The sequence below is a fragment of the Mesorhizobium sp. B1-1-7 genome (assembly GCF_006442705.1).
GTDB classification, from domain to species: domain Bacteria; phylum Pseudomonadota; class Alphaproteobacteria; order Rhizobiales; family Rhizobiaceae; genus Mesorhizobium; species Mesorhizobium opportunistum.
Genome location: NZ_VFWQ01000027.1, coordinates 1 through 57,671, shown reverse-complemented (window position 1 = coordinate 57,671; position 57,671 = coordinate 1). Strand labels below are relative to the sequence as shown.

Below are 57,671 nucleotides of genomic sequence, written 5' to 3'. Positions count from 1 at the left end.
CGCCAGGAAGCGCGGCAGGCCGGCGGTGATGACTATGGGATCGCGCACGATCACATCCGACTGGGCATGACCGACAGCATCCTTGGTCCAGGCGACGGCCATGACGCGCACGGTGCCGTTGAACTGCGGGATGTCGAAGTCGATCCGTGCCTTGCTGTCGGCGTCGAGCTCGACCGGGCCGGAGAAGAAGGCAACCAGCTTTTCGGTTGGCGGACTGCCTTGCGCCTGCATGTTGGCGCCGTCACCGCCGGTCCTGAGCTTGCCGGTGGTGCCCAGCGAGCCGTCGATCAGGCGGCCGTAGATGTCACGGATTTCCATGCCCAGCATGCGCTGGCCGAAGAACCAGTTCTCCGGGTCCGGCGCCTTGTAGTTGGTCAGGTTGAGGATGCCGACATCGACGGCGGCAACCATGACATAGGCATTGCTGCCCGGCTGCACGCCGGCCACGGAAACCGGGATCGACAGTTGCTGGCGCGGCATGGTCTTGTCCGGCGGCGTCAAGGTGATGGCGAGCTTCTTCGAGCCCGGATCGACCTTCAGCCATTTCACGCCGATGGCGCGGGCCGGCATGCGCGTTTCCTGCGCATCGCCCGGCCGGAACAGGGTTGCCGTGACATAGGCGCCGGCACCCCAGTCGTCACCGACCGGGATGTCGACGGTGCTGCCGCCGGCCGGCACGGTGGCCGTGATGGTCTTCAAGAGCTTGTCGGAACCGATGTTGATCAGGAGTTCGCCGGCAAAATGTGGCGAGATTTTCAGCTTGGCCACTTCGCCCGCGGCATAATTGTCCTTGTCGAGGGCAATCTCCAGGCCGTCGGGGGTCTCGGTGGTGGTCGAGGCGACATACCAGCCGGCGTCGAACTCGTAGCTGGTTGCCGGTCCCTCGGGGTCCGAGGTCTCGACTTCGAGCCTGTACTGGCCCCAATCGACGGGCACGGAGACCGTGGCGTCGCCATCAGCGTCGAGGTCGACCTGGCCGTTGGCGATCGACTTGGTGAAGGTGACCGGCTCGTAGTTCCATGAATTGTTGGAGCGGTACCACTGGTAATTGCGTTCGACCTTGACCAGCGTCCACTGCGCGCCCTTCAGCGCCTCGCGCTTGCCGTCCGGATCGACGGCAATCAGGCTGAACTTGGCCGTGCCGCCCTGCGGCACTTCACCATCGGCGAAGTCCGGCCGGATGCCGATCATATGGCCTTGCGGGCGGATGCCGATGTTGAGCGAGCGCTCGATGGCGCGGCCGCCGGTTTCGCGCATGCGCACCGTCACCTTGCCGTCGACCAGCTTGGTGGTCGAGGGCAATTGGTCGACGGAGACCGGGAAGGTCGCCTTGCCGTCATCGCCAACCACCGGCAGACCGGTCAGCGGCGTGACCGTGGGCTCGGCCGACTGCTCGTCGGCGAGGCCGAAGGCAAAATTGGGGAAGCGGTCCCAGTCGCGCGACGTCGACAGCGTCAGTTCGCCTTCCAGCGCCAGGCCCGCCGCCGGCGCGCCATAGAGGAAGCGACCGTCAATGTCGAAGTTGGCGGTTTCGCCCTGTGCGATCTCCTGCTTGTCGGCCTTCATGTCGAATTCGATGCGATCCGGCACGAAATCCTCGACCAGGAACATCTGGCTGGCAACCGCCGGCTGCTTCGGATCGGTGTAGATCGACACCGACCAGGTACCGCGCATGGCGTTGGGCTCGAGCGGCAGGTCGACGGCATGGCCGCCGGCCGACGCGCCGTCGCTGACGATGCGGCGGTCCTCGACCCCGTCGGGTCGTGAGAAGATGAAGGTCAGCGGCAGGTTTTCGACCGCCTTGGCAGCGCCGTCGCGGGCAAGCGCGGCGACATGGACATCCTCGCCGGCGCGGTAGATGCCGCGTTCGGTCCAGGCATAGACGTCGAGCGCGCCGGGCGCGGCGCGCCCGGTGACGCCGCGATCCGACAGGTCGAAACCGGCCTTGGACATGTCGAGGAAGACGAAGTCATTGTCGCCCTGCTTGGCCATCAGCACCGCCGGCACCATGCCGCCGTCGCCGCGGGTCAGGCCGGGGTTGAAGACGGCATGGCCGTCGGCATCCGATGTCGCGGTGCCGAGAACCTCGTTGTTGCGGGCAACCAGCGTCAGTTCGGCGCCTGCTATCGGCTTGGCGCTGCCCAGCGAGCGGGTAAAGACATTGAGACCGTCCTGGCCGGTATAGGTCGACAGGCCGATGTCGGAGACGACGAACCACTGCGTGGCCATCGAACCATAGTCGTCGCTCTTGTCGTTGACGGCCTGGGCGGTCAGCACATAGACGCCGGGCTTGCGCTGCGGCAGCGCCTCGTCGACCGGGAAGGAAGTGGTGACCTCCTTGTTGAGGTCGTTGGCGATGTCGAGCTGGCCCTGCCAGACCGGCGCGCCCATCTGCTCGAAAATATTGGAGATGTCGTAGCCGTCGAGCTGGTGCAGGAACTGGTAGCCCGACAGAAGCTGCGCCAGCGACCGGTCGCCGATGCGATAGAGCTTCATCTCGGCGGCGTTCATGTTGACGGTGACCACCGGGATGCCGCGGCGCGCGCCGGCCGGCAGCACGAAGCTATCGCCGGTGAAGCGGGCGGACGGAGCGCGGTCCTGCACATAGATCGACAGCACCACGGGGGCGGCGGTTACTTCGCCTATCGCCGCCGGCAGGCCGGCGCGGAAGGTGACATCGTAGTGCTGGCCGTGTTCGAGGCCTTCGACGCAGATCTGCTTGTCCTTGGCCTCGACGCCCTTTGGCGGGGCGTTGTCGACGGTGACGAACTGCGCGTAGTCGACGCCGGTCTTGACCAGATCCTCGGAAAACTGCGCGCAGATGCGCGGCGCGCTGGTGTCGGCATCGACACTGTGGTCGACGACGCGGAAACCCTTGCGGGCCTTGAGGTCGGCATACTCCGCCTGGACCGCCGGCGAGGTGACCAGCGCAAGACTGGCTTCATAGGCCTGCAGGGCGGGGCGATAGAGATCGCGCTTGTCGAGGCCGTTGCCGAGCAGCGCCAGCACGTCGGCGCGCGTCTTGGTGGTGCGCAAGAGCTTATAGGCGTTGAAGGCAGCCGAAGTGCCGTTCATGGGCAAGGTGGAGATTTCCGCGGTGCTGGCCGTGGGCTGCACGGCCAGGGTTTCGCGCGCCAGGTTGAGCCAGAGCTGGCCATCGTCGGGCATCACAGAGACGGCGGCCTCATATTTCTGCATGGCCGAGCGATGGTCGCCGGTCTGCACGGCCTGTTCGGCGGCCTTAGTCAGTGCCGCCATACCCTCGGTCGGCTTGTCATAGGCCGGGCCGAGCAGCCTGTTGCGGTATTGCTGGGCCTGGTCGGCCATCCAGTTGGGGAAGAAGGCGAGTTCCGGCGGCGCGCCGATATCGGGGTCGCCATCGATGTTGACGACCTTGCCAGCGATCGCGCCGCTGAACGGCTTCATCTGGTTGTAGTCGGATTTGAGAAAGCACCATTTGGCCTTGGTGTTGTAGGTGAAGGCGCGGCAGGCCGGATCGCCAAGGCATGTCGTCTTGCATTGGTCGAGGGTGACATTCTGGTCGGACCTGAGGTCGAAACCGAAATAATCGGAATTGTCGGTCGTTGCGATTCTTCGCGCTTCGGCCGCTTGCGCAACGGTGCCCCAGGCAAAGAAGAGAAGGAGAAGAATAGACAGACCACGAGCCGCGCGCATTGCCATAACACCCTCCAGACAATTGCAGACGTCCGGGCATGTTCAAGCTCCAGTCAGGCTTGTCAACGCGCGGACGCGGCAGGTTCCGCCTGCCAACGGTTTATTTTCCGGCCAAGGACCGGTATGCGGACAGTAACCTCCATAGGACAGGGGATCACGCATTCTTGCGGAAACGCAGAAGGTGTGAATTCCAAGCCCGTCCTATTTCAGACAATTGGATTGTGGCCCCTTTACGAGCGCTTCAGAACTTCATTCCAATTTTAGTTTTGTGAACTAGGGTGTTTTAATGCCGGCGCATGAAAGGCAGATGTCAGGAAGGATCGCGCCAGGGCGCGTGCTTCCGCGCGTCCTGCTTTTTGCCATGGTGTGCTCGGCCGCGCTGGTCGCCGAATCAAGATCCGCGGCTGCGTTCGAGCTTTTCGGCATCAAACTGTGGGGTTCCTCCAATGACGAGGACGCCGATATCGTCGATCCGCTGCGCTACGCCGTGACCATCTCCGCCCCCGATGCCGACAAGGATCTCGTCAAGAAGCTCGAAAACGCCTCGGCACTGAAAAGCGACGAGGATCGGCCGGTCTCGGGCTCGCTCGGGCTGATGGCCAAGGCGCGCAGCGACCGCGAACAGCTTGTCGCCGCGCTTTATGCCGATGCCCGCTACGAAGGCGTGGTCACCATCACCATGGACGGCAAGCCGCTCGACGATTTGCCGCCGGACGCCGAATTCAAGGGCCCGCAGCCCATTCCGGTGGTCGTCAACATCGCCGCCGGCCCCAAATTCACCCTCGGCACGATCAGGCTGGAAGGCGACGCGGCGGGGCTGATGAGCGCCGACTACGGCCTGATCGCGGGCGGCGACGCAGGGTCCGGTGCGGTGCTGAAGGCCGAGGCGCTGATCGTGCGGACGCTGAAAGAACAAGGCAGGCCGCTGGCCAAGGTGACAGACCGGCAGATCGTCGCCGACCATGCCACCTCGACGCTCGACGTGACGCTGACGGTCGCCGCAGGACCGGTCGCCGGCTATGGCGCCACCACGGTTGAAGGCACCGAGAAGGTCGACCGCGACTTCACCGAATACATGACCGGGCTGAAGCGCGGCAAGCAGTACTCGCCGCAGGAGATCAGCGACGCGCGCGACAGGCTGCTTGCGCTCGAGGTTTTCAACAGCGTGACGTTCAAGGAAGCCGACAAACTCGACGCCGACGGCAACATTCCGATCGGCGTCCAGGTCAGCGAGCGCAAACCGCGTTATTTCGGTCTCGGCGGCACCTTTTCCAACACCGAGGGGCTGGGCCTGGAAGGTTATTGGGGGCATCGCAACCTGTTTGGTCACGCCGAGAAGCTGCGCATCGACGGTGCCATCAGCGGCATCGGCAGCAACGATCTGTCCGAGTTGAACTACAATGCAGGCATCATGTTCGAGAAACCCGGCGTAATCGGCCCGGCGTCGAAATTCTTCGCCGGCATCAAGACGGTGCTCGAACATCCCGACGCCTACGACCATTTCTCGATCAAGGGCAGCACCGGCCTGTCCTACGAACTGACCAAGCAGCAGACGGTGTCGGCCGAGTTCGCGCTCGACTACTCACGCATCCACGATGCCTTCGGCAAACACAAATACCTGATCGCCAGCATCCCGCTGCAATATGTCTATGACAACAGGGACAATCGGCTGAACCCGACCAAGGGCTTCCGGGTGCTGGCCTATGCCGAGCCGAGCTACGATATTCTGAGCGGTGCCGCCTTCCTCAAGCTCAAGGGCGAGGGGTCGGCCTATCAGTCGCTGGATACGGCTTCGAAATTCGTTTTGGCCGAACGCGTCGCGATCGGCTCGATCGTCGGCACCAGCCTGCAGAACGTCCCGGCCGACCGGCGCTTCTATTCCGGCGGTGGCGGCTCGGTGCGCGGTTATGCCTATCAGGGCATCGGCCCCAAGGACTTCACCGGCCAGCCGATCGGCGGCCTGTCCTTCTTCGAGACCTCGGTGGAGATGCGCATCGCCATTACCGACACGATCGGCATCGTGCCGTTCGTCGATGCCGGCACCGTGTCGGAGAAGTCGGTTCCCGACTTTTCCAACGTCAAGGTCGGCGCCGGCGTCGGCCTGCGCTATGTGACACCGTTCGGACCGCTGCGCATCGACGCGGCCGTGCCGCTCAACCGTGACCCCGGCGATCCGCGTTTCGGCATCTATGCCGGCATTGGCCAGGCGTTCTAGACATGAAGACGGTCTGGCGCATCCTTCGCATAGTCCTCTACACGCTGCTGATCGTGGTCGCGGGCGCAATCGGTGCGCTCGTCGTGCTGACCAAGACCGAGCGCGGCCGCGACAATCTCGCCGGCATCATCTCGCGGCTCGCCTCGAGCGACGAGCGCAAGGTCACCGTCAGCGGCATCGACGGCATCTGGTCGGGCAATTTCAGCGTCGACCATGTCGTGCTGGAGGACCGCGAAGGCGCCTGGCTGGTGGCGCGCAAGGTGGCCGTCGACTGGTCGCCGACGGCACTTTTGTCGAAAAGCTTCAGCGCCGAGCGCATCGCGGCCGAGCGCATCGAACTGGCGCGTCTGCCGGTGGCCGGCACGCAACAACAGCCGGCGCCGAGCGGCACGACGACGCTGCCGGTGTCCATCGACATCAAGCAGATCGACCTGCCGGAAATCGCGCTCGGCGAACAACTGGCCGGCAGCGGCATCGCTGAGCTTGCGGCCAAGGGATCGGTCAAGGCCGATGACGCGCCGCTGGCGGTCGAGACGGTGCTCAACGTCACTCGCCATGACGGCAAGCAAGGCAATGTCGATGCCAAAGTCCATTTCGCTCCGGCCGACAACAAGCTCGACCTCGACCTCAAGGCATCGGAGCCGGCGGGCGGCATCATCGCCAACCTGCTCAACCTGCCGGACGCGCCGCCGGTCGATATCGTCGTTTCGGGCACGGGACCGCTGGCCAACTGGAGCGGTGTCGGCACCTTCCTCGTCGATCATCGGATCGTCACCCAACTCACCGGCCGCCATCAGCTGACCGACAAGGGCCACCACCTCGAAGCCAAGGGTGACGGCGACTTCGCTTCCTTCCTGCCGGAAAACCTGAAGCCGCTGTTTGCCGGCAAGACCAGCTTCGACGTGGCGGGCACCGCCACTTCGGCCGGCGGTCTCAGTGTCGACCGGGCCAATATCGAGAGCGACGCCGTGCACGGCACCGCGACCGGCATCGTCGATCCCGCCGGGGCCAGCGATCTCGCGGTCGAACTCGCCGCCAAGGGGCCGCCCGTGGTGGTCAGCGTCGGCAGCAAGGCGCAACCGATTACACTGGCGATCAAGAATGCCACCGCCAGGGCGTTTGGCGACGGCAAGGCGCCGATCGTCGACATCGGCGCCTCCTTCGTTTCGATCGTCGTCGGCGGCACGCGGCTGGACGATCTGGCGGCGCAGCTACATTCCGACGGCTTCGACATCCAGAACCGCGCCGGGCCGGTCACCGTCAAGCTGGAGGCGGGCGGCTTGAAAACCGACGTCGCGACCTTGGCGCCGTTGATCACCGGCAAGGTCAATGTCGACCTGGCCGGGTCGGTCAGCAAGGACGCCATTGCCATCGATCAAGGCACATTGCGCTCCGATGCTGTCAACGCGTCGCTGACGGCCACGGTAACGCTCGCCGATCTGTCGATGCAGCTCAAGATGAATGCCGATGCGGTGGCGACAGCCTTCCCGCCCCAGATCGCCTCGGTGCTCGGTGGACGCGTGAAGTTCTCGGCCGCCGCGACGCGCGATCCGCAAGGGGCGTTCGCCGCCAATTCGATCTCGCTCACGTCCGGCTCGCTCAGCGCCAGCGGCACCGCCAGCATGCAAGGCACCGACATCCAGGCCGATATCAAAGGCAAACTGGGCGACGTTTCGGTGCTGTCGCCGACGGTCGGCATCCCGGTCGCTGGCGGCGTTGGTTTCGCGCTGTCGGCAAGCGGCGCCCTGACCGCGCCCGATTTCACCGTCTCCGCCGACAGCGACAGCCTGACGGCCTCGGGCCGCACTGTGAAGACGATCAAGCTGACGGCGAGCGGCAAGGCCGACATCGCAAACCCCTCCGCCGATATCTCGCTGACCGGTGCCGTCAACGATCAGCCGCTCGACGTCAAGGCGTCGCTGGTAACGAGCGAGGGCAAGCGTTCGATCAACGGCTTCCTGGTTTCGCTAGGCGACAACAAGGTCTCGGGCGACCTGGCGCTCGATGACAAGTTCATGCCCCTGGGCACGCTGACGCTCGCCGCGCCGGCAATCGACCAACTGGCGGCACTCGCCGGGCAAGCGGTGACCGGCGACATCAACGGCACCATCGACTTCGCCAAGGCGGGCGACGTGCCGTCCGTCGCGATCGACGCGAAGAGCACGTCGATCGCGCGAGGCGAGGTGACGGCCAAGGCGATCACCGTCAACGCGCTGGTCGCCAACTATCTCAAGGCGCCGGCGATCTCGGGTACGATCAAGGCCGACGCGGTGACTTCGGGCACCACCGAAATCAGTGGCATCGGCGTCGACCTGAAGCGCGACGGCGACTGGACCAATTTCACTGGCGGCGCGACGATAGCAGGCATCCCGGCGACCGCGGCAGGACGGGTCAAGATCGCCGAGGGTACCACGACCGTCGAGGTCGCCTCGGGCGAGGCCACGGTGCGTGGCATCAAGGCGGCGATCGCCCAGGCCTCTGCGCTGACCATCGCCAATGGCACGGCCAGCATCGACAGGCTGGCGCTCGATATCGGTGGCGGCTCGGTGACGCTGTCGGGCAGCGCCGGCCAGACGCTCGATCTCGCAGCAAAAGTCTCCGCGCTGCCTGCCGCCCTTGCCAATGATTTTGCGTCCGGGCTCGATGCCGTGGGTACGCTCGGCGGTACAGCGCAGGTGACCGGAACGCCGGCTGCTCCGGAGGTCCACTTCGACGCGCAGCTTACCGGCGTCGAGACCAGCCAGACCCGCCAGGCCGGGCTCGGGCCGCTCGCTGTCGATGCCGCGGGCGCCTACACCATGGCCGGCGGCGTCGCCCTCGATCATGCCATGCTTTCCGGCGACAAGATTTCCGGCACGGCTTCCGGCACCATCAATCCGAACGGCGCCAGCGATTTTGCGCTTGATCTCACTTCATCCGGCCCCAGCCTGCCGCTGACGGTCGGCAGCACCGAAAGCCCGGTCAGGGTCGAGGTCCGGTCCTTGTCGGCGAAAGTGGCGGGGGAAAGCACGAAAGCCCGCCTCGACCTGTCCGCGATCGTTCCTTCGATCGCCACCAGCCCGGCGAAGGTGGACGGTCTTGTGCTGGCGCTGCACTCGGACGCTTTCGATCTCAAGAACCGCGCCGGGCCGGTTTCCGGCACGGTGTCGGTGGACAAGGTCGGGCTCGACAATCCCATGATCGCACCGCTGATCGCCGGCAAGATCACGGCCGCCCTCAGTGCCCGGCTGACATCAGATGCCGTCGCTATCGACAGCGGTTCGCTCAAGAGCGATGCACTCAACAGCCAGGTCGCCGGCCAGGTATCGCTGCGTGACGGCGCCATCGACCTCAAGCTGAATGCGGATGCCCCGTCATCGGCCTTGCCCGCTGCGGCGCGCGGCATGCTTGGCGAACGTGCGCAAATCAGCGCCACGCTGAAACGCGACCCCAACGGCAGCATAAACATCGATGCCTTGAAGCTGACCTCTGGCGCGCTCACCGCCGGCGGGCAGGCGAGCCTTGCCGACAACAAAGTGGCGGCCGACATCAAGGGCGCGCTGAGCGACATCTCGCTGCTGTCGAAGGATGCCAGGGGCGCCATCGCTTTCGGGCTGAGCGCCCAGGGGCCGGCCACCGCACCCGACCTGTCGCTGACCGTCGATAGCGACAGGCTGTCGGTGGCTGCGCGCGAGATCACCGGGCTGAGGCTCACGGCCACCGGCAAGGCGGATGCCGCCAATCCGGCGGCGAACGTGCAGTTGACCGGCAATGTCGCGGGTCAGGCCCTGCAAGGCAGTGCGGTGCTGGCGACGGCGGACGGCAAGAGCGCCATCAACGGCCTGCTCCTGTCGCTGGGCAAGAACAGGATTTCAGGCGATCTGGCGCTGGACGACAAGTTCGTGCCTGAAGGCACCATCTCGCTCGACCTGCCCGATATCGGACCGCTCGCCGCGCTCGCGCTGGAGAAGGCCGAAGGCGACGTGCGCGGCACCATCGCCTTCTCGAAGAACGGCGCAGCGCCCCAGGTCGCCGTCAAGGCGACGACCGCCTCGATCACGCGCGGCGATCTCCAGGCGAAAGCCGTTTCCATCGATGCGCTGATCGCCAACTATCTCGCCGCTCCGGTGATCTCGGGCAAGATCCGCGCCGACACCGTCACCTCGGGCGGCACCGTGATCAGCGGCATCGATGTCGACCTGAAGCGTGACGGCGACTGGACCGGCTTTTCCGGCGGCGCCACGGTCAAGGGCATTCCGGCCAAGGCCGCCGGCCGGGTGAAAGTGGCGAATGGCACGACGACCATCGAGCTCGCTTCCGGCCAGGCGACCGTCCAAGGCATCAAGGCGGCCATCGCCCAGGCCTCGACGGTCAGCATCGCCAATGGCACGACGACGCTGGACCGGCTGGTGCTCAATCTCGGCGGTGGCACGGCGACGGTGACCGGCAAGGTTGGGCAGGCGCTCGACATCAACGCGACGCTGGCCCGGGTGCCGATGTCGCTCGCCAACAGTTTCTCGCCCGGGCTCGATGCCGCCGGGTCGATTTCGGGCACGGTCAAGGTGACTGGTGCCCCAGCCAGCCCGGCTGTCGCCTTCAACATCGACGCAGCCGGCGTGCAGACATCGCAGACCCGCGGCGCGGGTGTTGGTGCGGTCAGTGTTTCTTCGTCAGGCACCTTTGCCGGCAACAAACTGACCTTCAACGCCAATGTCAGCGATGGAGCCGGCCTTGGCCTCAAGGGCGGCGGCACGGTGACGACGGCGGGCACGCCGGCGCTGGCGCTCGACTTCAATGGCGGCGTGCCGTTCGGCATCCTCAGCCAGAAGCTTGCCGCGCAAGGCCTGTCGCTGACGGGAGCGGCCAATGTCAAAGTCCAGGTGCGCGGCCCGGCGACGTCGCCTGTGATCGGCGGCAGCGTCAGCACCTCCGGCGCGCGGCTGGTCGATGCGCGCTCGGGCCTTGCCGTCAACGATATCGCCGCCGACGTCTCGATCGGCGGCGGCGTCGCCAGGATCAACCGGCTGACCGGAACGCTGTCGACGCGTGGCAGCCTTTCGGCCAGCGGCACGGTCGGCATCAACCCGGCGCAAGGCTTCCCGGCCGACCTGTCGATCAAACTCACCGACGGCCGCTATACGGACGGGCGCGTGGTGACCGCCAATCTGGGCGGCGACCTGACGATCAAGGGGCCGCTCGTTTCCGCTCCGGCGATTGCCGGCACCGTCAACCTCGCCAAGACCGTTATCACCGTTCCCGACAAATTGCCGGGCTCGCTCGCCGCGCTCGACGTCAAGCACAAGAACGCGCCCGGCGCGGTGCGGGCGCAGGACAAGGCGCTGCGCCCGGCGACGGCCAGCGGAAAGAGCGGCGGCGGCGGTCTCGCGCTGAACGTCACCGTCAACGCACCGAACCAGATCTTCATCCAGGGCAGGGGCGTCGACGCTGAATTCGGCGGCTCCCTCAAGCTCACCGGCCCGGCCTCGTCGCCGCAAGCGATCGGCACCTTCACCTTGCAGCGTGGGCGGCTTTCGATCCTCGGCAAACGGCTGACCTTCACCGAAGGCACGGTCGGCTTTTCCGGCTCGCTGGTGCCCTATCTCAACCTGACCGCGACCACGACCACGACCAGTGCGACCGTCACCATCGTGGTATCGGGCGAGGCGACCAATCCGAAATTCACCTTCTCCTCGGTGCCGGCGCTGCCCGAGGACGAGGTGCTGGCGCAACTGATCTTCGGTCGCTCGATGTCGAACCTGTCGCCGCTGCAGATCGCGCAACTGGCTGAAGCGGCGGGGCAACTGGCCGGCGTCGGCGGCTCGACGTCGCTGCTTGAAAACCTGCGCAGCGCCATCGGCGTCGATGATCTCGACGTCACCACCGACGACAAGGGCGGCACCGCTGTCTCCGCCGGCAAGTACCTGAACGACCGCACCTATGTGACGATCCAGAAGGGCGACAAGCCGGGTTCGGGCAAGGCGACCATCGACCTCAATGTCGGGCGCGGCATCAAATTGCGCGGCGAGGCGACGGACGCCGGCGAAGCCAAGGGCGGCATCTTCTACGAGAAGGAATATTGAGGGTCTGGCCCTTCACCGTGGCCAGGACTGGCGCTGTCGTAACCAGTGCAAATGTCTCAGTCTAATCGCCCGAAGAGATTTTGGCGGAATCTGGGCGCACTAGCAATTTTGCGTCAAGACTGTCGCTATCGCGCGTACCGCTCTCTTTTCAAAGTTGCACATTCGCTAACATGTTCCCAATCCAAGCCGTCTTTGACATCATGGCCTGGATGCGGAATGTTAATCGGCGGAAAGCCAACAATGGGAGTTAGTCATGACAATCTATAAGAGTAATGGCGACAGCGTTCCGGATCACATCCTGGCCATGGCCAAGGAAGCCAAGGCAGGAACGGTGGATCGCCGCGAATTCCTGGCGCTTGCCAGCGTCTTCGGCGCGTCGACGGCCATGGCTTACGGCCTGCTCGGCCTTGCCGCTCCGACCCCGGCCAAGGCCGAGGACGTGCAGGGCAAGAAGGGCGGCGTGCTGAAAGTCGCCATGTCGGTCAAGGATCCCAAGGATCCGCGCACGGCCGACTGGTCGGAAATTTCCAACGCAGAACGCCAGGCGCTCGAGCCGCTGGTGAAATACACGAAGGAATACACCTTCGCGCCGTATCTGCTGGCGAGCTGGGACATCAATGACGACGCCACCGAATACACGCTGCATGTGCGGCCTGGTGTCGAATGGAACAACGGCGACAAGTTCACCGCCGACGACGTGATCTACAATTTCACCCGCTGGGCCGACAAGTCGGCGGAAGGCAACTCGATGCCGGGACGCCTTGGCAGCCTCGTCGATGACACAACCAAGAAGCTGCGCGAAGGTTCGGTCGTCAAGGTCGATGACATGACGGTCAAGCTCAAGCTGAACAAGCCCGATATCGCCATCATCCCGAACCTGTGCGATTATCCCGGCCTCGTCGTGCACAAGAGCTTCGACGAGAAGGGCGCGAACTTCAAGAACTGCCCGATCGGCACCGGCCCGTTCGAACTCGTTTCCTACGATGTCGGCCAGAAGGTCGTCTACAAGCGCCGCACGACCGGCAAGTGGTGGCAGGGCGAGGCCTTCCTCGACGGCGTCGAGTTCATCGACTACGGCACGGATCCGGCTGCTACGGTTTCGGCGTTCGAGTCGGGCGAAGTGCAGACCAACCATGAGACGACCGCCGACTACGTCAAGATTATCTCGGACGTCGGCGCGCCGGCTTCGGAAGTGGTGACCGCAGCGACCGTGGTCTCGCGCTTCAACGTCAATGCCAAGCCCTACGGCGACCAGAAGGTGCGTCAGGCGATGTGCCTGGCCGTCGACAATTCGGTGGTGCTCCAGCTCGGCTACGGCAATGCTGGCACGCCGGCAGAAAACCACCATGTCGCACCGATCCATCCGGAATATGTCGAACTGCCCAAGATCCCGCGCGACATCGCCAAGGCCAAGCAGATGCTGACCGAAGCCGGCGTGATCGATTTCGAGCACGAACTGATCAGCAATGACGAGGACTACCACAAGAACACCACGGACGCGATCGCGGCCCAGCTGCGCGAAGCCGGCATCAAGGTGAAGCGCACCGTGCTGCCGAGCTCGACCTTCTGGAACGACTGGACGAAATATCCGTTCTCGGAAACCAACTGGAACATGCGTCCGCTTGGCATCCAGGTCATCGCCATCGCCTACCGCTCGGGCGAAGCCTGGAACGAGACGGCCTATGCCAATCCGGACTTCGACAAGAAGGTCAACGAGGCGCTCGGGATCGCCGATGCGGAGAAGCGCAAGGTGGTGATGAAGGACATCGAGACGATGCTGCAGGAATCCGGCATCATCATCCAGCCTTACTGGCGCAAGCTCTACATCAACATCAAGCCCGAGGTGAAGAACCACTCGATGCACCCCACCTACGAGCACGACTTCGGCAAGGTCTGGCTCGATCAGGCGTAACCCACAGCTTGATGAATGCGAAGGGCGCATCGCCCCTCGCATTCGCGGGATCGCCGCCGTTGCATTCGATGCAGCGGCGGCGTGACGTCACAAGGTTTTCGAAACAGGGTTGACCATATCTGACCCCAACCCGGCCGGCAGGGGGGCACAATGTTCTCATTCATCATCAGACGCGTCGGTACGATTCTGCTCACGATGCTGTGCCTGACGCTGGTCGTCTTCTTTCTCGTCAATCTCGAACCCAATCTGAAGAAGCTGGCGATCAGCCAGACCGAAATGCACACATCGGCCGAGCAACTCGAAAGCTGGCTGGTCAATCATGGTTATCGCCAGAACTTCTTCGTCCGCTACGGCCAGTGGCTGGGCGTGCTGCCCAAGCAGCCGATCACGGACCCGGCGACCGGCAAGACGACGCAGCGTTTCTCCTTCTGCAACGACCCGGCCGTGCCGACATTCTCGGGGGTGATCGAGGGCGATTTCGGCTGCTCGACCAAGTTCAAGACCACGGTCGCGGCCAAGTTGTTTCCAGCGCTCGGGGCCACCGGCATCCTGATGTTCTGGGTCCTGGTCGTGATGGTGCCGGTCTCGCTGCTGATCGGGATTCTCGCCGGCATGCGCGAGGGTTCGCGCACCGATCGTGTGCTCTCGGTCGCCTCGATCGCCTCGACGGCAACGCCTGAATATGTGTCGGGCGTCATCTTCACCGTCATCTTCGCCTCGTGGCTCGGCTGGCTGAACGGTTCGGCGGCATCGGCGAGCCAGGGCATTACCTTCTACAATTTCACGCTGCCGGTGATCACACTGGCGATCTATGGCATCGGCTACATCGCGCGCATGACGCGCGCCTCCATGGTCGAGGTGATGACGCAGCAATATATCCGCACCGCCCGGCTCAAGGGCCTGTCGTTCGGCAACGTGGTGGTCAAGCATGCGCTGCGCAACGCGCTGATCGCGCCCTTCACGGTCATCATGCTGCAGTTTCCCTGGCTGCTCACCGGCGTCGTCATCGTCGAGGTGATGTTCCGCTACCAGGGCTTCGGCTACACGCTGGTCGAGGCCGCCGGCAACAACGACATCGACCTTTTGCTCGGCTGTTCGCTGGTCTCGGTGTTCATCGTCCTGATCACGCAGCTCATTTCCGATGTCGGCTACGCGTTCCTCAATCCGCGCATCCGGGTTCAGTAGGGAGAAGGCGCATGCAAGCTCAATATATCGGCGCCTCCACCATCATCCTCGAAGTGCTCTGGCGCTTCTGGCCGGTCTGGGTCGCGCTCGCCATCGTCATGGGTGCGAGCTTCCTCTACAAGAAGAAGCTGGCACTCTACGGCCAGCTGTTCGACAGCGGCGTCGGCATCGCGGGTGTCTTCATCTGCCTGTTCTGGCTGTTCACCGCGATCTTCGCCTCGACCGTCTCGCCTTTCGATCCGCTCGGCCAGATCCCGATCATGAAGGACACGCTGCCCGGCGCCATCGAACCGCAGTCGGGGCTCGTCTATCTGTTCGGCGGCGACAAGCTGGCGCGCGACGTGTTTTCGCGCATGGTCTATGGCAGCCAGATCGTGCTGATCATCGCACCCGCGGCGACCGGTTTCGCGCTCATGGTCGGCATCACGCTCGGCCTGCCAGCCGGCTATTATGGTGGCAAGATCGATTCCATCCTGTCGTTCCTGGCCAACCTCGTGCTGGCTTTCCCAGTGATCCTGCTGTTCTACCTCCTGGTGACGCCAGGTATCATGGACACGCCGATCCCCTACGGTCTGGCAGGTGTCTTCTTCCTGTTTCCGATCATCTTCTTCAGCGTGCTGTTCTGGACACGCTACAAGAACCGGCCGGACCGGATCTACATCCTGCTCGGCCTGACGCTCATCGTAGGCGGCTGGATCTATGTCGGCCTTGTCTTCGACCGGGATCCGCTGAAGATCGTCCATATCGATCCCAACCAGCTCAACATCTTCGTGGCTGTGGTGTTCGCCTCCAGTCCAGGCGTGTTCCGTATCGTGCGCGGCCTGGTGATGGACATCAAGACGCGCGACTATGTGGCGGCGGCGCAGACGCGCGGTGAATCGCCCTGGTACATCATGCTGTGGGAAATCCTGCCCAATGCGCGCGGACCACTGATCGTCGATGCCTGCCTGCGCATCGGCTACACCACGATCCTGCTCGGCACGCTGGGGTATTTTGGCCTCGGTCTTGCACCCGAGAGCCCGGACTGGGGCACGGCGATCAAGGATGCCAGCCGGCTGCTGCGCTCCTTTATCCACCCGGCGCTGCCGCCGACGATCGCGCTGATGAGCTTCGTGCTGGGGCTCAACCTGCTCGCCGATTCCCTGCGCGAGCAATCGATGAAGGATTGACGGTGGGATCCCAGATCCCACTTGGCTAAGAACTAGGATTGGAGCGACCCATGAACGAGGCAGTTCGAAATCCGGCTAATCCGACCAACGGGCCGATCATCGAGATCGAGAACCTGTCGATCTCCTTTTTCACCCGCAAGGGCGAGATACCGGCCGTCATGGATTTTTCCTGCACGGTCATGCCCGGCGAGGCGATGGGCATCGTCGGTGAATCCGGCTGCGGCAAGTCGACGGTGTCACTCGGCATCATGCGCGACCTTTCCAACATCGGGAAGATCGTCGGCGGCAAGATCAAGTTCCAGGGCAAGGACATGGGCGAGCTCTCCGATGAGGAGCTGCGCGCCATCCGCGGCAACAAGATCGCCATGATCTACCAGGAGCCGATGGCGAGCCTCAATCCGGCGATGAAGGTCGGCCAGCAGCTGATGGAAGTGCCGCTGATCCACGACAAGGTGTCGAAGGAAGAGGCCTATAAACGCGCGCTGGAAATGGTGCGCTCGGTCAAGCTTCCCGATCCCGAGCGCATGATGCGCTCCTATCCGCACCAGCTCTCGGGCGGCCAGCAGCAGCGCATCGTCATCGCCATGGCGCTGCTGTCGAAGCCGGCGCTGCTTTTGCTCGACGAGCCGACCACGGCGCTCGACGTGACGGTGGAAGCGGGCATCGTCGATCTGGTCAAGGGGCTGGGCGAGAAGTTCGGCACCTCGATGATCTTCGTGTCGCACAATCTTGGCCTGATCCTGGAAACCTGCGACCGCATCACTGTGATGTATTCGGGCGAGGCGGTGGAGACCGGCAAGATCAAGGATGTGTTCGACCGGATGCGCCACCCCTATACGCAAGGGCTGTTCCGCTCGATCCCGCTGCCGGGCGCGGACAAGAATTCGCGGCCGCTGATCTCGATCCCGGGACAATTGCCGCTGCCACATGAGCGGCCGAAGGGCTGCAATTTCGGCCCGCGCTGCCACCATTTCGTCGAGGGCGTCTGCAACGCGGCCGAAATCCCGATGATCGAGGTCGCGGGCCACGAAGGCCATTTCTCGCGCTGCGTGCGCTTCAACGAGATCGACTGGGAAGCCCTGCCGCCCGGCGCCAAGAAGGTCAACGAGCGCGTCATGCCCGGCGCGCCGGTGCTCAAGATCGAGGATCTCAGGAAGTACTACAAGGTTGGCGGCAGCGAGGTGTTCGGCTCGAGCGAGGGCCGTGTCGTCAAGGCCAACGAGACGATCTCGTTCATGGCGCGCGAATCCGAAACCGTCGCCATCGTCGGCGAATCCGGCTGCGGAAAGTCGACGCTGGCCAAGGTGCTGCTCGGGCTGGAGACGGCGAGTTCCGGCAGCGTGACGCTGGGCAACAAGGAAATCCAGTCGACCGGCATCGAGAGCCGCAGCGTCGACACCGTGTCGTCGATCCAGATGGTGTTCCAGAACCCGTTCGATACGCTGAACCCCAGCCATTCGGTCGGTTCGCAGATCATCCGCACGCTGGAAAAATTCAATGTCGGCAAGACGGTCGCCGACCGGCGCAAGCGCATGCTGGAACTGCTCGACCTCGTCAAGCTGCCGCGTGCCTTCGAGACGCGCAAGCCGCGCCAGCTTTCCGGTGGCCAGAAGCAGCGCATCGGCGTGGCGCGTGCCTTTGCCGGCGACGCCAAGGTGGTGGTGGCGGACGAGCCGGTGTCGGCGCTCGACGTATCGGTGCAGGCAGCTGTGACCGAACTCTTGATGGACATCCAGCGCAAGAACAAGACCACGATGCTGTTCATCAGCCACGATCTTTCCGTGGTGCGCTACATCGCCGACCGCGTCGTCGTCATGTATCTGGGCTATATTGTCGAGCAAGGCACGACCGACCAGATCTTCGCGCCGCCCTATCACCCCTATACCGAGGCGCTGCTGTCGGCGATCCCGATCGCCGACACAAGCGTGATCAAGAAGCACATCGTGCTCGAAGGCGACATCCCGTCGGCGATGAACCCGCCATCCGGCTGCCCGTTCCAGACACGCTGCGGCTACAAGAAGCTGGTGCCGGACAATCTGTGCGAGACCAAGGTACCGCCGGTCAAGAATCTGGGCGATGGCCATATGAGCCTGTGCTGGCTCTCCGACGAGGTGCTGGCGACGATGGAGCCGGTGATCAAGTTCGACAAGGAGCATGCCGCCCATGAGGGCGTGCCGGACGACGCGCCGCATGGCGAGGGTCCAGGATTTGCCGGCACGCCGCCGAAGCGTCCGCGCGGCAAGAAGCCGAGCTGACGGAGTGAAGTCAGCGCGGCAGCGAGGTCAATTGGCGCACTCGCTCAGTTGCTGCGCATAATCGCGGGCCATTTTCTCCGTGGCGCGGGCATAGCCCTGGACGCCGGCATCGCCACGGTTGCCGCGGCCATAGGCGGTCCAGCCTAGATAGTAGGCGAGATAGAGATTGTAGGTGTCGTTGCGGGCGACGCCGAATGCATCGGCGGTCTTGGAATGGTACCAGCCGACGAAATCGACGGCGTCGGCGAATTTCGTCCGCCGCGCCGCCCAGTTGCCGGTTTCGCTCTGATATTGCGACCAAGTGCCGTCCAGCGCCTGCGAGAAGCCGGTGGCGGACGAGACGTGCTTCCACGGGATGAAGCCGAGCAGCTTGGTGCGCGGCGGCCGGGCGTTGCTCTTGAAGCCGGATTCCTTGCGCACCGTCGCCATCAGCACGGGGACGGGGACGCCGTATTTCTGCTGCGTGCGCTCGGCCGCCGACTGCCAATTGTCGAACCAGCCGTCATTCTGGTCGAAGACGGCGCAGACATTGTTGATGTGGCTGGGCGCCGTCGCGCAGGCCGAAAGCGCCAGCAGCACGCCAATCGCTACAATTTTACTAAAACTCGACCTACGCATCGGCAGACCAATAGGCCGAAATCATAAAGGGAATCTTGCTGTGTCCGTTAACGCCGACGAAGTGCTCCAAACCGCCTGTCACTTTTTTTCGTCACATAGCGCATGGAAGAAGCTGGCAAGCGCCGATCGAGGTCGTCGTGGACCTCGACCAGACTTGGCGACTTGCGCAGCAGTATGATTACCGCTCCACCGAACGGTTCCACATAGACTTGTGCGGCAGGATGCGCGGTGCAAGATTTCGCTTGCTGCCACGCAGCGAAGAACGAGACGAGTCGGTGCGCTCATGCCGGCCTCGCCAACACAAGATTATCTGTGCTACTTGCCCCCTCCGAGGGAACAAAGTAATGGCCGAGAATAGCGACCAAGAGTTGTGGGAAAGCGCTGATGGCTGGAAAGCAGCAGCGATCGCCTTGGCCATCGGCACGCCTTGCGTCTGCGCGTTCTTTTTCCCATGGGTGTACGCTTCCGCCAGCGACGGTCAGATGCTTCAGAGGGTCCAGATTGTCGGCAGTCTGGCGGCTTTCGGCGTGGCTCTCGTGACGTTCTGCACGGTAGTTTGGCGTGGGCTCATTTCCACCCAGCAGGCTAAACTGCAGAGACTTCAAATTGACAAGCTGTCGATCCAAATAGCAGCCACTGATGAGAACAATCTGGCCGCGCTACTTCAGAAAGGCGCAGAGCTGATTGCTGACGTGACAAAGCCTGGCCCCGTCGGTGCCGGCCTCGCCACGCTTCAGGCGGTGGTTACCGCCCCGAATGCGAAGTTCGCAATTGAAGCAATGAACTTGGTCGCGGATTACATCCAAACCCATCATAGTTTCGCGCAGACAGGCGTGGCCTACCAATCGGCAGCTGCAGTCTTGCAAGCAGGCGAGAAAATACAAAGAAAGTCGGATAGAATTTTGAGATTCGAAGAATCCCAAGATGATGAATGGGAGTTCGCTTGGTGGTATCCGATACATGGCGTAAGGAAGGTCATTTACAGAGGAGGACACATCTTTCCTGCCGATTTCCCAACGAATGTAGCGCGAAACGCGCGATTTGAAAAAGTTGCATTTGTCGGCGGCGGCGTTTCGATTGATGGGCGATTTGTAGGATGCAGCTTCGAACGTTGTAGAATTGAACAGATTTCCGAGCGAGACGCCTTTGTCAGAGGAAAATTTAAAGACTGCGATTTTTCTGGCGCAAAGCTGTCTTTTTTCCATGAGGATGATCTGAGAGATTTGCAGCTTGGTAGAAACTATTTTTTGCCAACCTCTCCGCCGGTTTTCGATGGAGAGGTTGACTGGACTGTTTGGTTGAACACCGAGGCGCCGCCTGACGACGAGATCCCATTTTAGCGTGTCGCCGTGGATGCCAATATTTCGACAGGTTTCGTCGCTTTTTTCTTTGTGATGCTTGATCGATGCCGCCTTGGCTAAAATCACGCCCGTAAACGGCGTATTTCTGACAGCTTGCCCGGTTTGCCGAGGCTTTGATGCCGGCATGAACGAACCAAGACGCAAACGCGGCGCCGAGCGCACCAGCAATCGTGGACCAGCGCCCATTCCACAGTTGCCGCTCAGGCGCGTCGTCAATCCCTATCCGCCGATGGCCTTGCTGTCTCCAGACCAGATCGAGGCGATCCATCAGGCCTCGATGCACATACTGGAGAATTTCGGCATCGAGGTGATGAGCCCGCGGGCGCTGGCGCTTTTCGAGAAGGCCGGCGCCAGGGTCGACCACGCCTCGGCCAATGTCCGCATCGATCGCGGCATGGTCGACGAGGCGCTGAAGACGACGCGGTCCAACTACACACTGACACCGCGCAATCCGGCCAACACCATCCATCTTGGCGGCAACACCATCAATTTCACACTCGTCGCGGGGCCGCCCAATGTGCATGACATGGAGCGTGGCCGCCGGGCGGGCAATCTTCGCGACTATGCGGATCTCACGCGGCTGGCGCAGCATTTCAACTGTGTCCACATGCTCGGCAACCAGGTCTGCGCGCCGGTCGATCTGCCGGCGAATTCGCGTCATCTCGACACTTATTTCACCAATCTGACGCTGACCGACAAGAGTTTTCATGTCTCGGCGATCGGCCGGGGCAGGGCGCTGGACGGCATCGAGATGATGGCGATCGCGCGCGGGCTGACGCTGGACCAGATGGCTGACGACCCAGGCATCGCCACCATCATCTCGGTCAACTCGCCGCGGCGCTTCGACGAGATGATGGCCGAGGGGCTGATGACGATGGCCGAGTTCGGCCAGTCGGTGGCGGTGACGCCATTCACGCTGATGGGGGCGATGAGCCCGGTGACGCTGGCCGGCGCGCTGGCGCAGCAGAATGCCGAGGCGCTGTTCGGTGTCGTCCTGACTCAGCTCGTGCGTCCCGGCGCGCCGGTCATGTATGGTGCCTTTACTTCCAATGTCGACATGAAGTCGGGTGCGCCGGCCTTCGGCACGCCGGAGAATACCAAGGCCAACATCGCCTCGGGACAGTTGGCGCGGCGCTATGGGCTGCCCTACCGCACCACACCGGGCTCAGCCTCCAACGCCGCCGACGCGCAAGGCGCCTACGAGACGCTGATGGCGCTGTGGGGCGCGGTGCTCGGCCACGGCAATCTCGTCTACCACGCCGCTGGCTGGCAGGAGGGCGGGCTGACGGCGTCGTTCGAAAAGTTCATCATCGATGTCGAGATGATCCAGCACATGATGGAGTTCCTGCGCCCGATCGTGGTCGACGAGGCCGAGCTTGCCATCGAGGCGCTGGGCGCGGTGCCGACCGGCGGCCATTTCTTCGGCGAGCCGCACACGCTGGAGCGCTATGCGACGGCCTTCTACCAGCCGATGCTGTCCAACTGGCAGAATTTCGAAGCCTGGCAGGAGGCCGGCGGGCTCGACGCCACCGCGCGCGCGACGCGGCTGTGGAAGAAGGCGCTGGAGGATTATGTCGAGCCGGCGATGGATATCGCCGTGCGCGAGGCGCTGGAGGCCTATGTGGCCAGGCGCAAGGAAGCGATCGGGCAGGGCGAGCCGTGATAGCCACAGGTTTGCGTGCGTGGACCCCCGCTTGGCTCCTCCCGTCTTGATTCATTTCACCCATCTAACTCGTTGATAACAGAGAAGAAATCCATGAAATCGCATGCAAAGGTCGTGGTCATTGGCGGTGGCGTCGTCGGCTGCTCGGTGTTGTTCCATCTGGCCCGCCACGGCTGGACCGATGTCGTGCTGCTTGAGCGCGACGAACTGACTTCGGGCTCGACCTGGCATGCGGCGGGCGGCATGCACACCATCAATGGCGATCCCAACGTCGCCAAGCTGCAGAAATACACGATCAACCTCTACAAGGAGATCGAGGAGCTTTCCGGCCAGGCGACTGGCGTGCACCTGACCGGCGGTGTGCTTCTGGCGGCGACCGAGGCGCGGCTCGACTGGCTGCGCGGCGTCGTCGCCAAGGGCCGCTATCTCGGCATCGATCTCGAGGAAATCTCGCCGAAAGAGGCGGCCGAACTGATGCCGCTGCTCGACCCCAAGCAGTTCGTCGGCGCCGTCCGCAACAAGGAGGATGGCCATCTCGACCCCTCGGGCGTCACCCATGCCTATGCCAAGGCCGCGCGCAAGCTCGGCGCCGAGGTCGAGCGCTTCACCAAGGTCGAGGACATCGTGCGGCGGCCCGACGGGATGTGGCGCGTCATCACCAACAAGGGCGAGGTGGTGACCGAGCATGTCGTCAATGCCGGTGGCCTGTGGGCGCGCGAGGTCGGCCGCATGGTCGGGCTGGAGCTGCCGGTGCTGGCCATGGAGCACATGTACCTGATCACCGAGGACATGCCGGAGGTCGCCGCATGGAACCAGAAAACCGGCACGGAAATCATCCATGCAGTGGATTTCGACGGCGAGCTCTATCTGCGCCAGGAGCGCGGCGGCATGCTGATGGGCACCTACGAGAAGGCCAACAAGCCTTGGTCCGAATACCAGACGCCGTGGAACTTCGGCCACGAGCTGCTGGAACCGGATATCGATCGTATCGCGCCGTCGCTGGAAGTCGGCTTTCGGCATTTCCCGGCTTTCCAGAACACCGGCATCAAGCAGATCATCAACGGCCCCTTCACCTTCGCGCCGGACGGCAACCCGCTGGTCGGGCCGGTGCGCGGCCTGCCCGGCTTCTGGGTCGCCTGCGGTGTCATGGCCGGCTTCTCACAGGGTGGCGGTGTCGGCCTGGCGTTGTCGAACTGGATGATCGAGGGCGACCCCGGCGCCGATATCTGGGCGATGGATGTTGCGCGCTACGGCGACTGGGCGACGATGGCCTACACCAACGCCAAGGTGCGCGAAAACTATTCCAGGCGCTTCTCGATCCGCTTTCCCAATGAGGAATTGCCGGCCGGGCGGCCGCTGAAGACGACGCCGGTCTACGACCTTCTGTCGGCCAAGGGCGCGCAGTTTGGCGTTGCCTATGGGCTGGAGGTGCCGCTGTGGTATGCGCCTGAAGGCGTCAAGGACGAGTTCTCCTGGCGGCGTTCCAGCGATTTTACCCATGTTGCCGGCGAGGTCGCCGCGGTTCGTGACGGCGTTGGCCTGTCGGAGATTTCGAGCTTCGCCAAATACACGGTGACCGGCGAGGGGGCGGCCGCATGGCTCGACCGCATGCTTGCCTGCAAACTGCCCAAACCCGGCCGCATGACGCTGGCGCCGATGCTGAAGCAAGACGGCAGGCTGATCGGCGATTTCACGCTGGCCTATCTGGGCGGCGATGGCTGGTTCCTCGCCGGCTCCGGCATTGCCGAGCAGTATCACATGCGCTGGTTCGAGGCACATCTGCCCGGAGATGGTTCGGTTCGCATCGAGGCGCAGGGAGCGAAACTCACCGGCCTTGCGATCGCCGGGCCGAAGGCGAGGGATGTGCTGGCCAAGGTCAGCCGGGCCGACGTGTCCAACACCGCGTTTCCCTTCATGGCCGTCGCAAAAATGGATATCGGCATGGCGCCGTGCCTGGTCGGCCGCGTCAGCTACACCGGCGATCTCGGCTACGAGATCTGGGTGGCGCCGGAATACCAGCGAGCCGCGTTCAACGCGTTGATGGCGGCCGGCGAGGAATTCGGCATCGGCCTGTTCGGCTCGCGGGCGCTGAACGCCCTGCGGCTGGAGAAGAATTACGGCTCATGGGGGCGCGAATACCGGCCGATCTACGGACCGCTGGAAGCGGGGCTCGACCGCTTCGTCGCCTACGGCAAGGAGGCGGACTTCATCGGCAAGGCGGCGGCGCTGGCCGAGCGCAAGCAAGGCGGCAAGTTGCGGCTGCGCGCCTTCATCGTCGATGCCGACGACGCCGATGTCATCGGCGACGAGCCGATCTGGTTCGGCGGTGCCGTGCGCGGCTGGGTGACATCGGGCGGCTATGCGCATCACTCGAAAAAGTCGGTCGCCGTCGGCTATGTGCCGAAGGAGATCGCCGAGGAGAGTGACGGCTTCGAGATCGAGCTGTTGGGCAAGCGCCACGCTGCGCGCATGCAGGCCACGCCGCTGTTCGATGCGAATTTCGAGCGGATGCGGGGGTGAAATCCACCCCCTTGTCGCGCATCAAGCGTTGCGGCGATTGTCCAGCGCGAAAGCGCCGGGGCCGGCAAAGAACAGATAGAGGAAGATGAAGCAGAAGGAGATCGCCGCATCGCCGCCATTGTTGACCGGGAAGAAATCGCGCGGCATGTGCGCCATGAAATAGGCGATCGCCATCTCGCCGGCCAAGAGGAAGGCAACGGGCCGAGTGAGCAGGCCGAGTGCCAACAGGATGCCGCCGGCGAATTCGAGGATGGCGGCGGTCGTGGTCAGCCCGGAGAGGGCGTGGGGATCGGCGCTGACGGGGAAGTTGAACAGTTTCTGGCTGCCATGCTCGATGAACTGCAGGGCGGTCATGATGCGCAACACGCCGAGCGCCTGCGGCTGGTATCTGGAGAGGCTTTCCAAAAGCTTCATGATGACTCCATTTTTCAGTCCGCCCGGCCATAGATTATCAGCCGGCGATGAACCATTCATTTCCCATGGCACGCCATCAACAATGGGTGACTGGTAATGTTCCCCAGTTTGGTCCTTCATATTGTTCCCGCAAGGGTTGCATTCCTATCGTCATGGTTGTATTAGCATAAACAGTCTAAAAATGAGGGTTCCCTTTGCCATGAAAAAAGTCGTCGTCAGCCTCTTCGCTCTCCTCGCAGGAACCAGCTTCGCCATGGCCGAGGACGCCGGCTGCGAGGCCTTCAAATGGCCGGTGACGCGGGAACAGGCGCTGTTTGCCGCGCCGCCTGCGACACCCTCAGGCGCGCCCCTGGCGGTCGGTGCCGCGGCGGACCTGGGGCTGGTGCCGGTCGAGAAGGCCGGCTTTACGCTGCCGCCCGAACGTGCCCCGGCACAAGGCACGTTCGGCGCTGTCGCCAGCGTGGAGGTGCCGCCGGACGGGGTCATACAGATAAGCCTGTCGGGCGAGGCCTGGGTCGATGTCATTCAGGACGGCCACGCCATCAAGTCGGCTGGCTATAGCGGGGTGAAAACCTGCCCCGCCATCCGCAAGAGCGTGCGCTTCAAGCTTACGCCCGGCCCGGCCACCGTGCAGTTCAGCGGCGCGAAGAAGGCTGAGTTGAAGGTCGCGGTTCTGACGCCGGAGTAGCCTTACGAAACTTCGTTCAAAAATAGCAGGAGTCTGCGGGACGTGCCCCCTCTGTCCTGCTGGACAGAGGGGGGCAACAACGGTGCTAGCCTTCAGAAGTTGGCAAGCTTCCGTATGCAGCGCTTACCGCACCGGCGCCATCAGTGCGAAATGCGCGCCTTGCGGATCCTGGCATTGCACGATCCAGCTGCCGCCGGGGACCTCCATCGGCCCCATCAGGATCTTGCCGCCATTGTCGGTGACGCGTTTGGCCGCCGCGTCGATGCCGGTGACGTTGAAATAGAACTGCCAGACCGGCACCGGGATCTGCTGCGGCTTGTTCATGATACCGCCGCCGGATTCGGAGCCGGCCGTGAAGGTCTGGTAGGTGCCCGTCGGACCCATGTCGAAGTCGCCGGCATTGGCCCAGCCGAACTGGTCGGAATAGAAATCGAACGCGGCCTTCCAGTCGCTGGTGTAGAGCTCGTGCCAGCCGATATGGCCCGGCGTGCTGGCCGGCACGACAGGCTGGTCGGGGCCGTTCGGCTGCAAGAACATGAAGGTCGCGCCCTGCGGATCGGCAACGACGGCAAAGCGGCCAACGCCTGGAATGTCGGCGGGCTGGCGATGAACGGAGCCGCCCGCTTTCTCCAGCGATGCCGTGGAGGCATCGACATCCGTTGTATGGATATAGCCGAGCCAGGCCGGCGGCATGCCCATCTTGGCCGCATCCTCGGGCAGCGTCATCAGGCCGCCGACGCCACGCTCGCCGACATTCATGACGATGTAGCGCGGCATGCCGGGAGCCACGTCGAAGGGCTGCGCCGTCCAGCCGACAACCTTGGTGTAGAAGGCCTCGGCTGCATCGAGGTCTGATGTCATCAACTCGTACCAGAAGAAGGGCATCGGGGATTTGGGCATTTTGGGTCTCCTCACCTTTGCATCGATCGTCGTCCGATCCATCCTAGGACGATCTTCACGACGGAAATCCGACACCCGCCCGAACAACAATGTCTTTAGATGCCAGGCGTTCCCCCGTTGCGCATCCGGCGGTTTTCGATTTCTCTGCGGTGACGAGGGAGTTGTCGTCCATGCGCCTTATGTCGCTTACGCCCGAGCTTGTCGCGCTGTGCCATCGGGAAGAGGCCGATCCGGGTCCCGATCCGAGCTGGACCGAGATGAACGACGGTGACTTCCGGACCCTTGCCTTGCGGCTCTCCGACGAGGCGGACGAGGGACCGCTGTGGGTGTTCGCCTATGGGTCGCTGATCTGGAAACCGGAATTCGAATCCGTCGAACAACGGCTCGCCACGGCCTATGGCTGGCACCGCTCGTTCTGTCTCGACATGGTGCGTTGGCGCGGCAGCGCCGCGCAACCGGGATTGATGATGGCGCTCGAACGGGGCGGACGCTGCAACGGCGTGATCTGCCGCTTGCCGGAAGGCGAGAAACCGGCTCAGATCGAAAGACTGCTGCGGCGCGAGATCAATGATCATGAGAGTGTCAGCTCTGTCAGGTGGCTGCCCGTGCATACGGCGCAAGGTGCGCTGCGGGCGCTCGGCTTCTGGGTCGGCGTGAAGGGCAGGGGTACGTCGCTGGGCCAGCCGCTGGACAGGGTGGCAAGCGTGCTGGCCAGGGCCTGCGGGCATATCGGCTCCGGGGCCGAATATCTCTACAATACCGTCAGCCATCTCGAAGCGTTCGGCATTCATGACCGCAATCTGTGGCGATTGCAGAAACTGGTCGCGGGCGAGATCCGGACCATCCATGCTCGGGCTCTCGATCCAGTTCACTCGGCCATCCCGCAAGAGCAATTGCTCAAAGTCATAACATGAGTAAAGTAATCATATTACTACCCAGTCTTTTCAGTGTCTTGCGCCGAAAATTGACCAATTGATAAAAAAATAAAACGTGCTAGCCTTCCCCAAAACGAAAATATGGGGAACTGACGATGCCAGAAGGCCAGTTCAAAGAGGGTATTGCCGGCGGCCGGCTTCAGGCCGACCAGTATGCGGACAATTTTTCCGACCTGCATCCACCGCTCGATCACCACGAGGCGCTGGTCGAATCCGACCGCTGCTATTTCTGCTACGACGCGCCGTGCATGAACGCGTGTCCGACCTCGATCGACATCCCGCTGTTCATCCGCCAGATATCGACCGGCAATCCGATCGGCTCGGCCAAGACCATCTTCGACCAGAACATTTTGGGCGGCATGTGCGCCCGCGTCTGCCCGACCGAGACGCTGTGCGAGGAGGTCTGCGTGCGCGAGGTGGCGGAAGGCAAGCCGGTGCAGATCGGCCGCCTGCAACGCTACGCCACCGATGTCGCGATGGCGGAGAACAAGCAGTTCTATCCGCGCCCCACGCCAACGGGCAAGACCATCGCCGTGGTCGGCGCCGGGCCTGCTGGCCTCGCCGCCGCGCACCGGCTCGCCCGTCACGGCCATGACGTGACCATCCTGGAGGCGCGGCCGAAGGCCGGCGGCCTCAACGAATACGGCATCGCCGCCTACAAGAGCGTCGACAATTTCGCCCAGGCCGAGGTCGACTATGTCACTTCGATCGGCGGCATCGACATCCAGAATGGCAAGGCGCTCGGCCGCGACTATCAGCTCTCCGACCTGATCCGCAACTATGACGCCGTGTTCCTCGGCATGGGGTTGGGCGGCGTCAATGCGCTGCGCGCCGATGGCGAGGACGCCGACGGCGTCACCAATGCGGTGGAATTCATCTCCGAACTGCGCCAGGCCAGCGATCTCTCGAGCCTGCCGGTCGGCCGGCGCGTGGTCGTCATCGGCGGCGGCATGACGGCGATCGATGCCGCCGTGCAGTCGAAGCTGCTCGGCGCCGAGGAGGTGACGATCTGCTACCGGCGCGGCCAGGAGCACATGAATGCCTCCGAGTTCGAGCAGGATCTGGCCGCCGCCAACGGCGTTACCATCCGCCACTGGCTGCAGCCGAAGCGGGTGGTTGCCGAGGCCGGCAAGGTCAGTGCCATCGAACTCGAATACACGGCCATGAACGGCGACAGGCTTGCCGGCACCGGCGAGACGCTGACGCTCGTTGCCGACCAGGTATTCAAGGCGATCGGCCAGAGCTTTGTCCCGACCGCTCTCAACGGCAGCGGTGCATCGATCGAGCTCGAAGCCGGCCGCATCAAGGTCGATGCGGAAGGGCGGACCTCGCTGGCCAAGGTCTGGGCCGGCGGCGACTGCATTTTTGGCGGCGACGACCTGACTGTCTCAGCCGTGGCGCAAGGCCGCGATGCGGCGGAAAGCATCAACAGGAGCCTGACGCAGGGATAGGGATCATGGCCACGGTGGAACCGGGCATCGCCCGTCACTACGAGATATCGGGGCTGGAGCAGCGCATCCTTGCCGCGCTCGCCGATATGGGCGCGGACGTTGCCCATCTGAGGGTCAGCGATCTCGAAGCGGTCGACGAATTCCACATTGGTGGTGTGGCAGCCACCAGGGAACTCGTCGATCAGATGGGTTTGAAGCCGGCTGGCAGGCTGCTTGACATCGGATCGGGTATAGGTGGTCCGGCCCGCTTTGTCGCCAACAGTGCCGACGCCGATGTCACCGGCATCGACCTGACGCAGAGCTATGTCGACGTCGCGACCAGCCTGTCGAAGCGCACGGGAATGGCGGACAGGACGCACTTCGTCCAGGGCAGCGCATTGGACATGCCGTTCGGCAACGCCAGCTTCGATGCGGCAATGATCCTGCATGTCGGCATGAACCTTCCCGACAAGGCGAAGCTGATGAGCGAGGCCGCGCGCGTGTTGCGGCCGGGCGGTGTCTTTGCCGTCTACGATGTAATGCGGCTCAAGCCCGGCGCACTGACGTTTCCGCTGCCATGGGCGTCGGACGAAACCATGTCCTTTGTCGCCACGCCCGACGACTATCGATCGGCCGCCACCACCGCGGGCTTCTCGGTGACGTCGGAACGGCCACGCGGCGCCTTTGCCGTCGAATTCTTTGCCACGATGCGCGCACGGATGGCTGCCGCTCAGGCCGACGGCACAAAGCCGCCGCCTGGCGTTGGCCTGATCATGGGCGGCGATGCCCGCACCAAGATCGCCAATATCACCGCCGCGCTTGAAGGCGGCATTCTTGCACCCGTGGAAATGCTCCTTCGTCTCGGTTGAAAGGGACCCGTCATGGCTGACATCCGCAACAATTTCGTCGGCATCAAATCGCCCAATCCGTTCTGGCTGGCCTCGGCGCCGCCGACCGACAAGGCCTACAACGTCATCCGCGCCTTCAAGGCCGGCTGGGGCGGCGTGGTGTGGAAGACGCTGGGCGAGGAAGGGCCGCCAGTCGTCAACGTCAACGGCCCGCGCTATGGCGCGATCTGGGGCGCCGACCGCCGCCTGCTCGGCCTCAACAACATCGAGCTGATCACCGACCGCGACCTGCAGGTCAATCTGCGCGAGATCAAGCAGGTCAAGAAGGACTGGCCCGACCGCGCCATCGTCGTCTCGCTGATGGTGCCCTGCGTCGAGGAGAGCTGGAAGGCGATCCTGCCGGTGGTCGAGGAGACGGAAGCCGACGGCATCGAGCTCAATTTCGGCTGTCCGCACGGCATGTCGGAACGCGGCATGGGCGCGGCCGTCGGCCAGGTGCCGGAATATATCGAAATGGTTGTGCGCTGGTGCAAGCAGAACACGCGCATGCCGGTCATCACCAAGCTGACGCCCAACATCACCGATGTGCGCAAGCCGGCGAGGGCCGCACTCGCCGGCGGCACCGACGCGGTGTCGCTGATCAACACCATCAATTCGATCACCGGTGTCGATCTCGACAGTTTCGCGCCGCAACCGACCATTGACGGCAAGGGTTCGCATGGCGGCTATTGCGGCCCGGCGGTGAAGCCGATCGCCATGAACATGGTGGCCGAGATCGCGCGCGATACCGAAACGCGCGGTCTGCCGATCTCAGGCATTGGCGGCATCACCACCTGGCGCGATGCGGCGGAATTCATGGCGCTCGGCGCCGGCAATGTGCAGGTCTGCACGGCGGCGATGACCTACGGCTTCAAGATCGTGCAGGAGATGATCGCCGGTCTCGAAAACTGGATGGACGAGAAAGGCCATGCCTCGCTCGACGACATCATCGGCCGTGCCACGCCCAACGTCACCGACTGGCAGTACCTCAACCTCAACTATGTCGCCAAGGCGCGTATCGACCAGGACGCTTGCATCAAATGCGGCCGCTGCCACATAGCCTGCGAGGACACCTCGCACCAGGCGATCACCAGCATGGTCGACGGCGTCAGGCACTTTGAAGTGATCGAGGCCGAATGCGTCGGCTGCAATCTATGCGTCAATGTCTGCCCGGTCGAGAACTGCATCACCATGGAACCGCTGGCCGCCGGCGCTCTGGATGAGCGTACCGGCAGGCCGGTGTCGCCGATCTACGCCAACTGGACGACGCACCCGAACAATCCGATGGCCAAGGTGGCGGCAGAGTAGGGGCTGCCTTCGCAGAATTTGGGTCCCTCGCCCCGATCGACGTCTACGTCATGCACACATCTTCTGTGACTGGCGTGACTAATCGGGCTTCGGCTTGATTGCCACGTGGTTCCCCCAATCCGTCGCTGCTTCGCAGCGCCACCTTTCCCCCCTCCGGAGGGAAAGGAAGGGAGCGGTTCCGGACGAGCGTTGACGGCAAAAAGCTTTGGCGCCTTTCCTCTACCCCGTCGATCGGGGGAGAGGCGGCTCGGCGAAGCCGAGACGGAGTGGGGGTCGACCAGCTCAGCACGTTATCGCCAAAGATCAGCTGCCCGGAAATGTGTGCATGCCGTAGTGCAAAGCGGGGTGCGAGGAACGCAAGTCCTGTGAAGCTTCGTGACGATATGAAACTCGCACTTCCCTATTGCAGATAAAATTTATCCACGATATAATGTATCCATGAATAGGAGATCGGCATCATGAAGCTGGGCGAGGGCGTTGAAGCGGCCATCCACTGCGCGGCCACGCTGGCCAGCGTCGAGGGCAACAGCACCATGCCGGGCGCCGCGCTGGCCGAGTCGTTCGGCCTGTCGCCGAGCTATCTCCTGAAACATCTCAACATGCTGACTGCCGCGCGCATCCTGGAATCGGTGCCGGGACCGGCTGGCGGCTACAGGCTGGCAAAGCCTGCAGAGCGCATCACGCTGCTCGACATCGTGCTGGCCGTCGAAGGACGCGAGCCGGCGTTTCGGTGTGGCGAGATCCGCCGCAACGGCCCGGTCAAGCTCGATGCCTCGGCCTATGTCAAACCCTGCGGCATCAACGCGGCGATGCTGAAGGCCGAGCGCGCCTATCGCGCCGCACTCGCCGAAACCAGGCTGTCCGACATCGTGGCCACTTACCAGGCGGAAGGCGATCCGAGATCGCTTGCCGCGAGCTGTGCTTTCGTGGAGCGCCACCAGCGGCCGCAGAAACCCAGTTCAACAACGCAAACCTAAAACCCCCCAAGCTGTGAAAGGAAAGACGATGAAACAGAGGCTGCAATTTTTCGCCAAGGCGCCCGAGATCATGAAGGCGGTGTCGGCGCTCAACAAGGCGGTCGACGAATGCGGGCTCGAGGTGAGCCTGCTGCACCTGATCAAGCTCAGAGCCTCGCAGATCAACGGTTGCTCCTACTGCGTCGAGATGCACAGCCGCGAGGCGCGGCGCGACGGCGAGACCGAGCAGCGGCTCTATCTGGTCGCGGCCTGGAAGGAATCGCCGCTGTTTTCCGAGCGCGAACGCGCCGCCTTGGCCTGGACTGAGGCTGTGACCCTGATCGCCAATGACGGTGTTTCGGATGAGCTCTATGCCCGCACGCTCGAGCATTTCTCGGAAGAGGAACTGGTAAAGCTCTCTGTCGCGCTCGGCATGATCAACACCTGGAACCGGTTGTGCATCCCGTTCCACGCCATTCATCCGATGCCCGCCGCCAAGGCTGCCTGATCATCCGATTGTGTTGGGGAGCGCCGCAGGGAGGTGGCGCTCCCGATTGATTTCAAAGGGAGCGTTTCATGCCTGCCGATTTGCCTTCGACCTTGTTGTTCCTCGGCCGCCTGTTGCTCGGCGGCGCTTTTGTCCTCGCCGGCCTGCGCAACATCCAGAACGCGGCCTTCCTCACAGGGCTCATGGCCGCGCGCGGTGTGCCGCGGGCGCGGTTGGCGCTGTGGGCCGGCATCGTCCTGCAGATCATCGCCGGCGCGCTGGTGATGGCGGGTCTGTGGACCGCGCTTGCCTGCGCGGTGCTCTTGCTGTTCCTGGTCGCCGCCACGCCGATGTTCCACAATTTCTGGGATCACCAGGGTCCGGACCGCGCGGCGCGCATCAACGGCTTCGTCGGCAATGTCGCGCTGGGCGGCGGTTTTCTGACGCTGATCGCGCAGTCGCTCTGAAGGCCAAAGCTAGGCCGCGAACCGCAGGCCACCATCGCAGGTCAGCACCTGGCCGGTCATGAAGCCGTTGGAGACGAGGAAGGCTATCGCCGAGGCGACGTCGTCGGCGTGGCCGATCCTGCCGACCGGCGTCTTGCCGGCATATTCGGCAAAGACCGCCTGCCGCTGTTCGTCCGGCAAAAAGTCCCACCACGGCGTGTCGATGACGCCTGGCGCCACGACATTGACGCGCAGCGGCTTCAGCTCGACGGCCAGGATGGGTGCCACGGTCAACAGCATGCCGTTGATGGCGCCGATGCCAGCGACACCAGGCGTGGCGAGCTGGGCCGAGACTGCAGAGATGAAGGTGACGGAGCCCGATTTGTTCAGCGTCGGCAAGGCGGCCTGCAGGCAGGACAATTGCGGCCGTATCTTTTCGTCGACGCCGCTGCCGATGTCGGCAAGGTCGAGGGCGTGGAACGGGCCAAGGCCTTTGCCGCCGCTCGCCGCCAGAACGAGGTGGTCGAACGGGCCGAGGCGCTCGAAGAATTGGCGGACCTCGTCCGGCTTTGAGGCATCGAATGCTGCCTTGTCAGCGGCGCCGCCAAGGCTCTTCCAGGCGCTGTTGAGCTTATCCTGGTTGCGCCCGGTGATGGTCACCTTCATGCCCGGGCCAAGCAGCTTTCGCGCCGTTGCCAGGCCGATGCCGGACGAGCCGCCGATAATGACTGTGTGTTCAGTTCTGTCGCTCATGAATGCTGTTCCTTCGATTTTGTGGAAGCCTGGCCGACAAGGTCGAGGCTGAGGCTTCGCAATTGTTGTCGTGCTCCGGCGTCGTAGGCCTGGGCATCGGCGCGCGATTCACGCAGGCCGTCGAAATAGAGGCCGCTGCGGCCTTCGAGTGCCGGCGAGGTGGCGAGATTGACGATGGCGTCGGCGCCGGTCTCGACCGAGCTCCATGGCGTGACCCCTGCCTGCCGGACCATGGTGGTGTTCATGTAGCTCGCCGGATGCAGGGCGTTGACGGTAACCCCGGTGCCCTTCAACTGCTCTGCCAGATCGACGGTGAACAGGATCTGCGCCAGCTTGCTCTGACAGTAGGCGCGCACGCCGCTATAGCCATGGGTCAGCATGACATCGCCGAAGTCGATCGCCTGTTGGCCGGCGGAGGCGACATTGACGATGCGCGCTGGAGCACTCGCCTTCAGCAGTGGCAGAAGCTCCGAGGTCAGCAGGAAGCCGGCGAGATAATTGACCGCGAAACGCAGTTCATGGCCGTCGGCGCTGATCTGCCGTTTGGCGCCGGCCGTACCGACGCCGGCATTGTTGATGAGGACGTCGAGCCGGTCTGTCTTTTCACGTACGGCCTCGGCTAGGCGGCGAACCTGCGCCAGCGAGGCGAGGTCGGCGGCGAAAAATTCGGCCTTGCCGCCGGCGGCTTCGATGTCGGCGACGGTGGTTTTTCCACGCTCAGCATCGCGGCCGTGCACCAGGATGCGGGCGCCGGCCCCGCCCAGCCTTTGCGCGACGACGCGGCCGACGCCGTCGGTCGAGCCGGTGATGAGGATAGTCTTATCTTTCAGATCCATGTTTGGCAGGTCCATGTTTGGAGCCTCCTGTCTGCTGCTCCCGCCGCAAGATGGGACATCGGGCGGATCTCAAACAGTTCAAACTTTATCCTGGTATCAATACTGCTATAATAGGTGCATGGATGCTCCCTCACATTCCGCTGAAGACAGCCGCCGGCGCGAGCTTGGCGCCTTCCTGCGTTCGCGCCGCGAAAGGCTGACGCCGTCGGCAACGGGCATCGCCACGGGCCTCAGGCGTCGCACGCCGGGCCTGCGTCGCGAGGAGGTGGCGATGATCGCCGGCGTCGGCACGACCTGGTATACCTGGCTGGAACAGGGCAGGGACGTCAGGCCCTCGGTCGAGGTGCTGACCGCGCTGAGCGAGGCGTTGCGCCTCGACGCCATCGAGAAGCGCCATCTGTTCATCCTTGCCGGCCGCCAACAGCCGGAGCGCCGCGTGGCCGCACCGGAAAAGGTCGATGCCGCCTTGCTGCACATGCTGCAGAGCCTTGTCCTGCAACCCGCCTATGTCGTCGGCCGGCGCTGGGACGTGCTTGCCTGGAACCCGGCGGCCGTCGCGGTGTTCGGCGATTATGGCCTGCTTGAGGGAGATGCCCGCAACATCGTCCATATGGTGTTCACAAATCCGCACCACCGCCGCTTGCTGGTCGACTGGGAGGAGCTTGCCCGCGTGGTGCTCGCATCGTTTCGCGCCGAAAGCGCCAAATATGTCGGCGACCCGGACTTCGATCGGCTGATCGCGCTGATGATGCGATCGAGCCCGGAGTTCCGCGACTGGTGGCCTCGACGGGACGTGGCGCGAAGGCTGACCGGCCTGAAGCACGTCCGGCACCCCACGGCCGGCGCGATGGCCTTCGAGCATATGAGCCTGTCGATCGACGATGGTTCCGACATGCGGCTGGTCGTCTACACGCCGCTCGCCGAGCAGAACTCGATCGCCAAGCTGCAGGCTTTGCTGGACGCCCTGCCGGCGGAGCGGCGCAGCGCCTGAGCGGTCGCGGCAAGGCCGAGGTCAGCCCTTCGGCTTCAGTCCTTCGAGAAACAATTGCTCCAGGAAACGCGCGGCATCCTCAAAGCGGCCGTCGCCGCCACGGTTCGGGCCGAGCACGGCGCGGACCTGGACGTCGAAATCGGCGTAATGCTGCGTGGTTGCCCAGATCGAGAAGATCAGGTGCCAGGGATCGGTCCTGGCGATCTTGCCGGCGCGCATCCAGCCCTTGATCACGGCAGCCTTCTCGTCGACCAGCGTCTTCAGCTCGCCGGCCAGCAGCGGCATGATGCGTGGCGCGCCTTGCAGGATCTCGTTGGCGAACAGCCGGCTCTCTCGCGGAAAATCGCGCGCCATCTCCAGCTTGCGCCTGATGTAGCTCCTGAGTTCCGTCATCGGATCGCCGATGTCGTCGAGTTCCCTGAGCGGCGCCAGCCATGTGTCGAGCAGGCGCTGCATCAACGTCTCGTGAATGTCTTCCTTGCGGCGGAAATAATAGAGCAGGTTGGGCTTCGACATGCCCGCGGCTTCGGCGATCTGGTCGATGGTCGAGCCACGGAAACCGTTGGTGGAGAACACCTCGAGGGCTGCCTCGAGGATCAGTTCGCGCTTTTCCTGCTGTATGCGGGTGCGGCGAGGGGCTTCCGTGCTGGTGTTCACCGTTGCAACACCTCGTGTTCAGGGTCATCTGGACCAATTCTCTGGACCAGTTTTTCCCTAGGCTGTGGAACGCACTTCAGGAGCCGCATTTCCGCTAGTAATCCCTTGACCGCCGACAGGGCGGTGCTAACGTTTGTCCAATCGGTCAAAAATTTGCGTAGCACGAAAGCGCGGCAAAGACCAAGCGTTGGACGCACCGAAACAGGTTACAAGGGGAAGTCTTGGTCATGTCCAACCGGCTGAAAGTCACGCCGAACGATCTCAGCGCATTCTGGATGCCGTTCACGGCAAACCGGCAGTTCAAGCAGGCGCCACGCATGTTCGTGTCCGCCAAGGACATGCACTACACGACCAGCGATGGCCGCAAGGTGCTGGACGGCACCGCGGGCCTCTGGTGCGTCAATGCCGGCCACTGCCGGCCGAAAATCACCGACGCGATCCAGCATCAGGCCGCCGAGCTCGATTATGCACCGGCCTTCCAGATGGGCCATCCGATCGTGTTCGAACTGGCCAACCGGCTCGTCGACATCGCGCCCAAGGGCATGGATCATGTGTTCTTCACCAATTCCGGTTCGGAATCGGTCGAGACCGCGCTGAAGATGGCGATCGCCTATCACCGCGTGAAGGGCGAGGGCTCGCGCACCCGCCTGATCGGCCGCGAACGCGGCTATCACGGCGTCAATTTCGGCGGCATTTCGGTCGGCGGGATCGTCACCAACCGCAAGATGTTCGGCACGCTGCTCGGCGGCGTCGACCACATGCCGCACACCCATTTGCCGGAGAAGAACGCCTTCTCGAAGGGTGTGCCGGAATATGGCGCGGAGCTGGCCAACGAACTGGAGCGCATCGTTACGCTGCATGACGCCTCGACCATCGCCGCCGTCATCGTCGAGCCGGTCGCCGGTTCCACCGGCGTCATCCTGCCGCCCAAGGGTTATCTCGAGAAGCTTCGCGAAATCTGCACCAAGCACGGCATCCTGTTGATCTTCGACGAGGTCATCACCGGTTTCGGCCGTCTCGGCGCGCCGTTCGCCGCCGATTATTTCGGCGTCACGCCAGACATCATGACCACCGCCAAGGGTGTCTCCAACGGCGTCATCCCGATGGGCGCGGTGTTCGTGAAGAAGGAAATCCACGACGCCTTCATGACCGGCCCCGAGCACATGATCGAGTTCTTCCATGGCTACACCTATTCGGGCAATCCGGTCGCCTGCGCCGCCGCACTCGGCACGCTCGACACCTACAAGGAAGAGGGGCTGCTGACCCGTGGCGAGGAACTGGCGCCCTATTGGGAAGACGCGCTGCATTCGCTGAAGGGCGAGCCGCATGTCATCGACATCAGGAATATCGGCCTGATCGGCGCGATCGAACTGGCGCCCATCGCCGGCAGCCCGACCAAGCGGGCCTTCTCGGCCTTCGTCAAGGCGTTCGAACGCGGCGCGCTGATCCGCACCACCGGCGACATCATCGCGCTGTCGCCGCCGCTGATCATCACCAAGGGCCAGATCAACGAACTGATCGACCATGTGCGCGAAGTGCTGAGGTCGATAGATTGAAGATTTGGGCGCGGATATCCCTCCCCCTCGAGGGGAGGGTGGCCGCGAAGCGGTCGGGTGGGGTCCGTGCGACCGGGCGCCGACCTGATCTTTTGCCGCGAGGCTGCCTCTGATGCCCCGAACCCGCGTGAGCTTCGAAATGCGCCAGAAAGCGCGTGCGCTTCGAGTTCACGCGACCAAGGGCGAATCGCTGTTGTGGTACGAGCTGCGCGAGCTGAAAGCGGCTGGCATCAAGTTTCGCCGCCAGTGCCCGATCGGCCCCTATATCGTCGACTTTGCTTGCCTCGGGGTAAAGCTGATCGTGGAGGTCGACGGTGATATGCACGAGCACGAGAAGGGCAAACGCCACGATGCCGTTCGTGATGCGTATCTGCGTTCGCTCGGCTTTGACGTCTTTCGTGTTGACGAGCCCGATGTCATAAATAGCGCGTGGCATGTCGCGCAGGCGGTCAAGGGGAAGGTCGAGTCTATGTCAGGCGACCCCACCCGACCGCTTCGCGGCCACCCTCCCCTCGAGGGGGAGGGGAACGTTGGCGCCCCGCAATCGATAGGGTTTTAGAGCATGGCCGCACCCGGCGAGAATCTGCGAATCAATTCAGATCGTTTGTGGGATTCGATCATGGAGATGGCGAAGATCGGCCCCGGCATTGCCGGCGGCAACAATCGCCAGACCGTGACCGACGAGGACGGCGAGGGCCGGCACCTGTTCAAGCGCTGGTGCGATGCGGCCGGGCTCGACATGGGCGTCGACGAGATGGGCACGATGTTTGCCCGCCGCGAAGGCACCGACCCCAGCTTGCCGCCCGTCTATGTCGGCAGCCATCTCGACACGCAGCCGACCGGTGGCAAGTATGATGGCGTGCTCGGCGTGCTCGGCGGCCTGGAGATCGTGCGTTCGCTCAACGATCTCGGCATCAAGACCAAACATCCGATCGTCGTCACCAACTGGACCAACGAGGAAGGCGCTCGCTTCGCGCCGGCGATGATGGCATCCGGCGTGTTCGCCGGCGTGCTCGACCAGGCCGACGTCTACGAGCATACCGACAAGAACGGCAAGAAATTCGGCGAGGAGCTGGAGCGCATCGGCTGGAAGGGTTCGGAGAAGGTCGGCGACCGAAAGATTCACGCCTTTTTCGAATTGCATATCGAGCAAGGCCCGATCCTCGAGGACGAAGATATCGACATCGGCGTCGTCACCCACGGCCAGGGGCTGAAATGGCTGCAGGTGACGCTGACCGGCAAGGAGGCGCATACCGGCTCGACGCCGATGCCCAAGCGCCGCAATGCCGGGCTCGGCATGGCCCGGGTGATCGAACTGGTGCACGAGATCGCCATGGACTACCAGCCCGACGCCGTCGGCGCGGTCGGCCATATGGAAGTCTATCCCAATTCGCGCAACATCATCGCCGGACGCACCGTCTTCACCATCGATATCCGCTCGCCGGAAAAGGAAGTGCTCGACGCCATGGACGGCCGCATCCGCGAAGGCATCGAGACGATCTGCGATGCGCTCGACATCCAGTACAAGATCGAGCAGGTCGGCCATTTCGATCCGGTGACCTTCGATGCCGGCTGCGTCAAGGCAATCCGCGATGCCGCCGACCGGCTCGGCTATACGCACCGCAACATCGTCTCCGGCGCCGGCCACGACGCCTGCTGGATCAACCGCGTCGCTCCGACCGCCATGGTGATGTGCCCCTGCGTTGATGGGTTGAGCCACAACGAGGCCGAGGAGATCACCAAGGAGTGGGCGAGCGCTGGCGCCGACGTGCTGTTCCATGCGGTGGTGGAGACGGCTGTCATCGTGGAGTGAGCTTTAGAGATTTACCTTCCAAACGCCGCTCATCAGAAGCGCGAAGAGAACAAGGGAACAAGAAAATGACCAAAGTCATCAAGAACGGCACCGTCGTCACGGCCGACCGCACATGGAAGGCCGATGTGCTGTTCAGCCACGGCAAGATCGTCGCCATCGGCTCGGATCTGCATGGCGACCACGAGTATGACGCCACCGGCTGCTACATCATGCCGGGCGGCATCGATCCGCACACCCATCTCGAAATGCCGTTCATGGGCACCTATTCGGCCGACGATTTCGAATCCGGCACGCGGGCCGCCCTTGCCGGCGGGACCACCATGGTGGTCGATTTCTGCCTGCCGGCGCCGCAGCAATCGCTGCTCGAAGCCCTGCAGATGTGGGACAACAAGACCTCGAAAGCGTCCTGCGACTATTCCTTCCACATGGCGGTCACCTGGTGGGGCAAGCAGGTGTTCGACGAGATGGCAACCGTCGTCGACAAGGGCATCACCTCGTTCAAGCACTTCATGGCCTACAAGGGCGCGCTGATGGTGGATGACGACGAGATGTATGCGTCGTTCCAGCGCTGCGCCGACCTTGGCGCGCTGCCGCTGGTGCACGCCGAGAATGGCGACGTGGTCGCGGCCCTTTCGCAGAAGCTGCTGGCAGCCGGCAACAATGGCCCCGAGGGGCACGCTTATTCGCGCCCGCCAGAAGTGGAAGGCGAGGCGACCAACCGTGCCATCATGATCGCCGACATGGCCGGCGTGCCGCTTTACGTCGTGCATGTCTCGTGCGAGCAGAGCCACGAGGCGATCCGCCGGGCGCGCCAGAAGGGCATGCGGGTGTTCGGCGAACCGCTGATCCAGCACCTGACGCTGGACGAGAGCGAGTATTTCAACAAGGACTGGGACCATGCGGCGCGCCGCGTGATGAGCCCGCCCTTCCGCAACAAACTGCACCAGGATTCGCTGTGGGCCGGCCTGCAGGCAGGCTCACTGCAAGTGGTGGCGACCGACCATTGCGCTTTCACCACCAAGCAGAAACGCAACGGCGTCGGCGATTTCACCAAGATTCCGAACGGCACCGGCGGCCTCGAGGATCGCATGCCGGTGCTGTGGACCAAGGGCGTCAACACCGGGCGGCTGACGATGAACGAGTTCGTCGCGGTGACCTCGACCAACATCGCCAAGATCCTCAACATGTACCCGAGGAAGGGCGCCATCGTCGAAGGCGCGGATGCCGACATCGTCGTCTGGGATCCGAAGCGCAAAAAGACGATTTCCTCGAAGAAGCAGCAGTCCGTCATCGACTACAACGTGTTCGAAGGCGTCGAGGTGACCGGCCTGCCGCGCTTCGTGTTCTCGCGCGGCGAACTGTCGATCGAGGAGGCCGAGGTCAAGGCCAAGCCCGGCCATGGCCAATTCGTCGGCCGTGAGCCCAACGCGGCGGTCAACCGCGCGCTGTCGACGTGGAAGGACATCACCGCGCCGCGCAAGGTGGAACGGTCAGGCATCCCGGCGACGGGGGTCTGAGCTTGGCGCGTTCGGCCGCGCTGATCTCGGTGGTCTTGGCGGCTGTTGCCGGTGGTCCGGCAAGCGCGGCCGGCGTGCTGCCTGGTTCCTGGGGCAACGATGTCGGCTGCGCCGGCGCGAAGGCCGGCTACCAGGACAGTGATGCCTATATCCTGCTGACCGCGGAAGGCATCGAGACCTATGGCAGTGGTTGCCGGTTCGATCAACAGTTGACGTCGGCGCCGGGTATTCAATCGTTGCGTTCGACCTGTTCCGCCGAGGGCGAGGCGGGAACGACGGTCGAAACAATCCTGGTCACCAACAAGGGAGAGGCTGGCTTCTTCGTCACCATTCCCGGCCTGGAAGAACTGGGGCCGCTGCAATCATGTTCTTAACGTTGGGCCATGGGGGAACGGGCATGCGTGGTTTTGGTCTGTCTGTTGCGATGGTTGCCGTTCTGGCCGCTGGCCAGGCTTTCGCGGCAGGCATCGACCTGTCGAAACCCTATGGCGACAAATATGGCTGCATCAACCACAACGGCCAGGAAGTCGCCGCCGATCAGATGCTGCTTTTGACCGACAAGGAGTTGATCACCGCCGCCAGCGCCTGCACGTTCACAAAGACGCAAACGCTGGCTGACGGATCGCTCGTGGTGACCGCGACATGTGAGGCGGAAGGCGAAGAAGGGCAGGAGCCGACCAAATTCACCATCAAGCGCAGCGCCAAGAAAGCCAAGAAGCTGACGATCGCCGATGAGGACGGCAATTTGATGGGGGAAGTCGCGCGGTGCAAATGACGGCGATCCCGTCGACCTCAGGCGACCAGCGCATCCAGTTCCGGCAGCAGGACGACGCTTTCCTGTTCATTGGGATCGGTGCGGGCGATGACCGCCGAAGACGGGGCGTTGCTCAGATTGGCCGGAAGATGCGGCACGCCGGCCGGAATGTAGAAGAGATCGCCGGCCTTGACGACGATGTGATGTTCGAGCCTGTCGCCGTACCAGGTATGGACCTCGCCGGAGAGCACGTAGATCGCCGTTTCATGGTTCTCGTGCAGATGCGCCTTGGCGCGAGCGCCGGGCGGCATGGTGAGCACATGCATGCAGATGCCGGAGGAGCCTACCGACTCCGTTGCAATACCGGCGAAATAGGTCAAACCCTGCTTGCCTTCATAAGTGCTTTCAGGGCGGATAAGATGACAAGTGGGTTTGGGCGACATCGGGGAAACTCCGGGCGTCGATTGAGCGAAACAGGGCCAATGGGACAGGGCGAGTGGAAAACAACATCGCGATAAAAGCAATCGGAATCCGGCCGGCGCCCCTGTGGCGGGAACAGGCAGGCCGCGGCCGATGACAGGGATTTCGCCAGCCGTCGTCGCGGCAAGCAAACTTGGCCTCACGTTCCAGACCAATGACGGACCAGTCCAGGCGCTGTCCAATGTCGACCTGACCATCGGCAAGGGCGAGTTCGTCTCCTTCATCGGGCCGTCGGGCTGCGGCAAGACCACCTTGCTGCGCGTCGTCGCGGACCTGGAGAAGCCGACCTCGGGAACGATCTCGGTCAACGGCATGACAGCAGAACAGGCGCGCGAGAAACGCGCCTATGGCTACGTCTTCCAGGCCGCCGCCCTGTTTCCCTGGCGCACCATCGAGCGCAACGTCGCGCTGCCGCTCGAGATCATGGGTCTGTCCAAGGCCGAGCAGGGCGAACGGATCAAGCGCACGCTCGACCTCGTCAACCTCGCGGGTTTCGAGAAGAAATATCCCTGGCAGCTGTCCGGCGGCATGCAGCAGCGCGCCTCGATCGCCCGCGCGCTGGCCTTCGACGCCGACCTGCTCTTGATGGACGAGCCGTTCGGCGCGCTGGACGAGATCGTGCGCGACCACCTCAACGAGCAATTGCTGGAGTTGTGGGCGCGAACCGACAAGACCATCTGCTTCGTCACCCACTCCATTCCTGAAGCCGTCTACCTGTCGACACGGATCGTCGTCATGTCGCCGCGACCGGGCCGGGTCAGCGACATCATTGAATCGACGCTGCCGAAGGAGCGGCCGCTCGACATCCGCGAGACGCCGGAATTCCTGGCGATTGCCGCGCGCGTCCGCGATGGCTTGAGGGCAGGGCACAGCTATGATGATTGAGGGCTCCGAAGAGCGAGCGGCCCAGCGCGCCTTCGTCATCCTAGGGCGAAGCAAGCGCGAAGCGGCTTGCGCAGACCCTAGGATCCATGCCGCGACATTAGCCGAAGAGTGCAAACGGCTCAGAATACTCGCCAAACAGAGCGAGGCGCAGGTGGCCATGTTCCGCACCGCCGCCGAGCGGAGAGGTAGCGGCATGGATCCTAGGGTCTGCGCCGCGTCGCTTCGCTCCTTGCTTCGCCCTAGGATGACGAAGAGAAAGGCGCCCGGCCTTCGCTTCGCTCCGGCCACTCTCTCCCCGGCGGGGAGAGGAGAAGGGGAGCGCTAGATGGACACCTTCCGCGACAAGCTCATCCCCGTGACCTCGATCCTCTTGGGCGTGGTCGTGCTCTGGTACGTCTTTGCCGTCATCCTCAACGCGCCGTTCCAGCGCGATCTCGATAGCCGTGCCAACCAAACCCCCGGCACCGTCGAATTCATCGGCAAGACGCTGGCGCAGCCGAAGCCGACGCTGCCGGCGCCGCATCAGGTGGCGGTGAATTTCTTCGAAAACACTTTTCTGCGGCCCATCACGTCGAACCGCAGCCTCGTCTATAATGCCTGGGTGACGCTGTCCTCGACGCTGCTCGGCTTTGCCTTCGGCACCGCGCTCGGCATCATCATCGCCGTCGGCATCGTGCATGTGGCGACGCTCGACCGCAGCCTGATGCCGTGGATCATCGCCTCGCAGACCATTCCGATCCTGGCGGTGGCGCCGATGATCATCGTCGTGCTGGCGGCGGTCGGCATCACCGGACTAATCCCGAAGGCGATGATCTCGACCTATCTGTCCTTCTTCCCGGTGACGGTGGGCATGGTGAAGGGTCTGCGCTCGCCCGAGATCATGCATCTCGACCTCATGCACACCTACAATGCCAGTGCCTCGCAGACCTTCTGGAAACTGCGCGTGCCGGCCTCGGTGCCGTTCCTGTTTACCTCGATGAAGGTGGCGGTGGCGGCAAGCCTGGTCGGCGCCATCGTCGGCGAACTGCCGACCGGTGCGGTCGCGGGCATCGGCGCCAAGCTGCTCGCCGGCGCCTACTACAGCCAGTCGATCGACATCTGGTCGGCGCTGGTTGCCGGTTCGATCGTGGCGGCACTTCTGGTCATGGTGGTCGGCATTGCCGGACGCCTCGTCGATCGCGCCATGGGCGGGAGGCCGGCATGAACTGGCTGAAGCCATCCTGGCAAGCGGTGCTGGCGATCGTGCTGTGCGTGATCGCAGTGGCGCTCGGCGCGATGTCGAAGCCGGAAGCGGCAGCGCTTGCGGACCCGACCGCAAGCATCAATTACCCTTACCTCGGAACGAAGAGCTTGATGCTCGGCTTGGCCATAGTGGCGGCGCTGATCTCGATGACCAGGATTCCGTCGCTTGCGGAAGCCGTCGTCCTGTTTGCCGGCGCCCATCTCGTCGCCTGGTTGCTGATCTCAGGCATTGCAGGTTTTGAAGGCTCGGCACTGGCACCGTACTTTCTGCTGCTCACGGCGGCCTGGCTGCTTGGCTGGCGTTGCGTGGCGGTGCTGTCGGGGCTTCGCCCGATGGCAAATTGGGCCCGCACCGCGCTCCGCCTGATCATTCCGGCCATCTTCGGTGCCTGGATCCTGATCATTTGGGAAACGGTAACGCGTGGCGCCGGCATTCCCTTCATCCTGTTGCCGCCGCCGAGCGCCATCGGCGCGCGCATCGCGGGCTCGCTGCCGACACTCGGCGCCGATGTCCGGCAGACCATCTTCAAGGCGGTAATCTTCGGCTACGTCGTCGGCAGCGGCGCCGGCTTCATCACCGCGATCCTGGCCGACCGGGTGCCGTTCCTGCGGCGCGGGCTGCTGCCGATCGGCAACATGGTGTCGGCACTGCCGATCATCGGCGTAGCGCCCATCATGGTGATGTGGTTCGGCTTCGACTGGCAGTCCAAGGCGGCTGTCGTCATCATCATGACCTTCTTCCCGATGCTGGTGAACACGGTCGCCGGCCTTGCCGCTTCCGGCCATATGGAGCGCGACCTGATGCGCACCTATGCGTCGGGCTATTGGCCGACGCTCATCAAGTTAAGGCTGCCGGCCGCAGCACCTTTCATCTTCAACGCGCTGAAGATCAACTCGACGCTGGCGCTGATCGGCGCCATCGTCGCCGAGTTCTTCGGCACGCCTGTCGTCGGCATGGGCTTTCGCATCTCGACCGAGGTCGGGCGGATGAACATCGACATGGTCTGGGCCGAAATCGCAGTTGCAGCACTTGCGGGTTCGGTCTTTTATGGCGTGGTCGCTCTTGTCGAAAGAGCCGTCACGTTTTGGCATCCCTCTGTCCGTGGTGGATAGGGGCGGTGGGTTTAGGGCACTAACTTCAGAGGGTAAAAAAATGAAAAGACTGATTATTCCTGTTCTGGCCGGCGCGATGTCGCTCGCCGCGTTCCAGGCAATGGCCGCCGACAAGGTGACGTTGCAGCTGAAATGGGTCACGCAGGCCCAGTTTGCCGGCTACTATGTCGCCAAGGCTAAGGGTTTCTATGAGGCCGAGGGTCTCGACGTCGACATCAAGCCAGGCGGTCCCGACATCGCTCCCGAGCAGGTGATCGCCGGCGGTGGCGCCGACGTCATCGTCGACTGGATGGGCGGTGCGCTCGCCGCCCGCGAAAAGGGCGTGCCGCTGGTCAACATCGCCCAGCCGTTCAAGAAGGCCGGCATGGAGCTGGTCTGCCCGAAGGACGGTCCGATCAAGACCGAAGCCGACTTCAAGGGCCACACGCTCGGTGTCTGGTTCTTCGGCAACGAATATCCGTTCTACGCCTGGATGAACAAGCTTGGCCTCAAGACCGATGGCGGCCCCGACGGTGTCACCGTTCTCAAGCAGAGTTTCGACGTCCAGCCGCTGATCCAGAAGCAGGCGGACTGCATCTCGGTCATGACCTACAACGAGTACTGGCAGCTGATCGATGCCGGCTACAAGCCGGAACAGCTGACCGTCTTCAATTACTCGGCGATGGGCAACGATCTGCTCGAGGACGGGCTCTATGCCTCGGAAGACAAGCTCAAGGATCCTGCCTTCGAGGACAAGATGGTGCGTTTCGTGCGCGCCTCGATGAAGGGCTGGAAATACGCCATCGACAACAATGACGAAGCCGCAGGCATCGTCATGGACGGCGGTGGCCAGGACGAGAACCACCAGAAGCGCATGATGAGCGAAGTCGCCAAGCTGATCGACAATGCCGACGGCAAGCTCGATCCGGCGACCTACGAGCGCACCGCCAAGGCGTTGCTGGACCAGAAGATCATCACCAAGGAGCCGACCGGCGCCTACACGACCGCGATCACCGACAAGGCGGTCAAGTAAGCGGCACGAGCTGCCTCTTGCACATGTTTGAAAAGGGGCGGGCGACCGCCCCTTTTTCGTGGCGAGCGGTCACAAAACCGTGTGCGGGGATACATTGCGCGGCCCAGCCGTTCAAGTTGCGGCATGCGCGCGTCGAGGGGACGCGACGGATGCGACAGCCAATCGGAGGTTTTTCATGCGCACACACTCCTTATTGCCGGTGCTTTCGGCGCTGGCCGTTTCGACCGCCTTCCTGTTCGTGTCCCCGGCTCTCGCCGAGACGGTGAAATACAAGGCGACGCTCGACGGCAGCCAGCAGAGCCCGCCCGTCACCACCAAGGGTAAGGGCACCGCCACTCTCACCTTCGACACCACCAAGAAAAAGCTCAGCTGGAACGTCAAGTATTCCGGCCTCAGCGGACCGGCTTCGGCCGCGCACATTCATGGCCCGGCAGCGATGGGCGCGAATGCGGACCCCGTCATCCCATTCAAAAAGCTGAAGAGCCCGATCAAGGGGTCGGCGACGCTCACCGATGCGCAGGCAGCCGATCTGGAGGCCGGCAAATATTACGTCAATGTCCACACCAAGGCTAACCCGGACGGCGAGATCCGCGGGCAGATCGAAAAGGCGATGTAGCGTAGTCGGCGAGAGGCAGCAGGCTGCCTTTCGCCTTAGCTCTTGTCGCGGATCTGCGTCATTGTCCGGGTCGGCGTGATCGCCTCCGGATCGAGCCGGATTTCGACGATCGCCGGCTTGCCGCTGGCGCGGGCACGCTCGAAGGCGGCTGCGAAATCCGCCGTCCTCTCCACCGTCTCGCCATGGCCGCCATAGGCGCGGGCCAAGGCTGCGAAGTCGGGGTTCTTGAGATCGGTGGCGACCACCCGGCCGGGATATTCGCGCTCCTGATGCATGCGGATGGTGCCATAGATGCCGTTGTTGACGACGACGACGACGATCGGCAGGTCGTACTGGACTGCGGTGGCGAACTCCTGCCCGTTCATCAGGAAGCAGCCGTCACCGGCGAAGGCCACGACGGTGCGGTCCGGGAACAGATCCTTGGCGGCGACCGCAGCCGGCGTGCCATAGCCCATCGAGCCCGATGTCGGCGCACCTTGAGTGGCGAAGCGGCGAAAGCGGTGGAAGCGATGCACCCAGGTCGCGTAATTGCCGGCGCCATTGGTGAGGATGGCGTCGTCGGGAAGCATCTTCTCCAGATAATTCATGATCGGCCCCATCTGGACCGGGCCGGGGCCGCTCTCCGGCGGTGTCGACCAGTCGAGATAGGCGGCGTGCAATTTGGCGGTCTCATCGGCCCAGCTCGGCGCCGCAGCCGGCTTGCGCTTGGCAAAGGCTTCGACGAAGGCAGAAGGCGAAGCGTTGATCGCCAATGTCGGCCGGTAGACGCGGCCGAGTTCGCCGGCATCGGCATGGACATGCACCAGCGTCTGGTCGGGGTAAGGGCTTTTCAGCAGCGTGTAGTCGGAGGATGGCATCTCGCCCATGCGACCGCCGATCAGCAGCACGAGGTCGGCTTGCTTGATGGCGGTGGCCAGTTTCGGGTTGATGCCGATGCCGACATCGCCGGCATAGTTCGGATGCAGGTGATCGAACAGCATCTGGCGGCGGAAGGAGCAGCCGACCGGCAGCGACCACGCTTCGGCGATCGCGCGTATCCGTGCCACGGCCTCCGCGTCCCAGCGCGTTCCGCCGAGAATGACGAAGGGACGCTTGGCTTTGCCCAGCAGTGTTTCCAGTGCACCGAGTTCGACTTCCCCCGGCCGGGTTTCAACGGGCGTGTGCGGCAAGGCGATGGGCGCTTCGACGACGCTGGTCAGCATGTCCTCGGGCAGCGAGATGACCACGGGACCGGGGCGGCCCGATGTCGCCACGGCGAAGGCGCGGGTGACGAATTCGGGGATGCGCGAGGCATCGTCGATCTCGACCACCCATTTGGCGATATCGCCGAAGAACCTCTTGTAGTCCACCTCCTGAAAAGCCTCGCGCTCCTTGGCGTGGCTGGCGACCTGGCCGATGAACAGGATGAGGGGTATCGAATCCTGCATGGCGATGTGGATGCCGGCCGACGCATTGGTGGCGCCGGGGCCGCGGGTGACGAAGCAGATGCCTGGCTTACCAGTCAACCGGCCATGGCAGTCGGCCATCATCGCCGCACCGCCTTCCTGGCGGCAAACGATGGTGCGGATCTTGGAATCATGCAGCGCGTCGAGCACCGCGAGATAGGATTCGCCGGGCACACAATAGATGCGGTCGGTGCCGTTGGCTTCGAGCGCGTCGACGATGAGTTGTCCGCCGGTCTTCATTTCCCAGACCTCTCCAGTTCGGCAAGGATTTCTTGCGTGTGCTCGCCGAGGCGCGGCGAGGGGCGCTCATAGACGAGCGGTGTGCCGGACATCACCATCGGCGCGCGCACCGAAGGCAGGCGGTTGCCGTGGCCGTCGTCGAGGTCGAGCCGCATGCCGCGCGCAATGGTCTGCGGGTCGGCGAACATCTGGCCGATCGTGTTGATCGGGCTCGCCGGCACGCTCGCCGCTTCCAGCTTGGCCAGCAGCGGGTCTCGATCCCAGCTTTTCAGCGCCTCGATCATGTGCTCGCGCAGCTTGACCCGGTTGGCGACCCGCGCCGGATTGGTGGCGAAATCCGGATTTGCCGGCAATTCGTTCAACCCGATGGCGGCACAGAATTTGGCGAACTGGCCGTCATTGCCGACCGCCAGGATGATGTGGCCGTCCCGGACCGGCACCACCTCGTAGGGGGCGATGTTCATATGCGCGTTGCCCATCTGCACCGGCGACTTGCCGGAGACGAGATAGTTGAGGTTCTGGTTGCCGAGCGCCGAGATCTGGGTGTCGAACAGCGCCATGTCGATGTGCTGGCCTTCGCCGGTTTGCTCAGCATGGCGCAGGGCTGCCTGGATGGCGATGACGGAATATAGGCCGGTGAAGATATCGGAGATGGCGACGCCGGCCTTTTGCGGTTCGCGGCCGGCCTCGCCGGTGATCGACATCATGCCGGCCATGGCCTGGATGATGAAGTCGTAGCCGGCGCGCGGTGCATACGGCCCATCCTGGCCAAAGCCGGTGATCGAGCAATAGACGAGGCGCGGGTTTATCTTGCGCAGGCTGTCGTAGTCGAGCCCGTATTTCCTGAGCCCGCCGAGCTTGAAGTTCTCGATCAGCACGTCCGAGGTGGCGACCAGCTTGCGCACGGTCTCGGCACCTTCCGGTGTCGAGAAATCGATGGCGATCGAACGTTTGCCGCGATTGCAGGAATGGTAATAGGCGGCCGACAGGTTTTCGCCGTCATGGCTCATGACGAAGGGCGGTCCCCATTTGCGGGTGTCGTCGCCGCCATCGGGGCTTTCGACCTTGATGACGTCGGCGCCGAGATCGGCAAGCAACTGCCCGGCCCAGGGCCCGGCGAGGATGCGGGCGAGTTCGACGACGCGGACGCCTTTCAGGGGTGGTTCGGCCATAAATCACCAGAATTGGTCGGAACCGCAGCCTCTATCAACACCTTGTGCCGCTGTCACGGCCCTTGCGATGGGCCAAACCCTTTCAACCCTTCAGCACGCCGTCGGCCCAGGCGGCGAAATCGTCCATGATGATGTCGCGGTTGACCTCGTTCAGGCTTTCATGGCGGGTGTCGGCGTAAACCTTTGAAACGAGATTCGAAAAGCCCATCCTGCGCATGCGATTGGCGAGATGGGTGACGCCCTTGCCGTAGTCGGAAGCCGGGTCCTTCTCACCGCCGACGATGGCGATGGGAACGTCGCGCCGGATACCGGCAAAGCCGGCATCCTTGCCGCCATTCAGCGCCATCGAGACCACGTCGCGCCACATCGAGACAGAGGCGTCCCAGCCGCACAGCGGGTCGGCGATGTATCTGGCCACCTCGGCCTCGTCGCGCGACAGCCAGTCGAACAATGTGCGGTGGTTGGGCACTGCCTTGCCCCAGGCCTGGAAGGTGAGTTTCGGCAGCAGGCGCGACGGGACGTCGGAGCCCAGCCGCATCCGTTCCCAGGCGAGGATGCCGAGTGCTGCCTGCCCAAGCAGCCCTTGTGAAAAATTGCCGTTCCAGATCGCGGCGGCATGGACGCGGGGCGAATGGGCCAAAAGGTAGTTCAGCGCCACGGACGCGCCCATCGAGTGACCGAAGAGGATGACCGGAAGGTTTGGGCATTCGCTGGCGATGAGATCGTGGATGGCGTCGACATCGGCGATCACCCTGGAAGGTCCGTCCTTGTCTGCGAATTTGCCGAGCGGCGCATCGGGCGCCTTGGTCGCGCCATGGCCACGATGGTCGTGGACATAGACGTGGAAACCACGCTCGGCGAGGAAGTCGGCGAAACGGGCATAGCGCGCGGCATGCTCGGCCAGCCCGTGGTTGATGTGGATGATCGCACGAGGCCGGCCCTCTGCATGCCTGACGAGGAGATTGAGGTCGGCGCCGGTCGGCGAGCGGACCATGCGTTGCTGGCTGAATGACATGGCCGCTTGGTCTCCAACGCATGTTCCACTGCTATGAACTTTGTTTGCGCCGGTGCCGGTTTGGCGTCAATCCGCCTTGCCTGCTTTCACACGACGATGTTTCTTGCGTTTGGCCAGCAAAATATCGCAATTCTGACATGGAGACAGCTTCAGTCTGTCGCCCACTTCTTCAGCCGGGGATTTCTCATGCGCATTGGTGTCGTTTTCGGATTGGCCTTGCTGGCGGCATCACTGACTGGTGCCGCGCATGCCGACGTCAAGATGAGCGGCACCTTCGTCGCCGATGCCTCCTGTCCGGCGACACAGGCCATCAAGAACGGCAAGAACCCCGGCAATGTCTCGACCGATGCCGGAAAGAGCTACCAGTTGCTTGCCGGCAACAAGGATACGCCGACGCATTATCTGATCCAGGTGCCGGGCGCCGATCCGGAGCGCCGCTGGGTAAAGGTTTCCTGCGGTCATCTCTCGGGCAGCAGTGCGGCGGCTGTGCCAGCGGCACCGGGCGGGCAAGGCAAGCCCTCGGGGAAACCCGAATATGTCTTCGCGCTGAGCTGGCAGCCGGCGTTTTGCGAGACCAAGTCGAACAAGACCGAATGCAGGGCGCAGAGCCCGAGCGAATTCGACGCCACCAATTTCACCTTGCACGGCCTGTGGCCGCAGCCAAACGGCAATTTCTATTGCCAGGTGCCGGCAAGCGACAAGGCCAATGACAATCCGGGTCACTGGAAGGATCTTCCGCCTGTCAATCTGGACGCGGGCACGCGCGCGGAGCTCAACAAGGTCATGCCGGGCACGGCTTCCCAGCTCGAGCGACATGAATGGATCAAGCACGGCACCTGCTACGGCAAAACCCAGCAGGAGTATTTTTCCGACGCGCTCGGCCTGATGCGACAGGTGAACGGCTCTCCGGTGCGCGATCTCTTCGCCAAGAGCATCGGCGGCAAGCTGACGGCGGACCAGATCCGCGGTGCCTTCGACGCCGCGTTCGGCGCGGGGGCGGGGGACCGCGTGCGTGTCTCCTGCGTCATCGATCCGTCGAGCGGCAGGCGGCTGATCGGCGAACTGACGCTCGGCCTCGCCGGACCGATCGGCCCGAACAGCTCGCTTAAGGATTTGCTGCTGGCCTCGGTGCCGACCAACAAGGCCGGTTGCCCGACCGGCACCGTCGACGCGATCGGGTTCCAGTGACGGGCTGTCGCCGCGCCAGTGGAAGGGTTAATTAACCGGGGATTTCCGCACGGCGGCGACCGGTGGAAGACTTAACGGCCGGCACACACTGTCCGCGTTGCCGGCTTGATCTGGCAAAAGCGATTGCCGTTCGCCGCCGCATCGCCTACATAGCGGCCAACCTCCATTCAATTCGACAAATCCAGTCAGTTTTTCTGGGCCAGTCAATTTTCAGGGAAAGCGCGCGTGGCACGCCAGTTCATCTATCACATGGCCGGCCTCAACAAGGCCTACGGCACCAAGAAGGTGCTCGAGAATGTCCATCTGTCCTTCTATCCCGACGCCAAGATCGGCATTCTGGGCCCCAACGGCGCCGGCAAGTCGACGATCCTCAAGATCATGGCCGGCATCGACAAGGAGTGGAGCGGCGAGGCGTGGCTCGCCGAAGGCGCCACTGTCGGTTACCTGGCGCAGGAGCCGGCGCTCGACCCGAAGAAGACGGTGTTCGAGAACATCATGGAAGGCGTCGCCGCCAAGACCGCCATCATCGAGCGCTACAACGAATTGATGATGAACTATTCCGACGAGACGGCCGACGAGTCGGCCAAGCTCCAGGACGAGATGGATCGGCTGAACCTGTGGGATCTCGAACAGCAGGTCGAAATGGCCATGGAAGCGCTGGGCTGCCCGCCCAAGGATTCCGAAGTCACCAAGCTTTCGGGCGGCGAGCGCCGCCGCGTCGCGCTCTGCCAGTTGCTGCTGCGCCAGCCCGATCTTCTGCTGCTCGACGAACCGACCAACCATCTCGACGCCGAAACCACGGCGTGGCTGGAAAAGCATCTGCGCGCCTATCCGGGCGCCGTGATGATCATCACCCACGATCGCTACTTCCTCGACAATGTCACTGGCTGGATCCTCGAACTCGATCGCGGCCGCGGGATTCCCTATGAGGGCAATTACACCAAATATCTCGAAGCCAAGGCCAAGCGCCTCAAGCAGGAAGGCCGCGAGGACGATGCCCGCCAGCGCGCCATCGGACGCGAGCGCGAGTGGATCCAGTCGAGCCCGAAGGCCCGCCAGACCAAGTCCAAGGCGCGTATCCAGGCCTTCCAGGACCTGTTGGATGCAGCCGACAAGCGGCGACCGAGCGATACCCAGATCGTCATCCCGCACGGTGAGCGGCTCGGCAATGTGGTGATCGAGGTCGACGGCCTGTCCAAGGGCTTTGGCGACACGCTGCTGATCGACGGACTGGAATTCAAGCTGCCGCCGGGCGGTATCGTCGGTGTCATCGGCCCGAACGGCGCCGGCAAGACGACGCTGTTCCGCATGATCACCGGCCAGGAAAAGCCCGATGCCGGCACGATCCGCGTCGGCGAGACGGTCAAGCTCGGCTATGTCGACCAGAGCCGCGACGCTCTCGATCCGTCGAAGACCGTCTGGGAAGAAATTTCGGGTGGCGCCGAAGTGGTCAAGCTCGGCAAGTTCGAGGCCAACACCCGCGCCTATTGCGCGTCGTTCAACTTCCGTGGCGGCGACCAGCAGCAGAAGGTCGGCAACCTCTCCGGCGGCCAGCGCAACCGCGTGCACCTGGCCAAGATGCTGAAGACAGGCGGCAATGTGCTGCTGCTCGACGAACCGACCAACGATCTCGATACGGAAACGCTGGCGGCGCTCGAAGACGCGCTGGAAAATTTCGGCGGCTGCGCGGTCATCATCTCGCATGATCGCATGTTCCTGGACCGTCTGGCGACGCACATCCTCGCCTTCGAGGGCGACAGCCATGTCGAATGGTTCGAAGGCAATTTCGAGGATTACGAGCAGGACAAGATCCGCCGGCTCGGCCCCGAAGCCGTCAACCCACACCGTATGACGTATAAGAGGCTGACGCGGTAAGGGGCTGGAGATCGTTGCGAGGGATCGTCGTTTGACCTAAATTGGGCTGACGGAGCTTTCCATGATCACAGTCAAACTGCCGCCAAAGACCGAGAAGCTACTGGCCGACATGGCCAAGGCCAGCGGTCGAACAGCCGATCAGGTCGCAGTCGATGCGATCCTTGAGGCTATTGAGGATTGGCAGGACGCCAAGATCGCGGACGAACGCCTGAAAGATGATGACGGTGTTCGCATTCCGCTGAAGGAGATGATCAGCAAGCTTGAACGTCGTGAAGTCGAGGAGCGCAGGAAGAAGCCTGCCGCTGAATGACTTGGCGCGTCGAGTTCACCCGGCGCGCCGAGAGAGACATCGAGCAGTTTTCGACGAAAGATCAACGGCGCATCCTGGAGTTCTTGAATCAGAGAGTTTCAGCGCATCCCAATCCGAGGGCGCTTGCCAAGCGCCTGACAGCGACCAAGGAAGAGGCTTGGCGCTTTCGCGTCGGTGACTACAGGATCATTGCTCAGTTCCATGACAGCAGACTTGTCGTCCTGGTGGTGGAAGTAGGTAACCGTCGCGAGGTCTATCGATGAACCATACCGCCGCTTCACAAAAGCCCGACTGGTCCGCCGCCCAATATCTGAAATTCGAGGATGAGCGCACGCGGCCCGCGCGGGATCTGGTTGCGCAAGTGCCGGTCGACTTCCCGCGCCGGGTCGTCGATATCGGCTGCGGGCCGGGCAACTCGACCGAATTGCTGGTCGAGCGCTGGCCGGATGCCGAGGTGCGCGGCTTCGACACTTCTCCCGACATGATCGAAAAGGCGAGGGCGCGCCTGCCCAACGTGACCTTCGATCTGGCCGATGCCGCGACATGGAAGCCGGTCGAGCCGGTCAACGTCATCTTCGCCAATGCGGTGTTCCAGTGGTTGCCCACGCATCCGGCGGTGTTCCAAGGACTGATGGGTTTTCTGGCGCCCGGCGGCGCGCTGGCTGTGCAGATGCCCGACAATATGGGCGAGGATTCGCATCGTCTGATGCGGGAAACCGCTGCTGAAGTGCCGTTTGCGGCAAAGATAGGAAACGCGGCGCGTGCGCCGCTGCCGCCGGTGTCGTTCTATTACGACCTTTTATCGCCGCACTCCGATCGGCTCGATATCTGGCACACCGTTTACAACCATCCGCTGGCCGATGCCGAGGCGATCGTCGAATGGGTGAAGTCGACCGGGCTGAAGCCGTTCCTCGATCCACTTGAGGCGGACGAGCGCAAGGTGTTCCTCGACAGTTACACGGCCAAGATCGCCAAGGCCTATCCAAAGACCGCGAACGGCAAAGTGCTGCTGCGCTTCCCGCGTATATTCATCGTCGCCAAGCGGGCCGGCTAGGGCGTGTTGATATTCAGGTGATGCCGGCCTGCAAACGGCGGCTTCCTGCGCTTCCGGTGCTCGCGTACGAAAAGTACGCTCCGCTCCGGTTCTCGGAAACCACCATTTTCGGCTCGGCCTGACCTGAATCTCGACACGCCCTAGGAAAGAATTACCCACTTCAGTCGCAGCCGATTGACCCGGTTTCGCCGCCATGCGCAATTCAACGCGTTGGATCAAAATGCCCGCGTGGCAGGGGGTGAATGATGACGTTGAAGAAAGTGCTTTGCGGTGCTGGCGTGTGCGCGGCGGCGCTGCTGGCGTTCTCGGTTTCGGCGGAAGCCAAGCGGGCGCGCTGCTTCACCAGTGATGATGGCTATTTTCCATGCAGCTACAGGGCGATCGACGATGCGGGCAGTTTCCGCATCTCGGCGCCGGGCTATCCGACCTATGTGCTGGAGATCGACGGGCCGGGCTTTGCCTATGGCTATGTCAATCTCGGCCGCCGCAACGTGCCGTTGCCGGGACAGTATGTGCGCAGCCGCGATGACGGTGCGTGCTGGAACAACCCGCAGACCAACACCAAGCTCTGCGCCTGGTGAAACCCTGGTTTACGCCGGCGTAAACCTTTGGTTTAAGCCGGCGTAAACCCGCCTGATGAGAAAAGGGTTGCGCCGAAGCGCTTCGGCGCCCACATGAAGCCGCAACGCCTGCGGATGGGACGGACTGAAATATGCATCGCGTCATCATCAGCGGCATCGGCGCTGAAATCCCTGAAGCCGTCATCACGAATGAAGAGCTGGTCGAGAGCTTCAACAGCTGGGTCGACACGGAGAACGCGCGGCGCGAGCGCACCGGCGAGACCTTGCTGCAGAAGTCCGACAGCGATTTCATCGTCCATGCCTCCGGCGTGCGCTCCCGTCATGTGATCGAGCGCGAAGGCATTCTCGATCCGACCCGTATGACGCCGCGCATTCCGGCACGTCCGGACGATGCGCTGTCGCTGGAGGCCGAGTTCGGCATCGCCTCGGCCAGGAAGGCGCTCGACCATGCCGGGCTGCAGCCATCCGACATCGACCTGATCATCTGTTCGGCCTCGCATCACCAGCGGCCCTATCCGGCGATCGCCATCGAAATGCAGGAGGCCCTGGGTACGAAGGGCGCCGGCTTCGACATGGGGCTTGGCTGTTCGTCCGCCGCGGCGGCGCTTCACATGGCCGTCAATCTGGTGCGCTCGGGCGCGCACAAGCGCATTCTGGTGACCACGCCGGAAATCATCACCGGCCATCTCAATTTCCGCGACCGGCAGACGCACTTCATCTTCGGCGACGCCTCGGTGTCGATGGTGGTGGAGGGGCTTGCCCAAGGCGAGAAGCGGCCGGGACGCTTCGAGGTGCTCGACACCCGCATCTGGACGCAAATGTCGAACAACATCCGCACCAATCTGGGCTATCACACCCGCACCGCCCAGGACGATCCCTACATGATCAACCTGGAAGGCAATTTGATCAAGCAGGTCGGCAACAAGGTGTTCAAGGAAGTCACCGTCGCCGGGCAAAAGTTCATCGTCGAATTCCTGGCCGAGCACGGGCTGACGCCGCAGGCGATCAGGCGCTTCTGGCTGCACCAGGCCAATGCGCGCATGAACGCGATGATCCTGAAACTTTCGTTCGGCCACGATGTCGATCACGATCGTGCGCCGATGGTGCTGGAGCGGCTGGGCAATACGGCGGGCGCCGGCGCCATCGTGGCGCTGTCGGAGAACCATGCCGACATGAAGCCCGGCGATTTCGGCCTGATCTGCGCGTTTGGCGCGGGCTATTCGATCGGCGGCGCGCTCATCAGGATGCTCTGACGTTCGGGGGCTCCGCCGCGTCAGGCTGGCGCGAAGGGCACCAGCATCGGTACTCGCCCGGCGTAATCGTCATAGGCGGTTCCGAGTTCAGTGCGCAGGAAACGCTCCTCCAGCTTGGCCTTCATGACGATGCCGATGGTCAAAAGGATGGCGCCGAGGACGCCCCAGACGGTGCCTTTCGTCGCCATGGTGGCCAGGATTCCCAGGAGCAGTCCGGTGTAGATCGGGTG

47 protein-coding genes and 1 pseudogene (1 of these 48 running past the window's edge) are annotated in these 57,671 nt (G+C 63.3%); 36 read left to right on the top strand and 12 right to left on the bottom strand.

Translation table 11 applies throughout. The features are described from left to right. Positions 1 to 3,681: the 5' portion of an alpha-2-macroglobulin family protein gene (locus tag FJ978_RS30740; RefSeq protein ID WP_140576521.1), read on the bottom strand. Its footprint begins 1,800 nt before the window's first position; the window shows 3,681 of its 5,481 coding nt (coding positions 1-3,681); it begins with the start codon at positions 3,679 to 3,681; its stop codon lies beyond the left edge, outside the window. Positions 3,682 to 3,961: 280 nt separating this feature from the next. Here FJ978_RS30740 and FJ978_RS30735 point away from each other — a divergent pair, with 280 nt between their 5' ends. The 6 genes from FJ978_RS30735 to FJ978_RS30710 all read left to right on the top strand — a co-directional run bounded on the left by FJ978_RS30735 (position 3,962) and on the right by FJ978_RS30710 (position 18,470). Beyond that, entirely contained in the window at positions 3,962 to 5,890 is a 1,929-nt protein-coding gene (locus FJ978_RS30735) for an autotransporter assembly complex family protein (protein WP_140576519.1), read from the top strand. A gap of 2 nt (positions 5,891 to 5,892) precedes the next feature. Next, positions 5,893 to 11,949 carry a translocation/assembly module TamB domain-containing protein gene (locus tag FJ978_RS30730; RefSeq protein ID WP_140576518.1) on the top strand — a complete coding sequence of 2,019 codons (6,057 nt, stop codon included), beginning with the start codon at positions 5,893 to 5,895 and terminating at the stop codon, positions 11,947 to 11,949. Positions 11,950 to 12,202: 253 nt separating this feature from the next. Continuing rightward, positions 12,203 to 13,861: an ABC transporter substrate-binding protein gene (locus tag FJ978_RS30725; RefSeq protein ID WP_013894590.1), complete on the top strand. Its 1,659-nt coding sequence runs from the start codon at positions 12,203 to 12,205 to the stop codon at positions 13,859 to 13,861. A 150-nt stretch (positions 13,862 to 14,011) separates the two neighbouring features. Further along, positions 14,012 to 15,046 (top strand): ABC transporter permease, encoded by a 1,035-nt coding sequence (locus tag FJ978_RS30720; protein WP_013894591.1) that lies wholly within the window; start codon positions 14,012 to 14,014, stop codon positions 15,044 to 15,046. A gap of 11 nt (positions 15,047 to 15,057) precedes the next feature. Continuing rightward, on the top strand, positions 15,058 to 16,215 hold the full coding sequence (locus FJ978_RS30715) for an ABC transporter permease (protein WP_140576516.1): 1,158 nt from the start codon (positions 15,058 to 15,060) through the stop codon (positions 16,213 to 16,215). Positions 16,216 to 16,265: 50 nt separating this feature from the next. Then, positions 16,266 to 18,470 carry an ABC transporter ATP-binding protein gene (locus FJ978_RS30710; protein ID WP_140576515.1) on the top strand — a complete coding sequence of 735 codons (2,205 nt, stop codon included), beginning with the start codon at positions 16,266 to 16,268 and terminating at the stop codon, positions 18,468 to 18,470. A 27-nt stretch (positions 18,471 to 18,497) separates the two neighbouring features. Here the strand turns inward: FJ978_RS30710 and FJ978_RS30705 are convergent, their stop codons facing one another. Then, positions 18,498 to 19,088, bottom strand: a complete 591-nt coding sequence (locus FJ978_RS30705) for a transglycosylase SLT domain-containing protein (protein ID WP_140576513.1) — start codon at positions 19,086 to 19,088, stop codon at positions 18,498 to 18,500. Between the two features lie 344 nt (positions 19,089 to 19,432). On the opposite strand from FJ978_RS30705, the gene FJ978_RS30700 reads away from it, so the two are divergent. The 3 genes from FJ978_RS30700 (at position 19,433) to FJ978_RS30690 (ending at position 24,632) form a co-directional block, all read left to right on the top strand. After that, positions 19,433 to 20,428, top strand: coding sequence for a hypothetical protein (locus FJ978_RS30700; protein ID WP_140576511.1), 996 nt, complete (start codon positions 19,433 to 19,435; stop codon positions 20,426 to 20,428). A gap of 145 nt (positions 20,429 to 20,573) precedes the next feature. Then, positions 20,574 to 22,112, top strand: a complete 1,539-nt coding sequence (locus tag FJ978_RS30695) for a trimethylamine methyltransferase family protein (RefSeq protein ID WP_140576510.1) — start codon at positions 20,574 to 20,576, stop codon at positions 22,110 to 22,112. Between the two features lie 93 nt (positions 22,113 to 22,205). Further along, positions 22,206 to 24,632, top strand: a complete 2,427-nt coding sequence (locus tag FJ978_RS30690) for an FAD-dependent oxidoreductase (protein WP_140576508.1) — start codon at positions 22,206 to 22,208, stop codon at positions 24,630 to 24,632. A gap of 21 nt (positions 24,633 to 24,653) precedes the next feature. Here FJ978_RS30690 and FJ978_RS30685 read toward each other — a convergent pair whose 3' ends face one another. After that, positions 24,654 to 25,046, bottom strand: a complete 393-nt coding sequence (locus FJ978_RS30685; RefSeq protein ID WP_140576506.1) for a DoxX family protein — start codon at positions 25,044 to 25,046, stop codon at positions 24,654 to 24,656. A gap of 199 nt (positions 25,047 to 25,245) precedes the next feature. Between FJ978_RS30685 and FJ978_RS30680 the strand changes: the two genes are divergently transcribed. After that, the gene (locus FJ978_RS30680; RefSeq protein ID WP_181176835.1) at positions 25,246 to 25,734 is read left to right on the top strand and encodes a hypothetical protein; all 489 of its coding nucleotides are present in this window, start codon (positions 25,246 to 25,248) and stop codon (positions 25,732 to 25,734) included. Between the two features lie 123 nt (positions 25,735 to 25,857). On the opposite strand, the gene FJ978_RS30675 is transcribed toward FJ978_RS30680, so the two are convergent. After that, positions 25,858 to 26,634 carry a VOC family protein gene (locus FJ978_RS30675; protein ID WP_140576503.1) on the bottom strand — a complete coding sequence of 259 codons (777 nt, stop codon included), beginning with the start codon at positions 26,632 to 26,634 and terminating at the stop codon, positions 25,858 to 25,860. 170 nt (positions 26,635 to 26,804) lie between these two features. On the opposite strand from FJ978_RS30675, the gene FJ978_RS30670 reads away from it, so the two are divergent. The 7 genes from FJ978_RS30670 (at position 26,805) to FJ978_RS30640 (ending at position 33,104) form a co-directional block, all read left to right on the top strand. After that, positions 26,805 to 27,548 (top strand): gamma-glutamylcyclotransferase, encoded by a 744-nt coding sequence (locus tag FJ978_RS30670; protein ID WP_140576502.1) that lies wholly within the window; start codon positions 26,805 to 26,807, stop codon positions 27,546 to 27,548. 116 nt (positions 27,549 to 27,664) lie between these two features. Next, a complete protein-coding gene (locus FJ978_RS30665; RefSeq protein ID WP_013894602.1) occupies positions 27,665 to 29,020 on the top strand; it encodes an NAD(P)-dependent oxidoreductase in 1,356 nt (451 codons plus the stop codon). Between the two features lie 5 nt (positions 29,021 to 29,025). Then, the gene (locus tag FJ978_RS30660) at positions 29,026 to 29,868 is read left to right on the top strand and encodes a methyltransferase domain-containing protein (protein ID WP_140576500.1); all 843 of its coding nucleotides are present in this window, start codon (positions 29,026 to 29,028) and stop codon (positions 29,866 to 29,868) included. 12 nt (positions 29,869 to 29,880) lie between these two features. Next, complete coding sequence (preA, locus tag FJ978_RS30655; protein WP_140576498.1) at positions 29,881 to 31,194, top strand: NAD-dependent dihydropyrimidine dehydrogenase subunit PreA; 1,314 nt, start codon at positions 29,881 to 29,883, stop codon at positions 31,192 to 31,194. 458 nt (positions 31,195 to 31,652) lie between these two features. Next, on the top strand, positions 31,653 to 32,171 hold the full coding sequence (locus tag FJ978_RS30650; RefSeq protein WP_140576496.1) for an Rrf2 family transcriptional regulator: 519 nt from the start codon (positions 31,653 to 31,655) through the stop codon (positions 32,169 to 32,171). Between the two features lie 28 nt (positions 32,172 to 32,199). Further along, the gene (locus tag FJ978_RS30645) at positions 32,200 to 32,658 is read left to right on the top strand and encodes a carboxymuconolactone decarboxylase family protein (RefSeq protein WP_013894606.1); all 459 of its coding nucleotides are present in this window, start codon (positions 32,200 to 32,202) and stop codon (positions 32,656 to 32,658) included. Positions 32,659 to 32,726: 68 nt separating this feature from the next. After that, on the top strand, positions 32,727 to 33,104 hold the full coding sequence (locus FJ978_RS30640) for a DoxX family protein (protein WP_013894607.1): 378 nt from the start codon (positions 32,727 to 32,729) through the stop codon (positions 33,102 to 33,104). A gap of 9 nt (positions 33,105 to 33,113) precedes the next feature. Here the strand turns inward: FJ978_RS30640 and FJ978_RS30635 are convergent, their stop codons facing one another. Both FJ978_RS30635 and FJ978_RS30630 read right to left on the bottom strand, forming a co-directional pair. After that, positions 33,114 to 33,836: an SDR family oxidoreductase gene (locus tag FJ978_RS30635; RefSeq protein WP_140576495.1), complete on the bottom strand. Its 723-nt coding sequence runs from the start codon at positions 33,834 to 33,836 to the stop codon at positions 33,114 to 33,116. After that, entirely contained in the window at positions 33,833 to 34,672 is an 840-nt protein-coding gene (locus FJ978_RS30630; protein ID WP_140576524.1) for an SDR family oxidoreductase, read from the bottom strand. The genes FJ978_RS30635 and FJ978_RS30630 overlap by 4 nt, the downstream gene beginning before the upstream one ends. A 118-nt stretch (positions 34,673 to 34,790) precedes the next feature. On the opposite strand from FJ978_RS30630, the gene FJ978_RS30625 reads away from it, so the two are divergent. Next, entirely contained in the window at positions 34,791 to 35,663 is an 873-nt protein-coding gene (locus FJ978_RS30625) for a helix-turn-helix transcriptional regulator (protein ID WP_140576493.1), read from the top strand. Between the two features lie 21 nt (positions 35,664 to 35,684). Here the strand turns inward: FJ978_RS30625 and FJ978_RS30620 are convergent, their stop codons facing one another. Further along, positions 35,685 to 36,320, bottom strand: coding sequence for a TetR family transcriptional regulator C-terminal domain-containing protein (locus FJ978_RS30620; RefSeq protein WP_140576492.1), 636 nt, complete (start codon positions 36,318 to 36,320; stop codon positions 35,685 to 35,687). A gap of 227 nt (positions 36,321 to 36,547) precedes the next feature. Between FJ978_RS30620 and FJ978_RS30615 the strand changes: the two genes are divergently transcribed. From FJ978_RS30615 to FJ978_RS30590, 6 genes are all read left to right on the top strand, one after another. After that, the gene (locus FJ978_RS30615; RefSeq protein ID WP_140576490.1) at positions 36,548 to 37,876 is read left to right on the top strand and encodes an aspartate aminotransferase family protein; all 1,329 of its coding nucleotides are present in this window, start codon (positions 36,548 to 36,550) and stop codon (positions 37,874 to 37,876) included. A gap of 139 nt (positions 37,877 to 38,015) precedes the next feature. Beyond that, the gene (locus tag FJ978_RS30610) at positions 38,016 to 38,435 is read left to right on the top strand and encodes an endonuclease domain-containing protein (RefSeq protein ID WP_246678232.1); all 420 of its coding nucleotides are present in this window, start codon (positions 38,016 to 38,018) and stop codon (positions 38,433 to 38,435) included. Between the two features lie 3 nt (positions 38,436 to 38,438). Next, entirely contained in the window at positions 38,439 to 39,689 is a 1,251-nt protein-coding gene (locus FJ978_RS30605) for a Zn-dependent hydrolase (protein WP_140576487.1), read from the top strand. Positions 39,690 to 39,754: 65 nt separating this feature from the next. Then, positions 39,755 to 41,206: a dihydropyrimidinase gene (hydA, locus tag FJ978_RS30600; protein ID WP_140576485.1), complete on the top strand. Its 1,452-nt coding sequence runs from the start codon at positions 39,755 to 39,757 to the stop codon at positions 41,204 to 41,206. A gap of 2 nt (positions 41,207 to 41,208) precedes the next feature. Beyond that, positions 41,209 to 41,580: a hypothetical protein gene (locus FJ978_RS30595; protein WP_140576483.1), complete on the top strand. Its 372-nt coding sequence runs from the start codon at positions 41,209 to 41,211 to the stop codon at positions 41,578 to 41,580. A 23-nt stretch (positions 41,581 to 41,603) separates the two neighbouring features. Continuing rightward, positions 41,604 to 41,981, top strand: coding sequence for a hypothetical protein (locus FJ978_RS30590; protein ID WP_181176834.1), 378 nt, complete (start codon positions 41,604 to 41,606; stop codon positions 41,979 to 41,981). Positions 41,982 to 41,998: 17 nt separating this feature from the next. On the opposite strand, the gene FJ978_RS30585 is transcribed toward FJ978_RS30590, so the two are convergent. Continuing rightward, on the bottom strand, positions 41,999 to 42,403 hold the full coding sequence (locus FJ978_RS30585; RefSeq protein WP_015317160.1) for a cupin domain-containing protein: 405 nt from the start codon (positions 42,401 to 42,403) through the stop codon (positions 41,999 to 42,001). A gap of 130 nt (positions 42,404 to 42,533) precedes the next feature. On the opposite strand from FJ978_RS30585, the gene FJ978_RS30580 reads away from it, so the two are divergent. From FJ978_RS30580 to FJ978_RS30555, 5 genes are all read left to right on the top strand, one after another. Next, a complete protein-coding gene (locus FJ978_RS30580) occupies positions 42,534 to 43,325 on the top strand; it encodes an ABC transporter ATP-binding protein (protein ID WP_127412773.1) in 792 nt (263 codons plus the stop codon). Positions 43,326 to 43,650: 325 nt separating this feature from the next. Then, positions 43,651 to 44,529 (top strand): ABC transporter permease, encoded by an 879-nt coding sequence (locus FJ978_RS30570; RefSeq protein ID WP_140576480.1) that lies wholly within the window; start codon positions 43,651 to 43,653, stop codon positions 44,527 to 44,529. Next, complete coding sequence (locus tag FJ978_RS30565) at positions 44,526 to 45,680, top strand: ABC transporter permease (RefSeq protein WP_140576479.1); 1,155 nt, start codon at positions 44,526 to 44,528, stop codon at positions 45,678 to 45,680. The genes FJ978_RS30570 and FJ978_RS30565 overlap by 4 nt, the downstream gene beginning before the upstream one ends. A gap of 40 nt (positions 45,681 to 45,720) precedes the next feature. Beyond that, the gene (locus tag FJ978_RS30560; RefSeq protein ID WP_013894623.1) at positions 45,721 to 46,692 is read left to right on the top strand and encodes an ABC transporter substrate-binding protein; all 972 of its coding nucleotides are present in this window, start codon (positions 45,721 to 45,723) and stop codon (positions 46,690 to 46,692) included. A gap of 175 nt (positions 46,693 to 46,867) precedes the next feature. After that, positions 46,868 to 47,308 (top strand): CHRD domain-containing protein, encoded by a 441-nt coding sequence (locus FJ978_RS30555; protein ID WP_013894624.1) that lies wholly within the window; start codon positions 46,868 to 46,870, stop codon positions 47,306 to 47,308. A gap of 35 nt (positions 47,309 to 47,343) precedes the next feature. Here the strand turns inward: FJ978_RS30555 and FJ978_RS30550 are convergent, their stop codons facing one another. The 3 genes from FJ978_RS30550 to FJ978_RS30540 form a co-directional block, all read right to left on the bottom strand. After that, on the bottom strand, positions 47,344 to 48,993 hold the full coding sequence (locus FJ978_RS30550) for a thiamine pyrophosphate-binding protein (protein WP_140576477.1): 1,650 nt from the start codon (positions 48,991 to 48,993) through the stop codon (positions 47,344 to 47,346). Continuing rightward, positions 48,990 to 50,165: a CaiB/BaiF CoA-transferase family protein gene (locus tag FJ978_RS30545; RefSeq protein WP_140576476.1), complete on the bottom strand. Its 1,176-nt coding sequence runs from the start codon at positions 50,163 to 50,165 to the stop codon at positions 48,990 to 48,992. The genes FJ978_RS30550 and FJ978_RS30545 overlap by 4 nt, the downstream gene beginning before the upstream one ends. 82 nt (positions 50,166 to 50,247) lie before the next feature. After that, positions 50,248 to 51,180: an alpha/beta hydrolase gene (locus tag FJ978_RS30540; protein WP_140576474.1), complete on the bottom strand. Its 933-nt coding sequence runs from the start codon at positions 51,178 to 51,180 to the stop codon at positions 50,248 to 50,250. Between the two features lie 186 nt (positions 51,181 to 51,366). On the opposite strand from FJ978_RS30540, the gene FJ978_RS30535 reads away from it, so the two are divergent. The 7 genes from FJ978_RS30535 to FJ978_RS30505 all read left to right on the top strand — a co-directional run bounded on the left by FJ978_RS30535 (position 51,367) and on the right by FJ978_RS30505 (position 57,441). After that, positions 51,367 to 52,368, top strand: coding sequence for a ribonuclease (locus FJ978_RS30535; protein ID WP_140576472.1), 1,002 nt, complete (start codon positions 51,367 to 51,369; stop codon positions 52,366 to 52,368). Between the two features lie 225 nt (positions 52,369 to 52,593). Beyond that, entirely contained in the window at positions 52,594 to 54,243 is a 1,650-nt protein-coding gene (gene ettA / locus FJ978_RS30530) for an energy-dependent translational throttle protein EttA (protein WP_013894629.1), read from the top strand. Between the two features lie 61 nt (positions 54,244 to 54,304). Then, a complete protein-coding gene (locus FJ978_RS30525) occupies positions 54,305 to 54,553 on the top strand; it encodes a DUF6290 family protein (RefSeq protein WP_140576470.1) in 249 nt (82 codons plus the stop codon). After that, positions 54,550 to 54,816 carry a type II toxin-antitoxin system RelE/ParE family toxin gene (locus FJ978_RS30520; RefSeq protein WP_140576469.1) on the top strand — a complete coding sequence of 89 codons (267 nt, stop codon included), beginning with the start codon at positions 54,550 to 54,552 and terminating at the stop codon, positions 54,814 to 54,816. Before FJ978_RS30525 ends, FJ978_RS30520 begins: the two co-directional genes overlap by 4 nt. After that, positions 54,813 to 55,607 carry a trans-aconitate 2-methyltransferase gene (tam, locus tag FJ978_RS30515; RefSeq protein ID WP_140576467.1) on the top strand — a complete coding sequence of 265 codons (795 nt, stop codon included), beginning with the start codon at positions 54,813 to 54,815 and terminating at the stop codon, positions 55,605 to 55,607. The genes FJ978_RS30520 and tam overlap by 4 nt, the downstream gene beginning before the upstream one ends. 245 nt (positions 55,608 to 55,852) lie before the next feature. Further along, positions 55,853 to 56,188: a hypothetical protein gene (locus FJ978_RS30510; RefSeq protein WP_140576466.1), complete on the top strand. Its 336-nt coding sequence runs from the start codon at positions 55,853 to 55,855 to the stop codon at positions 56,186 to 56,188. A 131-nt stretch (positions 56,189 to 56,319) separates the two neighbouring features. Further along, positions 56,320 to 57,441 (top strand): beta-ketoacyl-ACP synthase III, encoded by a 1,122-nt coding sequence (locus FJ978_RS30505; protein ID WP_013894632.1) that lies wholly within the window; start codon positions 56,320 to 56,322, stop codon positions 57,439 to 57,441. 20 nt (positions 57,442 to 57,461) lie between these two features. Here FJ978_RS30505 and FJ978_RS30500 read toward each other — a convergent pair. Then, positions 57,462 to 57,671: pseudogene (locus FJ978_RS30500) on the bottom strand (isoprenylcysteine carboxylmethyltransferase family protein); the annotation flags it as partial.

Coding starts and splice junctions, on each gene's coding strand:
- FJ978_RS30735 (WP_140576519.1), top strand. CDS start 3,962: ATGCCGGCGCATGAAAGGCAGATGTCAGGAAGGATCGCGCCAGGGCGC.
- FJ978_RS30730 (WP_140576518.1), top strand. CDS start 5,893: ATGAAGACGGTCTGGCGCATCCTTCGCATAGTCCTCTACACGCTGCTG.
- FJ978_RS30725 (WP_013894590.1), top strand. CDS start 12,203: ATGACAATCTATAAGAGTAATGGCGACAGCGTTCCGGATCACATCCTG.
- FJ978_RS30720 (WP_013894591.1), top strand. CDS start 14,012: ATGTTCTCATTCATCATCAGACGCGTCGGTACGATTCTGCTCACGATG.
- FJ978_RS30715 (WP_140576516.1), top strand. CDS start 15,058: ATGCAAGCTCAATATATCGGCGCCTCCACCATCATCCTCGAAGTGCTC.
- FJ978_RS30710 (WP_140576515.1), top strand. CDS start 16,266: ATGAACGAGGCAGTTCGAAATCCGGCTAATCCGACCAACGGGCCGATC.
- FJ978_RS30705 (WP_140576513.1), bottom strand. CDS start 19,088: ATGCGTAGGTCGAGTTTTAGTAAAATTGTAGCGATTGGCGTGCTGCTG.
- FJ978_RS30700 (WP_140576511.1), top strand. CDS start 19,433: ATGGCCGAGAATAGCGACCAAGAGTTGTGGGAAAGCGCTGATGGCTGG.
- FJ978_RS30695 (WP_140576510.1), top strand. CDS start 20,574: ATGAACGAACCAAGACGCAAACGCGGCGCCGAGCGCACCAGCAATCGT.
- FJ978_RS30690 (WP_140576508.1), top strand. CDS start 22,206: ATGAAATCGCATGCAAAGGTCGTGGTCATTGGCGGTGGCGTCGTCGGC.
- FJ978_RS30685 (WP_140576506.1), bottom strand. CDS start 25,046: ATGAAGCTTTTGGAAAGCCTCTCCAGATACCAGCCGCAGGCGCTCGGC.
- FJ978_RS30680 (WP_181176835.1), top strand. CDS start 25,246: ATGAAAAAAGTCGTCGTCAGCCTCTTCGCTCTCCTCGCAGGAACCAGC.
- FJ978_RS30675 (WP_140576503.1), bottom strand. CDS start 26,634: ATGCCCAAATCCCCGATGCCCTTCTTCTGGTACGAGTTGATGACATCA.
- FJ978_RS30670 (WP_140576502.1), top strand. CDS start 26,805: ATGCGCCTTATGTCGCTTACGCCCGAGCTTGTCGCGCTGTGCCATCGG.
- FJ978_RS30665 (WP_013894602.1), top strand. CDS start 27,665: ATGCCAGAAGGCCAGTTCAAAGAGGGTATTGCCGGCGGCCGGCTTCAG.
- FJ978_RS30660 (WP_140576500.1), top strand. CDS start 29,026: ATGGCCACGGTGGAACCGGGCATCGCCCGTCACTACGAGATATCGGGG.
- preA (WP_140576498.1), top strand. CDS start 29,881: ATGGCTGACATCCGCAACAATTTCGTCGGCATCAAATCGCCCAATCCG.
- FJ978_RS30650 (WP_140576496.1), top strand. CDS start 31,653: ATGAAGCTGGGCGAGGGCGTTGAAGCGGCCATCCACTGCGCGGCCACG.
- FJ978_RS30645 (WP_013894606.1), top strand. CDS start 32,200: ATGAAACAGAGGCTGCAATTTTTCGCCAAGGCGCCCGAGATCATGAAG.
- FJ978_RS30640 (WP_013894607.1), top strand. CDS start 32,727: ATGCCTGCCGATTTGCCTTCGACCTTGTTGTTCCTCGGCCGCCTGTTG.
- FJ978_RS30635 (WP_140576495.1), bottom strand. CDS start 33,836: ATGAGCGACAGAACTGAACACACAGTCATTATCGGCGGCTCGTCCGGC.
- FJ978_RS30630 (WP_140576524.1), bottom strand. CDS start 34,672: ATGGATCTGAAAGATAAGACTATCCTCATCACCGGCTCGACCGACGGC.
- FJ978_RS30625 (WP_140576493.1), top strand. CDS start 34,791: ATGGATGCTCCCTCACATTCCGCTGAAGACAGCCGCCGGCGCGAGCTT.
- FJ978_RS30615 (WP_140576490.1), top strand. CDS start 36,548: ATGTCCAACCGGCTGAAAGTCACGCCGAACGATCTCAGCGCATTCTGG.
- FJ978_RS30610 (WP_246678232.1), top strand. CDS start 38,016: ATGCGCCAGAAAGCGCGTGCGCTTCGAGTTCACGCGACCAAGGGCGAA.
- FJ978_RS30605 (WP_140576487.1), top strand. CDS start 38,439: ATGGCCGCACCCGGCGAGAATCTGCGAATCAATTCAGATCGTTTGTGG.
- hydA (WP_140576485.1), top strand. CDS start 39,755: ATGACCAAAGTCATCAAGAACGGCACCGTCGTCACGGCCGACCGCACA.
- FJ978_RS30590 (WP_181176834.1), top strand. CDS start 41,604: ATGCGTGGTTTTGGTCTGTCTGTTGCGATGGTTGCCGTTCTGGCCGCT.
- FJ978_RS30585 (WP_015317160.1), bottom strand. CDS start 42,403: ATGTCGCCCAAACCCACTTGTCATCTTATCCGCCCTGAAAGCACTTAT.
- FJ978_RS30580 (WP_127412773.1), top strand. CDS start 42,534: ATGACAGGGATTTCGCCAGCCGTCGTCGCGGCAAGCAAACTTGGCCTC.
- FJ978_RS30570 (WP_140576480.1), top strand. CDS start 43,651: ATGGACACCTTCCGCGACAAGCTCATCCCCGTGACCTCGATCCTCTTG.
- FJ978_RS30565 (WP_140576479.1), top strand. CDS start 44,526: ATGAACTGGCTGAAGCCATCCTGGCAAGCGGTGCTGGCGATCGTGCTG.
- FJ978_RS30560 (WP_013894623.1), top strand. CDS start 45,721: ATGAAAAGACTGATTATTCCTGTTCTGGCCGGCGCGATGTCGCTCGCC.
- FJ978_RS30555 (WP_013894624.1), top strand. CDS start 46,868: ATGCGCACACACTCCTTATTGCCGGTGCTTTCGGCGCTGGCCGTTTCG.
- FJ978_RS30550 (WP_140576477.1), bottom strand. CDS start 48,993: ATGAAGACCGGCGGACAACTCATCGTCGACGCGCTCGAAGCCAACGGC.
- FJ978_RS30545 (WP_140576476.1), bottom strand. CDS start 50,165: ATGGCCGAACCACCCCTGAAAGGCGTCCGCGTCGTCGAACTCGCCCGC.
- FJ978_RS30540 (WP_140576474.1), bottom strand. CDS start 51,180: ATGTCATTCAGCCAGCAACGCATGGTCCGCTCGCCGACCGGCGCCGAC.
- FJ978_RS30535 (WP_140576472.1), top strand. CDS start 51,367: ATGCGCATTGGTGTCGTTTTCGGATTGGCCTTGCTGGCGGCATCACTG.
- FJ978_RS30525 (WP_140576470.1), top strand. CDS start 54,305: ATGATCACAGTCAAACTGCCGCCAAAGACCGAGAAGCTACTGGCCGAC.
- FJ978_RS30520 (WP_140576469.1), top strand. CDS start 54,550: ATGACTTGGCGCGTCGAGTTCACCCGGCGCGCCGAGAGAGACATCGAG.
- tam (WP_140576467.1), top strand. CDS start 54,813: ATGAACCATACCGCCGCTTCACAAAAGCCCGACTGGTCCGCCGCCCAA.
- FJ978_RS30510 (WP_140576466.1), top strand. CDS start 55,853: ATGACGTTGAAGAAAGTGCTTTGCGGTGCTGGCGTGTGCGCGGCGGCG.
- FJ978_RS30505 (WP_013894632.1), top strand. CDS start 56,320: ATGCATCGCGTCATCATCAGCGGCATCGGCGCTGAAATCCCTGAAGCC.